General features: G+C 44.1%; 48 protein-coding genes (2 of these 48 only partly in view). 28 read left to right on the forward strand and 20 right to left on the reverse strand.

Going from position 1 to position 57,671, the window contains the following annotated elements; translation table 11 throughout:
- From MSG38_RS14695 to MSG38_RS14715, 5 genes are all read left to right on the forward strand, one after another.
- Positions 1-115, forward strand: the end of a protein-coding gene (locus MSG38_RS14695) for a magnesium transporter (RefSeq protein WP_248402090.1). 1,277 nt of this gene lie to the left of the window's left edge; only the last 115 of its 1,392 coding nucleotides appear in the window; its start codon lies beyond the left edge, outside the window; its stop codon occupies positions 113-115.
- Between the two features lie 36 nt (positions 116-151).
- Positions 152-802, forward strand: coding sequence for a MarC family NAAT transporter (locus MSG38_RS14700; RefSeq protein ID WP_017091757.1), 651 nt, complete (start codon positions 152-154; stop codon positions 800-802).
- A 156-nt stretch (positions 803-958) separates the two neighbouring features.
- Positions 959-1,636 (forward strand): hypothetical protein, encoded by a 678-nt coding sequence (locus MSG38_RS14705; protein WP_248402091.1) that lies wholly within the window; start codon positions 959-961, stop codon positions 1,634-1,636.
- A 75-nt stretch (positions 1,637-1,711) separates the two neighbouring features.
- The gene (locus MSG38_RS14710; protein WP_086968680.1) at positions 1,712-2,413 is read left to right on the forward strand and encodes a hypothetical protein; all 702 of its coding nucleotides are present in this window, start codon (positions 1,712-1,714) and stop codon (positions 2,411-2,413) included.
- A 296-nt stretch (positions 2,414-2,709) separates the two neighbouring features.
- A complete protein-coding gene (locus tag MSG38_RS14715; RefSeq protein WP_012600214.1) occupies positions 2,710-3,642 on the forward strand; it encodes a LysR family transcriptional regulator in 933 nt (310 codons plus the stop codon).
- Positions 3,643-3,777: 135 nt separating this feature from the next.
- Here MSG38_RS14715 and MSG38_RS14720 read toward each other — a convergent pair whose 3' ends face one another.
- Together MSG38_RS14720 and MSG38_RS14725 are read right to left on the reverse strand one after the other, a co-directional pair.
- Complete coding sequence (locus MSG38_RS14720; RefSeq protein WP_017091761.1) at positions 3,778-5,511, reverse strand: mechanosensitive ion channel domain-containing protein; 1,734 nt, start codon at positions 5,509-5,511, stop codon at positions 3,778-3,780.
- A 289-nt stretch (positions 5,512-5,800) separates the two neighbouring features.
- Positions 5,801-6,841: an alpha/beta hydrolase gene (locus MSG38_RS14725; protein ID WP_017091762.1), complete on the reverse strand. Its 1,041-nt coding sequence runs from the start codon at positions 6,839-6,841 to the stop codon at positions 5,801-5,803.
- Positions 6,842-7,249: 408 nt separating this feature from the next.
- Between MSG38_RS14725 and MSG38_RS14730 the strand changes: the two genes are divergently transcribed.
- From MSG38_RS14730 to MSG38_RS14740, 3 genes are all read left to right on the forward strand, one after another.
- Positions 7,250-9,088 (forward strand): alkyl sulfatase dimerization domain-containing protein, encoded by a 1,839-nt coding sequence (locus MSG38_RS14730; protein ID WP_041473037.1) that lies wholly within the window; start codon positions 7,250-7,252, stop codon positions 9,086-9,088.
- A gap of 205 nt (positions 9,089-9,293) precedes the next feature.
- Positions 9,294-9,503 carry a hypothetical protein gene (locus tag MSG38_RS14735; RefSeq protein ID WP_248402092.1) on the forward strand — a complete coding sequence of 70 codons (210 nt, stop codon included), beginning with the start codon at positions 9,294-9,296 and terminating at the stop codon, positions 9,501-9,503.
- 356 nt (positions 9,504-9,859) lie between these two features.
- Positions 9,860-10,780: a LysR family transcriptional regulator gene (locus MSG38_RS14740; RefSeq protein WP_050650966.1), complete on the forward strand. Its 921-nt coding sequence runs from the start codon at positions 9,860-9,862 to the stop codon at positions 10,778-10,780.
- A 64-nt stretch (positions 10,781-10,844) separates the two neighbouring features.
- On the opposite strand, the gene MSG38_RS14745 is transcribed toward MSG38_RS14740, so the two are convergent.
- The 3 genes from MSG38_RS14745 to MSG38_RS14755 form a co-directional block, all read right to left on the reverse strand.
- Positions 10,845-12,116, reverse strand: coding sequence for a DUF1254 domain-containing protein (locus MSG38_RS14745; RefSeq protein WP_052879154.1), 1,272 nt, complete (start codon positions 12,114-12,116; stop codon positions 10,845-10,847).
- 83 nt (positions 12,117-12,199) lie between these two features.
- On the reverse strand, positions 12,200-12,967 hold the full coding sequence (locus tag MSG38_RS14750) for a hypothetical protein (RefSeq protein WP_052879155.1): 768 nt from the start codon (positions 12,965-12,967) through the stop codon (positions 12,200-12,202).
- A gap of 614 nt (positions 12,968-13,581) precedes the next feature.
- Positions 13,582-14,370, reverse strand: a complete 789-nt coding sequence (locus tag MSG38_RS14755; protein ID WP_017081402.1) for a helix-turn-helix transcriptional regulator — start codon at positions 14,368-14,370, stop codon at positions 13,582-13,584.
- Positions 14,371-14,468: 98 nt separating this feature from the next.
- On the opposite strand from MSG38_RS14755, the gene MSG38_RS14760 reads away from it, so the two are divergent.
- From MSG38_RS14760 to MSG38_RS14775, 4 genes are all read left to right on the forward strand, one after another.
- Positions 14,469-15,362, forward strand: coding sequence for a DMT family transporter (locus tag MSG38_RS14760; RefSeq protein ID WP_248402093.1), 894 nt, complete (start codon positions 14,469-14,471; stop codon positions 15,360-15,362).
- 194 nt (positions 15,363-15,556) lie between these two features.
- Entirely contained in the window at positions 15,557-17,209 is a 1,653-nt protein-coding gene (locus MSG38_RS14765) for a peptide ABC transporter substrate-binding protein (protein WP_248402094.1), read from the forward strand.
- Positions 17,210-17,617: 408 nt separating this feature from the next.
- On the forward strand, positions 17,618-18,121 hold the full coding sequence (locus MSG38_RS14770) for an acyl-CoA thioesterase (RefSeq protein WP_019822926.1): 504 nt from the start codon (positions 17,618-17,620) through the stop codon (positions 18,119-18,121).
- Positions 18,122-18,385: 264 nt separating this feature from the next.
- Positions 18,386-18,631 carry a hypothetical protein gene (locus MSG38_RS14775; protein WP_026084480.1) on the forward strand — a complete coding sequence of 82 codons (246 nt, stop codon included), beginning with the start codon at positions 18,386-18,388 and terminating at the stop codon, positions 18,629-18,631.
- A 637-nt stretch (positions 18,632-19,268) separates the two neighbouring features.
- Here MSG38_RS14775 and malG read toward each other — a convergent pair.
- The 3 genes from malG to malE form a co-directional block, all read right to left on the reverse strand.
- Positions 19,269-20,159, reverse strand: coding sequence for a maltose ABC transporter permease MalG (gene malG, locus MSG38_RS14780; protein ID WP_019822930.1), 891 nt, complete (start codon positions 20,157-20,159; stop codon positions 19,269-19,271).
- Positions 20,160-20,170: 11 nt separating this feature from the next.
- Positions 20,171-21,742, reverse strand: a complete 1,572-nt coding sequence (malF, locus tag MSG38_RS14785) for a maltose ABC transporter permease MalF (protein ID WP_050620445.1) — start codon at positions 21,740-21,742, stop codon at positions 20,171-20,173.
- 81 nt (positions 21,743-21,823) lie between these two features.
- Positions 21,824-23,008: a maltose/maltodextrin ABC transporter substrate-binding protein MalE gene (malE, locus tag MSG38_RS14790; protein ID WP_017060048.1), complete on the reverse strand. Its 1,185-nt coding sequence runs from the start codon at positions 23,006-23,008 to the stop codon at positions 21,824-21,826.
- Positions 23,009-23,673: 665 nt separating this feature from the next.
- Between malE and malK the strand changes: the two genes are divergently transcribed.
- Entirely contained in the window at positions 23,674-24,786 is a 1,113-nt protein-coding gene (malK, locus tag MSG38_RS14795) for a maltose/maltodextrin ABC transporter ATP-binding protein MalK (protein WP_048609791.1), read from the forward strand.
- Positions 24,787-25,026: 240 nt separating this feature from the next.
- Here the strand turns inward: malK and MSG38_RS14800 are convergent, their stop codons facing one another.
- Both MSG38_RS14800 and MSG38_RS14805 read right to left on the reverse strand, forming a co-directional pair.
- Entirely contained in the window at positions 25,027-25,227 is a 201-nt protein-coding gene (locus MSG38_RS14800) for a hypothetical protein (protein ID WP_010431457.1), read from the reverse strand.
- Positions 25,228-25,436: 209 nt separating this feature from the next.
- Positions 25,437-27,353 (reverse strand): methyl-accepting chemotaxis protein, encoded by a 1,917-nt coding sequence (locus MSG38_RS14805; protein ID WP_061037975.1) that lies wholly within the window; start codon positions 27,351-27,353, stop codon positions 25,437-25,439.
- Positions 27,354-27,808: 455 nt separating this feature from the next.
- On the opposite strand from MSG38_RS14805, the gene MSG38_RS14810 reads away from it, so the two are divergent.
- Genes MSG38_RS14810 through MSG38_RS14835 form a run of 6 tightly spaced genes read left to right on the forward strand, consistent with a single transcriptional unit; the run spans position 27,809 to position 34,745 of the window.
- Positions 27,809-28,765, forward strand: coding sequence for a MoxR family ATPase (locus MSG38_RS14810; protein ID WP_048609793.1), 957 nt, complete (start codon positions 27,809-27,811; stop codon positions 28,763-28,765).
- A gap of 10 nt (positions 28,766-28,775) precedes the next feature.
- The gene (locus MSG38_RS14815) at positions 28,776-29,702 is read left to right on the forward strand and encodes a DUF58 domain-containing protein (protein ID WP_050643351.1); all 927 of its coding nucleotides are present in this window, start codon (positions 28,776-28,778) and stop codon (positions 29,700-29,702) included.
- The gene (locus MSG38_RS14820) at positions 29,699-30,184 is read left to right on the forward strand and encodes a DUF4381 domain-containing protein (RefSeq protein ID WP_086968684.1); all 486 of its coding nucleotides are present in this window, start codon (positions 29,699-29,701) and stop codon (positions 30,182-30,184) included. The genes MSG38_RS14815 and MSG38_RS14820 overlap by 4 nt, the downstream gene beginning before the upstream one ends.
- Positions 30,177-31,184 (forward strand): VWA domain-containing protein, encoded by a 1,008-nt coding sequence (locus MSG38_RS14825; RefSeq protein ID WP_017065686.1) that lies wholly within the window; start codon positions 30,177-30,179, stop codon positions 31,182-31,184. The genes MSG38_RS14820 and MSG38_RS14825 overlap by 8 nt, the downstream gene beginning before the upstream one ends.
- On the forward strand, positions 31,177-33,063 hold the full coding sequence (locus MSG38_RS14830; protein ID WP_248402095.1) for a VWA domain-containing protein: 1,887 nt from the start codon (positions 31,177-31,179) through the stop codon (positions 33,061-33,063). The genes MSG38_RS14825 and MSG38_RS14830 overlap by 8 nt, the downstream gene beginning before the upstream one ends.
- A 2-nt stretch (positions 33,064-33,065) precedes the next feature.
- On the forward strand, positions 33,066-34,745 hold the full coding sequence (locus tag MSG38_RS14835) for a BatD family protein (protein ID WP_086968688.1): 1,680 nt from the start codon (positions 33,066-33,068) through the stop codon (positions 34,743-34,745).
- Between the two features lie 120 nt (positions 34,746-34,865).
- Here MSG38_RS14835 and MSG38_RS14840 read toward each other — a convergent pair whose 3' ends face one another.
- From MSG38_RS14840 to MSG38_RS14860, 5 genes are all read right to left on the reverse strand, one after another.
- Positions 34,866-37,010: a GGDEF domain-containing protein gene (locus MSG38_RS14840; protein WP_086968690.1), complete on the reverse strand. Its 2,145-nt coding sequence runs from the start codon at positions 37,008-37,010 to the stop codon at positions 34,866-34,868.
- Between the two features lie 336 nt (positions 37,011-37,346).
- Positions 37,347-38,096, reverse strand: a complete 750-nt coding sequence (pstB, locus tag MSG38_RS14845; RefSeq protein WP_004732036.1) for a phosphate ABC transporter ATP-binding protein PstB — start codon at positions 38,094-38,096, stop codon at positions 37,347-37,349.
- A gap of 90 nt (positions 38,097-38,186) precedes the next feature.
- Positions 38,187-39,050, reverse strand: a complete 864-nt coding sequence (pstA, locus tag MSG38_RS14850) for a phosphate ABC transporter permease PstA (protein ID WP_017064256.1) — start codon at positions 39,048-39,050, stop codon at positions 38,187-38,189.
- A 15-nt stretch (positions 39,051-39,065) separates the two neighbouring features.
- On the reverse strand, positions 39,066-39,995 hold the full coding sequence (gene pstC, locus MSG38_RS14855) for a phosphate ABC transporter permease subunit PstC (RefSeq protein ID WP_122081231.1): 930 nt from the start codon (positions 39,993-39,995) through the stop codon (positions 39,066-39,068).
- Positions 39,996-40,106: 111 nt separating this feature from the next.
- Positions 40,107-40,928 (reverse strand): phosphate ABC transporter substrate-binding protein, encoded by an 822-nt coding sequence (locus MSG38_RS14860; RefSeq protein ID WP_048609800.1) that lies wholly within the window; start codon positions 40,926-40,928, stop codon positions 40,107-40,109.
- Positions 40,929-41,391: 463 nt separating this feature from the next.
- On the opposite strand from MSG38_RS14860, the gene MSG38_RS14865 reads away from it, so the two are divergent.
- Positions 41,392-43,035: a methyl-accepting chemotaxis protein gene (locus MSG38_RS14865; RefSeq protein WP_248402096.1), complete on the forward strand. Its 1,644-nt coding sequence runs from the start codon at positions 41,392-41,394 to the stop codon at positions 43,033-43,035.
- Between the two features lie 107 nt (positions 43,036-43,142).
- On the opposite strand, the gene MSG38_RS14870 is transcribed toward MSG38_RS14865, so the two are convergent.
- Both MSG38_RS14870 and MSG38_RS14875 read right to left on the reverse strand, forming a co-directional pair.
- The gene (locus MSG38_RS14870; RefSeq protein WP_248402201.1) at positions 43,143-44,030 is read right to left on the reverse strand and encodes a lipase secretion chaperone; all 888 of its coding nucleotides are present in this window, start codon (positions 44,028-44,030) and stop codon (positions 43,143-43,145) included.
- 38 nt (positions 44,031-44,068) lie between these two features.
- The gene (locus MSG38_RS14875; protein ID WP_050632816.1) at positions 44,069-45,010 is read right to left on the reverse strand and encodes a triacylglycerol lipase; all 942 of its coding nucleotides are present in this window, start codon (positions 45,008-45,010) and stop codon (positions 44,069-44,071) included.
- Between the two features lie 496 nt (positions 45,011-45,506).
- Between MSG38_RS14875 and MSG38_RS14880 the strand changes: the two genes are divergently transcribed.
- On the forward strand, positions 45,507-46,754 hold the full coding sequence (locus tag MSG38_RS14880) for an SGNH/GDSL hydrolase family protein (protein WP_248402202.1): 1,248 nt from the start codon (positions 45,507-45,509) through the stop codon (positions 46,752-46,754).
- A gap of 131 nt (positions 46,755-46,885) precedes the next feature.
- Here the strand turns inward: MSG38_RS14880 and MSG38_RS14885 are convergent, their stop codons facing one another.
- Positions 46,886-48,217, reverse strand: a complete 1,332-nt coding sequence (locus MSG38_RS14885) for a DEAD/DEAH box helicase (RefSeq protein ID WP_048609810.1) — start codon at positions 48,215-48,217, stop codon at positions 46,886-46,888.
- Between the two features lie 361 nt (positions 48,218-48,578).
- Between MSG38_RS14885 and MSG38_RS14890 the strand changes: the two genes are divergently transcribed.
- Positions 48,579-48,845: an Lpp/OprI family alanine-zipper lipoprotein gene (locus tag MSG38_RS14890; protein WP_017061882.1), complete on the forward strand. Its 267-nt coding sequence runs from the start codon at positions 48,579-48,581 to the stop codon at positions 48,843-48,845.
- 177 nt (positions 48,846-49,022) lie between these two features.
- On the opposite strand, the gene MSG38_RS14895 is transcribed toward MSG38_RS14890, so the two are convergent.
- A complete protein-coding gene (locus MSG38_RS14895) occupies positions 49,023-49,997 on the reverse strand; it encodes a L,D-transpeptidase family protein (RefSeq protein ID WP_248402097.1) in 975 nt (324 codons plus the stop codon).
- Between the two features lie 346 nt (positions 49,998-50,343).
- On the opposite strand from MSG38_RS14895, the gene deoD reads away from it, so the two are divergent.
- From deoD to MSG38_RS14915, 4 genes are all read left to right on the forward strand, one after another.
- Positions 50,344-51,054, forward strand: coding sequence for a purine-nucleoside phosphorylase (deoD, locus tag MSG38_RS14900; protein WP_017061880.1), 711 nt, complete (start codon positions 50,344-50,346; stop codon positions 51,052-51,054).
- Positions 51,055-51,136: 82 nt separating this feature from the next.
- Entirely contained in the window at positions 51,137-52,606 is a 1,470-nt protein-coding gene (locus tag MSG38_RS14905; RefSeq protein ID WP_048610586.1) for a lactate dehydrogenase, read from the forward strand.
- 186 nt (positions 52,607-52,792) lie between these two features.
- Entirely contained in the window at positions 52,793-54,262 is a 1,470-nt protein-coding gene (locus MSG38_RS14910; protein WP_017061878.1) for a hypothetical protein, read from the forward strand.
- Entirely contained in the window at positions 54,262-55,842 is a 1,581-nt protein-coding gene (locus MSG38_RS14915) for a GGDEF domain-containing protein (protein WP_048609814.1), read from the forward strand. The genes MSG38_RS14910 and MSG38_RS14915 overlap by 1 nt, the downstream gene beginning before the upstream one ends.
- Before the next feature lie 72 nt (positions 55,843-55,914).
- Here MSG38_RS14915 and MSG38_RS14920 read toward each other — a convergent pair whose 3' ends face one another.
- Positions 55,915-56,817, reverse strand: a complete 903-nt coding sequence (locus MSG38_RS14920) for a DMT family transporter (protein WP_248402098.1) — start codon at positions 56,815-56,817, stop codon at positions 55,915-55,917.
- Between the two features lie 251 nt (positions 56,818-57,068).
- Here MSG38_RS14920 and MSG38_RS14925 point away from each other — a divergent pair, with 251 nt between their 5' ends.
- Together MSG38_RS14925 and MSG38_RS14930 are read left to right on the forward strand one after the other, a co-directional pair.
- Positions 57,069-57,464, forward strand: a complete 396-nt coding sequence (locus MSG38_RS14925) for a DUF3302 domain-containing protein (protein WP_122081244.1) — start codon at positions 57,069-57,071, stop codon at positions 57,462-57,464.
- Positions 57,464-57,671, forward strand: the 5' portion of a protein-coding gene (locus MSG38_RS14930; RefSeq protein ID WP_019821662.1) for an HlyD family secretion protein. Its footprint extends 923 nt past the window's final position; the window shows 208 of its 1,131 coding nt (coding positions 1-208); it begins with the start codon at positions 57,464-57,466; its stop codon lies off the right edge, out of view. The genes MSG38_RS14925 and MSG38_RS14930 overlap by 1 nt, the downstream gene beginning before the upstream one ends.

Below are 57,671 nucleotides of genomic sequence, written 5' to 3' on the forward strand. Positions count from 1 at the left end.
ACTAAAACGGCTCAACTTCGACCCAGCCATGCTATCAAGCCCAATGCTGACAACCTTAACCGACGCAATTTCGTTCTTCAGTGTTCTGTATCTAGCACACGCTTTTTTACTGTGATTTAACTTTTTCTTCCACCACAAAAAGGGGATTCTTATGCATTTAGAAACATTGTTCACCTATATGACACTCACGGTTCTTGGCCTATTACCCATCATGAACCCACCCGCAGCAGCAACGGTTTTACTTGGTTTGAGTAAAGGGCGAGATAAGAGCTATATTGTGTCGCAAGCCAAAACGACTGGAGTCTATCTTTTCATTGCCTTGTGCATCACCTTCTTCATTGGTGCATCGGTACTCGAACTCTTCAGTATTTCAATACCGAGCTTGCGTTTAGGTGGTGGCATCATCATTGTCGCGATTGGTTTCAATATGCTGTTTCCTCGCCCCGACAATGGAGCCGCCCCCTCAGGGCAAGATTCAATAGCACTAGTACCTTTAACCATTCCTTCACTGTGTGGCCCTGGTTCTATGGCGATGATCATCAGCCTGGCCGCTCAAATTGCTACTTATGAAAACCACACAAGTATGACTAGCGTCTATGGTGGTGTAGTCGCAGGGCTTGCTCTCGTTGCACTTATTGCGACCTTCACATTAACCATGGCGTACCCTCTGCTCAAGGCGCTTGGTCAAAATGGCATCAATGCATTTACCCGAATTATGGGCTTCCTATTGATCTGTATGGGAGTGCAGTTTTTCACTCTCGGGATTCAAGAAATCGTTCTTGAGATCAATGAACTCTTATAAGTAAGCAAACAGCCCAATTTTGAGCCTCAGCCATTTTCGGTTGGGGCTTTTTTATGTCTATACGTTTAGCAAATATGAATCGCTGTAATTCATAGTCTATTCCCCGGTCAGTAAATAAAATAGCGGCATAAACAAACACAACTTGGATTTATATTTATGAAACTAACTAAAACATCTCTATTAATTGCATCACTTATTTCTTCACCTTTAGTACTTGCAAATAACAATGTTGATTTCTCTGACTCTAAACAACATTATTCGGGGTTTGATATTGGTTACGGCAGCAACGATTTTGATATTGGTCTTCAATATGCAAAGTCACTAAATAACGATTGGAGTTTGCTAAGTTCATATAGCAGTGACGACAATTTTTATAACCACGAATTGGGATTTGATTTTCAAAGAAGCGATGGCTTAGGGCTTGTTTTTGAGTATGAACATGATACCAACTTCCAATCCGATAATTTGCGCGCGAATGACTATAGCTTCAGTCTCTACAAGGCCAATACGGTTAACGAACGGTTTTCTGTTGTACCTCAAGTAACGCTTGGCAACCTGAAGCATCAACAGATGAGCAGCAGTGTTTACTACACCAGTGCATCACTTGATATGACTTACAACCTGAACCCAAGCATGTGGGTAGGATTCACACCGGAATACACTTACAGCTTAGGTAAAGTGAAAGAAAAGAATGGCAACCAATCGACGCTTAGAGATTGGGATTACACGGCAGAACTTGGTTATCAATTAAATAGCACAAGCGCGTTCGTCTATAGCTATCAATATGATGATGGTAATAACCTTTCATTATTCTCTTTTAAACATTCATTCTAAATCATTAGAGCTGCCGGTAATAGGCAGCTCATTTTTTAATACCTAATCTTAAAATATTTAAATAAGTGAGCCACTTTGAAAACTAAACTAATATTACTGAGCTGTATTATCAGCGCTTATTCCATTGCTGATGAAAACACAATTGATTTTGAATCCGCGGTAGAAGAGTTTACAGAAGCGACCATTGAAACAACACCCATTGATTTCACCGACCCGACTGCCGCTTATAGCTCCCTTCAATTAGGGTACAGCAATGAAGGCCTTGATGCCGGATTTGGATATGCTAGAGCAATCAATGACGATTGGGCGGGATTGATTTTTGCTCAGTCTCTAAACAGTTTTGACACATACAGAGTCAGAGCCGCGGCACTGAGCACCAATTTCGGTAGTGGCGTTATGGGAGACTATTTATATGATGACCGACATGACACACACACTTTCGTATTGAACGCGATGCAAGTCCTGCCACTGCATGAACGACTACTGATTGCACCGACTCTTGGCGCGGGTGTCATATCCAGCGATAACCTTAATAAAGACGTACCTATTGCTATGGCGCAATTGTACGGTGTCGTTACCATTACAGAGCAAGTCTCTATGATGATAGCACCTATCTACACGACGTCTTTGAGTGACAAAACAATTAAAATCAACACGTTAGACTGGGAAGGTAATTTTTCATACCAAATCGCAGATAACCAAAATATTTCATTTAAGTATAGTATCTACGATGAAACCGACAACAAGGTGGGCATTCACTACACCTATGCGCTGTAGCTACACTCATTCACTATAATGCCCTTGACTCTACCTAAAACGAGTACTCTAACTCGAAGCTCTTGTATCACATCAAGCCCTAAGCGCCTTTAGTAACACGGATGTTGCTAGCCCTCATTTTACTTACTCAAGATATTTAGAACGCCTTTCGTTGAAAGCTAACTTCTGCTCACAGCGCATTGCTGCGAACCGTATCAAACATTCTTTAACACATATCGTTCTTAAACTATTGAACAAAGGCTAATTTCCCTTATTCTTAGGTTACGCTTTCGAACTTCATTACGAAAAGGTAACCCATGAAAGAACTTCAAGACTTAGACCTAAATCTGCTCAAGTTACTTAAAGCGGTTGTTGAAACTCGTAATACCCATGCAGCAGCAGACAAGCTTGGTATATCGCAAACCAGTGTCAGCAGAGGGATGGCGAAGTTAAGAGAAACTTTTGGCGACCAGCTTTTTCTTCGTAAAGCACACGGCGTCGAGCCTTCAGAATTGGCAGAGAAACTCGCCGAAGCGGCCGATGAAATGTACTCCCCTTTGATAAAAGTGGTTGAGTCCTACCACAACTTTGACCCTAAAATATTTACCGGCGAAGTCACTATTGCATTAAATATATTTCTACTTGAACTGTATGGCGATGGGGTTTTTAAGGTTCTGCAAGAAGCTTTACCACAAGCGAGCTTTAAATTGATCTACTGGCAAGATAAAAGCTTGGTAGAAGTACTGAATGGACAAGTCGATTATTTACTACAACTTTCAGGCATTCCATTACCTCAAGATATCTACCAACATAAGCTCACCGAAGTAAAATTGAGCCTAATTGCGCGTAAAGATCACCCTGTGTTAAGTAAAAGCAGTGAATGGGAAGATATTCATCACCTACCAATAACAAGAATCTTAATTGATGGCATTAACACCAAGCGTGCTCCGATTGAAGACCTCTATATATCAAAAGGCTACAGCGCGAATATTGTGCTGGCGACGCATAGCCTCACAGTATTACGAAGCAAGCTCAGAAATTCGGATGCCTTCTCTTTTGGCAGCAGTTTTATGACGGAAGATGATTCGGAACTCCGCTGTTACCCATTACCTAATTTACCAAAAGAAATGCGCCAAATTGGTGTAGAGGGCGGCTACCTGCAATCCAAACGAGGCTTCCCACTTCACCAACTATTGCATCAAACCATGCAGAGCTACTTTGATAGTATTGTTCAACCTGACGGTCGATAGCGAGCGGGATTTCTGGCCTCAATTGAAAAACTATTAACGATAAGCTCTGGCCTCTAAAGCGATATATAGGTCGCTTTAGAGGCACGTTGTCTTTAGGGGCAAGGTGTCTTTAGGTTAATCGTGTCTGAGGCTGCGTTAAGCAGAAGGTGGGCGCACAGCAGAGGTTGCCGCCGGATACATGATAGTATTTTTAATTTCGTACTTATATTCAAAGCTGAAATCAGGAAATGGGAAAGCTTGCTCTTCATGCCACTGCGCAACAACCTGTTCGGCTTTTCGTTTCTGTTCCTCATTGTCATTGGCATTTACATCCACAAGTTGATATTGCGTAGAGTGAGCTATCTTCGCACCAATGCTCTCGACTTGGGTCAATACAGAAAACAAAATATCCTCTTGGACAGCCATGAACTCTTCATGGTCACGACAGCTAATGTAAGCCATCAGATTAATATTGATGGAGTATTCCCCAACACCCATGAGCCTCACTCGAACTGGATCTTCTTCGATAATTGGATGCTGTAGTAACAACCGGCGCAGATTAACGATCAGTACGCGTAATTGCTCAAGGGTAGTTTCGGAACGCAATCTCAACACATGATCCATGCGTCGCTTATCACGTCGCTCCAAGTTATCAATTTCCATGTTGGCAAATTCCGAGTTAGGAATGGTAATTAAAGAGCGCTCTAGCGTCCGGACTCGAGTCGAACGCAAACCAATACTCTCAATGGTTCCTAGTTTGTCTCCATAACGACAAAACTCACCAATCTTTACGCCCCCGTCAGCATAGAGCGTTAATCCGTTGATTACGTTCTCCAATATAGGGCGAATGGCCAGTGCAACCGCTAAGCCACCCACACCCAAACCTGCCAATATTGGGGAGATTGAGAACCCCATAAATTCGATGACATAAATACCAAGAATCGCGATCGTCAACCCGCCAAATATACGTGCTAATACGGTAATCAGTGACGAATCTACGTGCTTTCCATTGTGCTTTTTGAATACATAAATATCAGCGAAATAATTGAAAATGGCCATAATAAGCCATGAGACGAAGAAGAACTGAGCCAGTAGGAAGAAGGTGGTGAACAGCTGATAAACACCACCTGTAATCCATATCCCATCATCAATCACCCATCTTGCTAAAAACAGCAAATTCACCACGCCCACCAGCGACAACAGTCGACCTGCCCGCCATTTCAAGCCTTTTCCTTCCCAGCGACGATTCCAGCGTTCACCAAGCAAAAAGCTAATTCTTATCATTATCTTACATAGTGACAAAACGCCAGTGAGTGCAAGCCATTGCCATAAAGGAAGCGGCCCATAAAGTTGATTAAAAGATGAAGGTAAAGAAAGAACAAATTGCTTAGAGAACATAGGTCCGGGGCTAATCAAAAATTCCTGATAATAGTCTGGACGTGCTTTGGCATAGTACGGAAGGACTGACATCGTTCTATACCACCGAGAAAGGCTTTGAATGGTGTTAGAACTAAATAGGAACTGATCGGTTCGATCGCCTAGAGTTTGGCGAGACAATACGATCTCAGTATTGCCTAAACGCCAGTGATCAATATCTTCTCCCCTTATTTGCTCGACATTTGGCACTAGCTGATGAGTACCTTGATCAATTCGATCCAACAACTCACGAAGAAGAATTATTTTCTCCATCACGACAACTGTTCGGCTTCGATTCGGAACCATAGACAAATCCATGGTTCTGATCACTTGTGAATAAGCATGCTGCGCTTCTTTAAGATGCAGTGTTTCATTTTTCCAATGCTCGATAACCACACTCGAATCCCTGATGAAGCTCGAAAGAGTATGTTTGGGGCTCGACGTGTCAGCGAGCTCCAAAGCAATACTTGGCATGGCTAGCGCATTAGGTATGGTTAGACATAAGGGTATGGTTAGAAAAACGGCTACTAACATCGAATAAAAACGTCTTATCACAACGATCTCCCGTCATCACTTTGTTCCAATGAAAACATAGGGGCTAGCGAATAAGAATGATCCATGACAGATTGATGTTGAGAGTAATGATAATTAGCTTGTAGTAACGTAGATATACATTTTAAAAGTGAAGTGAATAACGTTGTCATTATATCCTCCAAATAAAAATCCACATCCATGTGATTCAATATTAGCTTGCTGAAATAAACTAGTTGATATGTTTATTAAAGAACTGGCCTAACTCATTAATAGCATCTTCAGACTCTGGCATGTCGATTAAGATACCACTCATATAATCACCATGAGATTGGCCATCATATATATGCAGGTCAGTTTCTACGTCTGCACTGCGTAATAATCGATGCATACGAACCGTATCACTTAACAAGAGATCTCGAGTACCTGAAATGAATATCGTTGGTGGGAATTCATCAATATCAGCGTATATTGGTGAAATAAGAGGATTATCAAGCGCTTCTCCACCAGCATAGACATCGAAAGTGCCCTCAATCAGCCCTTCTCGCTGACCTAGAGGGTCTAAGCCTTGCATCGTTAACCATGAATCCGATGTCTCTTTAAGGTCGACGGAAGGGGTCCCAACAAACAATGCGCCAGGTGCGGGAAGATCGAGCTCTTGCAGTTTAAGTGTCGTTGCTAACGTTAAGTTACCGCCTGCGGATGTGCCAAAAATCGCTGTTGATTCTGGTGATTGAGTTTTTATTAGCTCTTTCCATACTGCAACTGCATCATCAATTGCCGCTGGGAATGGATGCAGTGGCGGTTGACGATAGTCAACAGAGATCACCTGTGCACCAAGCCCGTTCGCAACCCAAATAGCTTCTCGTAAAGCTGATTCACCCCCACCGAAAACAAATGCACCACCATGGATATGTACTAGCCACTTATCTTTGTATTCAGGGGCGATATTCTTCGGCGTAACAAAGAACGTATCGACTCCGGCAAACTGCTTAGCTTCATAAGTAACGTCCAAGCGCTCTAGAGCTTGTTGAGCAATCTTAATACCTGGCGCATCGAATTGGGCTTGTAACGCCAACCACTCTGCCGTGTTGTTAGGAACAGGAATTGCCGGTGAGATAACTCTGTTCTCAAATAACTGAGCAAACTCTGTCGATATACCTGCTGGGGTCGGAACCTTTCGCTCTTGCAGTTCCATTCCAGCGAACGCCGCTGTGCTTGATAAGCTGAGTAGCAATGCAGGAATAACAGTGCGTAGTGATTTGGTTTTCATAGTAACTCCGGTAATGATTCTAAAAGCCGTGATTGGCGAACTGAAGCTATTATTCACGTCCGAACCCATTAGCACTATGAATTAGAGAAATTCAAATTTGATTATAGCTAAGTAGCAATAATGAATTTCTCTAATTCCTACTAATTCTAAAAATCAAATGCGATATTAAATGAAGAAAAGATAAGGAGCTTACATGAAATACTTACCAGCAAGTATGGTATTAACAGGCTATTTAGTTTTCTTTTTTATATTGGTTATGCGTTTAAACAGCTAAACAATATAGAAAGACAACACTCAATCACTTATTTAACTTCTTACTAGCTTAATAAATAAAACAGTAAGAGGAACATTAAATTTAGTATCGGTCATCAGAATTAATTCGGACAGTATTAAACCATGAGAAAACCAATGAAACTTAATTCAACAACAAAATCAATCAAGCTATTCATTCTGACAGCTTCATTAAGCGCAACTGCCATCGCTCAAGACACGATGTTTACCTCTCCACAAAACGTATATAACGACAGTGAAGTAGTGCTGACTAAGTATAACAATGGCGGAGTAGTGAATGCTTCGGTGATAGAAAACGTAGCAAAGACTCAGCCTGAAGAGGCGTACATCAAACAAGTAACAGATGGAGTTTGGGCAATCACTGGCTATCATTTCGGCTACAAAACAGTTATTGAGGGCGAAACTGGCCTTATCATTTATGACTCTGGTGACGACATTGAAGAAGCAACGGAGATCTTGGAATTAGTACGCAAACACATTAGTGAAAAGCCGATCCACACCGTCATTTATAGCCATTCTCATTATGTATTTGGTGCACAAGCGATTCAACAAGCCTTTGATGGCGAGCTCAAAGTGATTGGTCATCCAGAGATCAACAAAAACGTTCTAGAAAGCGGCGGCTTAGGTGCGTCGATTCCTGAATTATCACCAACGCTAACAGCCCGTGCCTATGAGCAATTTTCGGTGCTTCTGCCTGCTGAGGGGCCTGACGCAAAATCACCAACACCGATAGGTAAAACACAAGGGTTTGTGCCAGTAAATACTCCTGTAACACAAGGACAAACAATGACGGTTGATGGTGTCGAGATGGTTTTCTACACCGACTTTGATAGTGATACCGACGATCAAGTGATCGTCTATCTGCCTGAGTCCAAAACGGTACTCAACAACCACCTATGGCCAACTTACCCGAACTTCTACACATTAAGAGGTTCAGTGTATCGTGATCCGACAGTTTGGGCTGAAGGTATCCGCCTTATCAGAGACTTAAATCCAGAACATCTTATCAACACGCACACTGAACCACTCAGTGGCCATGATGAGATCCAAACCACATTGAACGGTTACTATGATGGAATTATGTACCTCTATGACCAAACTATTCGAGGGATTCTACAAGGTAAAACACCTGAAGAGTTAACCTACTCGGTTCAGTTACCACAAGATCTCGCCGAATTACCCCATAACCAGATGACTTATGGTGAGTTTTCTTATTATCCGAAAAACATCTATTACCATGCGCTTGGTTGGTTTAACGGTGAAGCTGAAACCTTGAACCGTATTGAGCCGAACCTTCAAGCTAAGAAAATCATTGAAGGGTTTGGGGGAGTAGACGCGGTAAAACAAGAGCTAAACAAGACTATTGCCAACAATGAACTCGCATGGTCAGCAGAACTCGGCGGCTACTTAGTCCGTGTTGTCCCGAACGATGAAGAAGCTAAACAGCTTTTGGCAGACACATTAAGACAAATGGGCTACCAAACAGAGGCATCAATCCCCCGATCTTGGTATCTAACCAAGGCTCTTGAATTAGAAGGAAAAGTCCAAATACCAAGCGTGGTGTTTTCAGATGCTAATTCAATCATAGGATCCCCAGCCGAGACGTTGGTGGGCCAATTTCGAGTGCGTCTAGACCCAATCGCAAGCTATGGGGAAGACCAAATGATGGCAATTACGATAAAAGACTCGGATGCCCCAACAATGGGATTGCATGTACGTAGCACTGTCGCTGAGTTTATCTCAGACACCGAAGACTACAATCGCCAAGCTGACCTTGAAATCAGCGTATCTAAACGCACTTGGGCAGAGTACTTTGTTGGGGAGAAGAGCTTAGATCAAATGCTAGAAAGCGCTGACGTGAGCACTAACCACAAAGATGATGTGAGAGGATTCTTTAGCCTCTTTGACCAATTAAACGAATCGAAAACCCGGTTTGTATCGCCATCACAGTCTTAGACTTGAGCTTCGACATAGAGTTAGTTTTTGGGCTTAAACATAGCGATAGCCATGGACTAAACCACTTTTAACCAAAGCCTCCACGACGGAGGCTTTTTGCTATTCATCGTGTTCTATTTATCTAAACGCTTGTTACAAAATATCTAATTTAACCAAACACTGAGCTCCCCTAAAATACCAGTCAAATGATTAGGGGAGATAGAACATGATTAGCTCAGTACACAATGACGAACTCAACAGATACATAGAGAAACTAGACTTAAACCTTACCAAAGCTCAGGTTCGTGAACTTGGTTGGCAGCAAAGTAATGAAGAGGTAGGAAAAGAAAAAACAGTATTAGGCTCGTGGTTTTTCTTTTCTTTCTTTGGCTTATGTACGTCTGCATGTTTTGCGCTGCTGATGTATATTTCATGAGGATAAACAAAATAATGACCACGTATAACCAGCATGGAACGTTCAATTGGTTCGAGGTCGATGGAGAAACGTACATACTGTTCAAGGTCGGCAGCAACAGTGCTCTATTGAATCAAGACTATGAGGATGTCACCGAACAACAGAGTAAAATATATAAGCTGTTAAAGACTAGTAAAGAACCCTAGGTGCCTCGCTTGTTAAATTGATCGCATGATGTTTGAGTTATGTTCCAGATAACAACAAAAAATAGATTGGCGATTCCACGATAATTCACACATCCTACTCCTTCATCTGGCGGGAACAGACTCACCCATGTACTATTGTATAAAAATCAACAAAATATAGTAGCTACGGTTATGGATGACGGTCTGTTAAGGAAACTGGATTTTAACTCTATTAAACTTCTCAAAATTCTTGGAGAAGAACGCAATACTAAACGTACTGCGGAACGAATGTTTTTGTCGCAACCTGCGGTTAGCAAACAGCTCAAAAAACTTCGTGAAGATATTGGTGACGAATTATTCATCCGCCGACAATACGGGTTAGAACCAACGCCTTATTGTTTAGAGCTTCTAGATAAATTACCGGCGCTATTCGAGTTACTGGAAGATGTTTTTTCTCGAAACCAAAATTTCAAACCTAGCGAGTACACTGGTGATATTTGCATAGCCATCAATACTTCAATGTATCGCCCTATCTCCCGAAAATTGTATACACACCTTAGCGCCTCAATGCCAAATGCAACATTGAAAATAATCAATTGGGGTCAAGATACCGAGCATAACCTGGCCATGGCAAGAGTGCACATCGGTATTAACTATCTTCCGCTCGATATTTCCAAACAAATAATTCAGAAGAAAGTGGCGCGATGTACCTTCAAGCTTGTCTGCAGAGAAGGACACCCAATCATCAACACCCAGCGTACTGCTCACGATGTAGGGCAATACCCTCTCGCTCTTCTCCAACTTCCAGATTTCAATAAAAAAGAGAATCTAATTGAAACAAAGTTACGCGAATCGGGAGTCACACCAAACGTGGCACTTCGAGCAGACCAGTTAAGTATCTGTTTGCACGTTGTATCTCAATCCAACGCACTAATGCCTTGCATCGATATCTTTGACACCGAACTCCCAAAAGGGACGAGGTTTATATCCCCGAACAAAGAAGACACACCAAGTAGTGATATTGGTGCTTTCATCCCATCGAAACTCTCTAGAACACCCTTAGTGACATGGTTGCACAAAGAAATCGATCAAATCTTTTCGCATGCTAATTAAGTCAATTAAATTCGTATCGGTAGCTCATGGGAATAAGGCGCTGTCCTTAGCTGCCCGATAAACATTAATTTCCATAGTTAAACGAAGCTTTCGGAACCATTAGACTTTCCAAAGGTGAGCCCTGATAAATCAAACTTTGCACGGTACTACCTGCTAAGCCTTCCTGAGGTAGGTAGTAACGAACGACAAAGTAGTAGTCTTCGCCATCCACTACTGGCATCCAGTAGGTTTCGTTCTCTGGATTATGGCTTGAGAACGTAATGGTGATATTGCCATCAGCGTCAGGTGACGTGTTTCCTCCAGCCCATACTTGTCGCTGTGACCCACCAATCGTTGCAGGATCGAGAGGCAAACGGGTCTCATCCGAGTAACGCGTGACAGACCAGAATTGTCCAACGGCTTGGTCATGAGGCATAGTCAAGACAAAATCTTCAGCTCCATTCAACTTTTCGCCTTCAGGCGTCATCGGGATCAACTCATAATATGCATGCTCTGCAGGAAAGCCAAGATGCCCTAAATGCGTTAATACTGAACGTCTTCTTTCATCGGCAAGATCATCAACATGACCAGGGTGTTCAAAGCCAGACAAATTGTTCACTACTAGCCCGGACGAGGCTAAGTTATGCACGTAACTCCTAACCTCGGTTAGCCTTTCTTGGTCGAAGTTTTCATCTGCGATAATGGTTTGGATGTTGTCGTGAGTCTGAACCCAGCCATCGGTAATTTGGTCTGCAAAGCGGAGGACCTCTCGAACATTGGCACGATCAGGCAATACAACATTTGAAACAGCTGAGTGATTGTCGATAACAAGTTGCTTACGCCACTCATCAGCCCCTCCGTTGTCACGATACTCGAATGTTTGCACTCGAATAAAAGCAAAAATCAGGTCATCGTTGACCTCGATGGTGTCGATATAGTTCCCCTCTGGCGTGTCATAATCTGAACCAGAACGAACAATAAGGTAGGTTCCACCTTCATCAGGAGTCACTTCGTGATAAGCCGCGAAATGCTCAGCGTCCAGTAAATGGAATGAAGCATATCGACTAGATTCACGAGCTGGTACCGTCACTTCAATAGGGCCATTGGATACGTCAAGCATCGCTTTAGCGTAAATGTGGTCCAGTGCAGGCGTGATAACGTCCCAGGTATGATCGGCTAAGCCAGGAAATTCAAATTGATTTAGTCCATTTTTCTCCATGAAACCAATCATGTTTTCCATGTGGTGATACACTCGTTGCCCTGTTAATTCAGCATCCGTTGGTACAATTTCTTCTGCATTAACTACATTTCCAAGAGAAATAGATGCAATCAACAATGATATTGCTGTGTTTTTCATAATAATCCTATTTTTAAATTAATAGTTAAAATAATTTAATTGATATTGTTGGGTTGATTTATTTACTGTGGTTTTTTCTAAATTTAAAATTGATGGTTATATTCGATTCTAAAATCGGTACCAGTGATAACTTCACCAAAATTCCAGAATGCCCGTATATTACTCTGGCTATCTATTTGGTAACTTGCAGCCACTTCATGCTGCCAACCATAAAAATCGCTCGCGAGCTCTACACCACCAAGTTGGGTTGTATACATGGGGTTATAGTTGAGCCAAATATTGTCCGTGACGTCGATCTTGGAATACGAACCGATCACCGCAAAACTAGATGGAATGGTGTAGCCAATAGAGCCTTCATAGTCGGCGCCTGGTTTGATCAAGTGTGAATGCACATCTGCAACTGACAGTCCCACACCGGCAAGAGGATACAATTGCACTGGCCCTATGCTTGGTAATGCTTGAATAAAGGAGTAAGAAGTAGAACCTACTTTGTTATCGAAGTCCCAGTTCAAATCAAGTTGAGAGCCCAATCCACTCTCTATGTTTACGTTGAAGTGGCGATAGCGCAACGAGTCAAAACTGTCATCACCTTTTAGGCTTAAACTGTCGGCAGCAAAGCCTTTTACCTCTAGAACATGCATAGCCATTGTTTCATCATTTCTTGTGTCATAGGCTTGGCCAAACTTAAAATTAACACCTTTATTTGTAAAACCTAATCCTGCTTGAGAATAGACAGCCATAGGGTCAGACATGTCCTGATATTCATCCGCAAAAACTGATGTGAATGATAAGGATAAAATAGAAGCAAGTGCTAACGTAAAATTTGATTTGTTTTTATTTAATAATTTCATACTGTTCTCTCTTATTTATTATGCTCTCCTTTGCAATTGCAGTTATTAATTTAACTGCATCATGATTTTTTAATTAACCCCGAAGCGAGGTTGTTATTCCTAAACAACCTCGTTTCGATAAAAGAATATTAAATAATTAAATTTAGATTCGGAAATGAACTAATGAACATCAAATATTACCCAGAGGCATATCTGACGTATCTTAGCTTTCGGATCCAAAGTTGTCAGAGGTCTAAAAAGAGGAAAAGTCAGCCATAAATGGTGAAGGTGTAGTCAGTATTAACTGAAAAATAAGATGAAAAGCGCTCAAAGAATATAGGGAGAGGCAGGATATGCTGTTTAACTACGTCCAAGAATAAAGAATCTCTCTGGAGCTTTAGAGGTTTTCTGAGTGGTTAAGCAGTTAAGTAGTCCAATGGAACAAAATTAGGAGACTAGGAGGGAGGCCTGTGGTAATTCTACAACTTCACTATCCGAAACAACCGCGTACTGATTGAAATTCAAACATTTTATCTACGATACATCTTGAATTCATCGGCAAAATCTCAGATATGCCCAAACAGAGTTCCAGGACTTGATTGGGCATGTTGTAAAGTTTAAGTACATAGAACGAACTACAACAAACGGTTCTTATACTGTTCTGGCGTTTGGTTCGCGTAACGTTTGAACATGGTGATAAATGGGCTTGCTTGGTTATAGCCCAATGTAAGAGCGACCTCTTTGACCGATTGGCCGTTTCTTAACAAGTCCATCGAGTACAGATAGCGGACACGCAATCGCCACTCTGTAAAGCTCATTCCAAGCTCCGTCTGGCAGTGGCGAGAAAGGGTTCTTTCCGTGGTGTGGACACGTTCAGCCCAATCTTTCAGTGTCACTTCGTCGGTTGGGTTTTCTTCAACAGAAGCCAATATAGGCGCGAGGTACTTATTGTCAGTCGAAGGTAAGAAGTGATGTTCAACCTCACGCTGCGCAAGTTGGTCTAGCAGTACCTGAACAAGTCTTTGATCTTGTTCTGTTTCCGCAACATTGATTCCACGATCGCGAAAATCATCGATGATAGAAGACACAATCGGCGTGATCTTTATAAGGCTGGTTTTATCTGGCAGATGTTGCGTGAGTTCTGGGGCGATATTTAGCGAACAGTAGTCCAAAGGCTTACGGTTGTAACTGCAATGCATCACCCCGGCTGGTACCCAAATCGCTAAATGTGGCGGCGCTAGAAATCGGGTGCTTTCCGCTTCCATCTCTAATATACCGCCACTGATCAATTGAACCTGTCCCCATGAGTGGCTATGAACTCGGGTTTCAGTGTTCGAAAGAAACGCTTCAAAATTCATAAATACGTTGGATGGTGCCTTATCAATTGATAAGGATGGATGAAGGTTTCTGGACTGTTTTTTCAAACTTGTCTTCCTATCGCGCCTGATGTCTTTCTAAAGATACTTGTAAGTATAACGACCTGTCAAACTAGCCGCATCAACTCATTTGCGACGGAATTCACATGCATTATCTCTTACCATTTTTTACAGTCTGTATCTGGGGCGCCAATGCAATCGTCAACAAGCTTGCTGCAAGCACCATAGAACCTAGCGCGATGAGTTTTTACCGTTGGTTTTTTGCGATGTTAATTCTCACGCCTTTCTGTATTCGCCCGGTGATGAAGCAGTGGGCTGTCATTAAGCCAAACCTATCGAAATTAGCGTTCCTCGGCTTTTTGGGCATGGTGTTGAACCAATCTCTAGGCTACTACGCCGGCTTAACCACAACCGCTTCCAACATGGCATTGATCACGTCTTTAGTCCCGTTGATCAGTGTGTTTCTAAGCATTCCTTTGTTGCACAAGTCGATTTCTAGTTTGAGTATTGTGGGTGGTGTGTTGTCACTGTCAGGCTTAGCTCTGATGTTAGGTAAAGGCGATCCTTTATTCTTCATGCATCAAGAGCTGACTCAAGGCGATGGCTATATGCTGATTGCGGCCTTTGTTTATGCGTCTTACTGTGTGCTATTGAAACGCTGGAAAATGCCAATCAGTAGCTGGGTGGTGATTTACATTCAGGGTCTGTTTGCTGTCGCGATGCTTACGCCACTTTGGCTTACCAGCGAACAGCTTTTACCACCGCAACAAGCGATCCCATTGATAGCTTACGCCGCGGTTGCCGCTTCAATTTTAGCGCCTTGGATGTGGGTGAAGGCGATTGACACGATTGGTGCTGACTCAAGCGCGATGTTCATGAACTTGCTTCCGGTTGTTGCGATCGTATTAGCCGCGACATGGCTTGGTGAAGAGATTAACCAATTCCACATCATTGGTGGTGTGATGGTCATTTCCGGTGTCATCCTTGCTCAAATCAAAAGAAAACCAAGGCTTGAGGCTCCTCTCCCTCAACAAAGCTAAACGCATTAGCCAACGCTCACATTAGGGTAAAGATTCAAACTCACTTTTCTCACAGTGCCTACTCCCCAAGTAGGCACTGCTGTTTTATTCACAAGCCTTTCAAATGCTTTTAATACGCGTTCATTGTGGTTGCAACATGTTACCGACTCAGGTTTAATGCATTGAGTACTGTTTAAGTTGTAAAAGGAATTACAATGACTCAACCAACGATCCCTGTGATCATCTCGTCCCTGCTTGCTTTATCCTCTGCTTCAAGTTTTGCTGCGACTGTTCCTGCTAATGCACCATTAGCTGAAGAACTATTAGCTGAAGAACTATTAGCTGAGGAACAACATTTTGTACGTGGCAACGGTGCAGAGCCCAACACACTAGATCCTAGCTTCGTAAACTCAGGTATGCCCGGTGACATTATCGTCAATGATATGTTTGAAGGCTTTGTAATTGAGGACAGTGACGGGCAAATCATCCCAGGGCAAGCCAAAGAGTGGTCTATCAGCAAAGACGGCAAAACCGTGACGTTTGTGTTGAAAGAGAATCTCAAGTGGTCGAATGGCGACCCAGTCACCGCGTCTGATTTTGTGTTTGGTTGGCAGCGCGCAGTGTCTCCGAAAACAGGTAACAACACGGGTTTTGTTTTTTCGACGGCTAACATCGTGAACGCTAGCGAGATTCTATTAGGAGATAAAGCTCCCTCTGAGCTTGGCATCAAAGCATTAGATGAGCGCACAGTTGAGATTTCACTTTCAAAACCTACGCCCTACTTCATGAGTTTAATGAGCATCAAGACCTTCTTCCCTCTACCCGCTAAGTTGGTTCAAGAGAAAGGTGACCAATGGACTCGCGCTGAAAATATCGCGACCAACGGTGCTTACACTTTGAGTAAATGGGTGCCTAACGAATACGTTGAAGTCGAGAGAAACCCAAACTATTGGGATGACACGTCGACAGTCATCAACAAGGTGACCTATTTGGGTCTATCCTCTCAAAATGCTGAGCTTATCCGTTATCAGGCGGGTGAAATTGATATGACCAATCGAGTTCAGCTTGAGTACTACCAGAAATTAATCCAAGAAAGCCCTGAGCAAATCAAAGCGCAAGCTCTACTGGGTTCTTACGTCTATTCATTCAATACACGTCAAGCACCCTTTGACGACGTGAGAGTACGCCAAGCACTGAGCATGGCCGTCAATCGTGAAATTCTGGTCGAGAAAGTGACAGGTCAAGGTGAGTCAGAAGCATACAGCGTGACGCCGAATAATATTCCTGACTACACAGCGCCTTTGTCCGAATTCAATTCTCTAGACAGCGAGCAGCGTTTAACCAAAGCCAAAGCGTTACTTGAAGAAGCGGGATACAACGAAAACAAGCCGCTCAAGTTCACCCTGACATACAACACCAGTGAGAATCATAAAAAGATAGCCATCGCGATTGCATCGATGTGGAAGCCACTTGGCGTAAAAGTCGAGTTAGAGAACATGGAATGGAAAGCCTATGTTGCAGCGAAGGGAAGTGGCGACTATCAGCTAGCTCGCTCATGGGCATTTGGTGACTATCCAGAACCTTCTGCACTATTAGAAGCCTTCACTTGTGATCACACAGCAAATGAGAGTGGCTACTGTAATCCAGATTATGATGAGCTCTTACAGCAAGCGAGCAAAACGGAAGATCAGTCTAAACGCTTTACTTTATATCAGCATGCTGAGTCGTTGCTCAACGATTCTGCAGCAGTTATGCCTCTGTATCACTACAATCACACACGATTAGTGCGAAATACACTAAAAGGCTTCCCAAACAATAATCCGAAAGGAAATATCTACGCGAAGGATCTATACTTTTTAAAACAGTAAAAGTGAGCTGATAAGAAAACAATAATCACTACCACTTTAGTGGTAACTGAGATACAGTCACTTTAACTAAACCAAATCAACAGCGGTTAGTTGGCTAACATAAAAAAGGTACCGACATGAGTACCACACGGCTTAGAAACACCTAGCATTGCGCTAGGTGTTTTTTTTTGCAATCGACCTATCTAGTGACTTAATCAGTATTTCTATTCTCTTGCTTAATATCACTTCATCCATGTTTGCCATTCGCCTGATACGCCTTTAAGCACCAATATTCATCAACTGATCATCTGTTTGAAAAAAATAGTCTTAACCGTGAGATTATCCGCTTTAACTTATGTCATCTTAAGTATATTGTTACTAGCAAGTAACAAGCATGTTATGCAGCAAAATAATAATGAAGGAAGATAGATGAGCAGTAGCAATAGCCGACAAGATGGTAAACGAGACGTTACTCTGCGTTTTTTAGCTGAACCCGGGGATGTGAACTTTGGTGGTAAAGTTCATGGTGGTGCAGCAATGAAGTGGATCGATTTAGCAGCCTACGCTTGTTCTGCAGGTTGGAGCGGTAAATACTGTATAACAGCCTATGCAGGCGGAATTCGATTCGTTGCCCCAATTCATGTAGGCAACCTTGTGGAGGTAAGTGCAAAGGTCATCTACACAGGTTCATCTTCAATGCATATCGCTATTGACGTGCAAGCAAGCGACCCTAAAGAGCTCAATAACCGCCTAACAACTCACTGTATCGTTATTATGGTCGCTGTTGATGAGAATGGTAACCCGACTAAAGTACCAGAGTGGATACCAGAGACGCCAGAAGACATCGAATTACGAGATTCGGCTATTCGCCTAATGAACATGCGAAAACAGATTGGTGAAGAGATGGAAGCTCACGTGAAGTACCTGAAATAAGGTCCACCAGCAGCCCTCCCCCTACAAAACCTTATTACAATGCCAAGCGCCTGCTTGGCATTGATCTATTTGATACCTTCGAGCTCTACACCGCCAAATCCGCTGCACACCCAATACAGACGACAAGAGCGTGATACCCAGCCAAAGGTTGAAATGAATCGGCACTTGTTCACTGATTTATTTGGACTGTAATAAAGTCGTCATTTTGCTCTGATTAAATACCGCCAATCATAATGGATGTACTTAAATTTCCCGGAGCCACACTTGAGCGTCACACGCCCCACTCTTAGCGAATCTACACTGAACAATTTGAAGGCTGTTGAGTATCAATGGGTTAGAACTTTGTACGTCGAAGGCTACGACAGCAATGAAATCAACCACTATATCCAGACGTGCTTCGGCGGCGACCCAACGTTTGCGGATCTGTTTCGTCGTGTCGCACTCGATCAAGAGAGCATCTATGTATTACTGCAGCATTTAGGTTGCGCACCTTCAAGCAAAGAGTTCTAGCAGCTAGAACTCATTATCCACATTCTGTAGCTACCCATTCTATGTTCATCCATCCCGGCGTTTTGATCATTAGCTCTCAACTATAACTCCAGTGTAGTTTCATATCCCTGAGTTATAACCATTTAAAACTCACAGCCACATCCCGTTTCTATATGCACTTTCTGTGCAATTTCATCATTTGTTGCATACAAATCATTGAAGTATCACGCATTGGATTATTAGCAATATATCAATAGATCAACAGCCCCTTATACTGAGTGTCTGATTTGTGAGACTCGTTCACGCCTTCAAGTAAGAGGAATGAGTCAAGAAATGTGTAGGAGAGAAGTGACTCGAAGCTTTTAATATTAAAGCGCTTATCAGCACAATAACGGTGATGGATACTAGAGTTGACGAGTAAAGCAGACACAAAGACAAAACAAAAAGTAGCGGGCATAAAAAAACCCAAGTAAATACCTGGGTTAGAGTTACAAAAACCACTAATCATTAATAGCGTAAGGAACCTGATTAGTAGCCAGCTATGCGTAACCTGAGGGTTATTTTTATTACTGATCGGCGGCCAAACCAAATGATGTAATAAAAATGCCAATATAGAGCGACCTAACGGTCGCTCTTTTTCTTTCTTATAGAGTACAGCTTATCCTTTTACACCACCTGCCGTCAAACCGCCAACTAACCAACGTTGAGCAAGTAAGAACACGATAGTAATCGGAAGTGCTGATAGTACAGCCGCTGCCGCAAAGTCACCCCATAGGTAGTTCTGAGGGTATAGGTACTGCTGCATACCTACTGCTAGCGTGTAAGAGTTCACATCTGTAAGTAGGATAGACGCTACTGGTACCTCACCCACCGTCGCGATGAAAGATAGGATAAACACAACCGCTAGGATTGGCACAGACAGCGGTAGTAGAACCAGTCTGAATGCTTGCCAAGGCGTTGCACCATCAAGGGCTGCAGCCTCTTCCAGAGAGTTATCAATCGTTTCAAAGTAACCCTTAATCGTCCATACGTGCAGTGCAATACCACCAAGGTAAGAGAAGATTAGACCACCGTGTGTGTTCAAGCCTAAGAACGGAATGTATTGACCAAGTTTGTCAAACAGCGCGTAGATTGCTACTAAAGCCAATACTGCTGGGAACATTTGGAAAATCATCATCGCTTTCAGGATAGTTTCTTTACCTTTGAAGCGCATACGAGCAAATGCGTAAGCCGATGTCGTTGACAGTGCCACGATTAGAATCGATGTAACACCTGCCACTTTAATCGAGTTCCATAACCAAGTCAGTACTGGGAACGGAGGTGACGTTACCGAGCCATCAGCATTCGTCACTGACATACCTAATGCTAACTTCCAGTGTTCCAATGATGGGTTATCTGGAATCAAACTACCGGTTGCGAAGTTACCTTCACGGAACGAGATCGCGATGATCATCAGTAGTGGGAAGATAATCATTGCCAAGAAGCACCACAACACTGCATGCGTTGCCCACACTCGGTATTTAAGGCCTTTACCTTGTACCATAGCCATTGTCGAGCTCCTTAATCTTGAGACAGTTTAGTGAAACGAAGGTTTAGTAACGCTAGTGCACCAACCAATAGGAAGATAAGCGTTGCGATAGCACTTGCTAGACCGAAGTCTTGACCGCCGCCGCCTTCGAATGCAATTCGGTACGTGTAGCTTACAAGCAAGTCTGTGTAACCCGCTGGCTCAGAAGTACCAATCATGTTCGGGCCACCGTTCGTCAATAGTTGAATCATTACGAAGTTGTTGAAGTTAAAGGCAAACGCTGCAATCAATAGCGGTGTAAGCGGTTTAATCATCAATGGGAACGTAATGCGCTTGAAGTTATCAAGGAAGTTCGCACCATCGATTGCTGACGCTTCGTATAAATCATCAGGAATCGCTTTAAGCAGACCCATACATAGAATCATCATGTAAGGGAAACCTAGCCATGTGTTAACCATCAACACCATGGTTTTCGCTAAGATAGGGTCTGAGAACCAGTTCGGGCTTAAGCCGAAGATATTCTCGAGCACCATGTTGATCTCACCAAAGCTTTGGTTGAATAGACCCTTAAAGATAAGAATCGAGATAAACGCGGGTACGGCGTAAGGCAGAATCAGTAGAACACGATAAATAGAACGACCTTTCAACTCTTCCCATTGCACGATGTTAGCCAATACAAGGCCGATAACTAGCGTGAACGCTACGGTACATACCGAGAAGATAACCGTCCAAATAAAGATGCTGATAAATGGTTCTTTAATGCCGTCATCTTTCCATACACGCTCAAAGTTATGCGTACCAATGCTAACCACGAAACCTGGAGAGATGGTATTACCCGTAAACTCACCATTTGCATCAACACGCTGGTAGAAACCCACATCCATATTTGGCTTGAGAACTTCACCCGTTTCATTGTTGATTAACGTTTCTTCATCGTCTTGTAGCGTGTAAAGCGGAGCAACAGAAGCAAACTTACGTAAGCCACTCATGCGGATGTCACCACCGTCAGGTAGATTGAAATCAACACCACTGATTGCTGCTCGGTTTTGGATGATCGCTTTGATCTTCTCTTTTTCACCTTGCGCAGACTCGATTACAGATAGGTCCATCTCTGTTTCTGTCATATTGTCTAGAGAAAATACGTCAGTTGCCAACAGCTGGTCGCCATCTTTCACGACGATCTGGTGACCGTCATCTGTTTTGTACAAAGTAAATGGATAACTTTCACCGCTTTGGAATGAACGGTCTAAAAGAACGGTTTGAGTACGCTCTAAAGAAAGCTGGTTTTTTGCACTGTAGTTAGTAAACGCAAGCCCTACGGTGTATGCCAATGGGAAAAGAATGAATAAGATCATTCCGGCAATACCTGGGTAAATATAACGGTGGGCGTAAGTTTTTTTACTACCAAAAATGTAAAGTGCCAAAGCCGTTAAGATCACCGTAAGCAGCGCAAAAGCGAGCTCACCGCGAGAATACATTAGAATTGTAGCGTAGCCGTTTATTAAGCCAACGCTACCAAGCAACCCCCATTTGATGAAGACGCTTTTACTGCCTGGAAGGCTTGATGGTGCTGGGATAGCATCTGTACCTTGAACTGACTGCATAGAGGAACCTGCTAGCGATATAGATAAAAAATAGAAAAGTAAGGAGAGGTTACCCCCTCCTTAAAAGGTAGTGCCTGGGTGTTACTTAACCATACGACCTTCAGCAGCTTTTAGTGCTTGGTCTACTGATTGACGGCCGTCAACTACGTTGCCGATCGCTTCTTCCATGCTGTACCAGAATGTTGTGAACTGAGGGATGTTAGGCATGATTTCACCGTTCATCGCGTTGTCCATTGTTGCTGCAATACGAGTATCGCTGTCTAGTTGACGTTGGAAAGAGTTAAGAGCAACAGCGCCTAGTGGCTTGTCGTCGTTCAGGCTCTTCATACCTTCATCAGTTAGTAGGTAGTTTTCCATGAACTCAACAGCTAGGTCGCGGTTTGGAGACGCAGTGCTGATACCACCCGCCCATACACCAACGAAAGGTTTAGACGCTTTACCGTTGAACTTAGGTAAAGTTGTTACGCCGTAATCTACGCCAGCTTTCTTGATGTTTTCCCAACCCCAAGGGCCGTTGATTGTCATTGCAACGTTACCTGCAACGAATTCAGACTCAGCTACTGAGTAATCCATGTCTGCAGAGATAACCTTGTCTTGTACCATCTTCTCGATGAAACCTAGAGACTTCTGAACACCGTCAGTCGCTACGCCCGCATCTTTAATGTCGTAACCTTCTGCAGTCTGTTTGAATGCGTAACCGCCGTCAGCTGCAAGTAGAGGCCATGTGAAGTAAGCGCCGCCACGTAGAGGCCACATGATTGCTTTCTTGCCGTCTTTTTTAAGTTCAGCATCAAGTGCTGGGATTTCTTCCCAAGACTTAGGTGGGTTAGGAACAAGCGCTTTGTTATAAATTAGAGAAACTGACTCAACAGCAACAGGGTATGCGATTGTTTTACCTTCGTATGAAACAGCGTCCCATGCGAAGTCTACGATACCTTCTTTAGTTTCTTTAGAAGGTTTGATATCAACAAGAAGTCCCGCTTCTGCATAGCCGCCAAAACGGTCATGTGCGTAGAAGATCATGTCTGGGCCATCGCCAGCTGCAGCTACTTGAGGGAATTTCTCTTCTAGCTTGTCAGGGAAAGCGACGGTTACTTTAACACCAGTATCTTCTTCGAAGCGTTTACCTACTTCAGCCATGCCTTCATAAGCTTTGTCACCACCTACCCAGATTGTTAGTTGTCCTTCTTCGATAGCAGCATTTGCACCAAAAGAACCCAGAGCAACTATTGTACCTAGAGCTACAGCGCTTAGAGCGTTTTTCATGTGAATATCCTTTTTATATTTATACGTAGGGCACATCTACCAAGATGAGCCAGTTTTCGGAGGTTATGATCTGAGAAAACAGACCCTAGCTCATCATCCTAGCCACTACGCCCTAGCTATTATGGCTTAAATTCGTGATCACCATCCGGTCAGATTAGAGACTGCAATCACAAAACGCATACTCATCGTGATCAACGTCACCGTTATGGGGTGGATTTATTTGAACTGGATCGCCAATTATTAATAACCCTATTTATCTACTCCTCCCCTCCTACTCCCCCTAGTTAATTTTCCATTAGGAGGATGTACCCTTACGCCAATTCACCGAAACTGCATTCATCCAAGAGTGGATAGTAAGAACCCTTTACCGGCAAGTGTTATGCGTTGACGCATTATTCATTTAGTTGGCTTCACTGCCCGCTGGTGTCTTATATTAGCATCGAGCTAAATCTGTGATTGAATCACGGGGGAGGTTTAGCTGGATGTGGGGGAAATGGGCATCAGTTTGGCTATGACGGGTGGGCTTGGTTAAAGAAGCCGAGTCTCACCCACTTTTTTTCTTACTCACTCAATACTTACCAATTCCTACAGTTACTGCTGACCCAAAAATTTCTTATAATGATAAGCAGTAAAACTTAAAATTTGATCGATCGAGGACAAGCTAGATGGCGAGTGTCACGTTAAAAAACGTTTATAAATCATATGGTGATGTACAGATTTCTAAGGACGTAACCTTAGACATCAACGAAGGTGAATTCGTAGTATTCGTTGGACCATCAGGTTGTGGTAAATCGACGCTATTACGTTGTATCGCAGGTCTAGAAGACATTACGTCTGGTGATTTGTACATTGGCGACAAGCGCATGAATGACGTTGAACCGTCAAAGCGTGGCGTAGGTATGGTATTCCAATCATACGCGCTTTACCCTCACCTTAACCTATACGACAACATGTCTTTCGGTCTTAAGCTAGCTAACGCAAATAAAGCTGAAATCGACAAGCGTGTTGAACATGCTGCAGAAATCCTTCAGCTTGGTCATCTTCTTGAGCGACAACCTAAAGCGCTTTCTGGTGGTCAACGTCAACGTGTTGCGATTGGTCGTACTCTGGTTTCTCAACCAAACGTATTCCTACTTGATGAGCCTCTATCAAACCTAGATGCTGCACTACGTGTTCAAATGCGTTCGCAAATCACCAAGCTACAGCGTCAACTGGGTTGTACCATGATCTACGTTACCCACGACCAAGTGGAAGCGATGACAATGGCGGATAAGATCGTTGTTCTTGATGGTGGTTATGTATCTCAAGTCGGTAAGCCGCTTGACCTTTACCACTACCCTCAAAACCGTTTCGTTGCTGGCTTTATTGGTTCGCCGAAGATGAACTTCATGTCGGTACACATTGAACAAGCTGAAGCAGAACGCGTATTGGTACAACTTTCTAATGGCATGACTTTCTGGATTCCTGTTGACGGGACGACGGTTAATGCTGGCGATCGTATGTCTCTGGGTATTCGCCCTGAACACTTGATGTCTGCTGAATCAGGTGACGCGACGATTGAAGCTGACGTGATGATGGTAGAGAAACTAGGTAACGAAACTCAGGTTTACCTAAACCTTGAAAGTGCCGATGCTGATGTTATCTATCGCCAGCCAGACACGTTGAAAATCGAATCAGGTGACAAGTTGGCGATTGGTATTCCAGCGCACCGTTGCCACCTGTTCCACAGCGATGGCCGCGCATGTCGTCGTTTGTACAAAGAATACGGCACAGACTAATCGCTTAGCCTTTTAGGATATAACTTGCCCATATCGAATCCCTCTTACTCAGTAAGGGGGATTTTTTTATGTGCTGGAGACGGTTTCACTTACATTGAATAGTTCATGAGCCAGCTACTCGGTCTTTCGTTAACGGCAATAAAAAAGGTCTAGCAACCGCTAGACCTTTATCTTTTAGTTAGGCTATGAACCCAACCGCTAATATCACTTCTTTTAGACATGAAACCTGTCTAAATCAACTTAGTGAATTGGCGTATCATTCTGTTTGTTGAACTGGCCAAAATGCTTCTCTAACACTTCAGGTGTCAGTTTGCCTTCCGCTTCTAGTCGCTTGAACTCAGCAACAATTGCTTTTTGCTCTTCAAGTGATGGCAGTTTCACCTCAGGCTCATCGCCCATCTCTTGAGTCATCTGCTCTAGTTCTTTTTCAAAATCGCTCATGATACTTACCTAAATATTAAACCTAACGAGATTTTACTCATTTACGCCCTATGATGCTAGGGTGATTGAGTGCAAAGCCCGAAACCAGATCAAGCTAAGGTTCGTTAAAAGAAAACAAACCCACAAAATAAAAAGAGCTGGATTCACGATTAAATGAATCCAGCTCTTAGTTTATGTCTCTTTCTAAGCCATGCTACAGCTTAAAGGGATTAAAGCTTAAACGAACCAACCATCTTATCCAGACGAGAAGAAAGGTCTCGAAGCTCTTGGCTCGCCTCAGCAAGTTGCTCAGCAGTGCCCGTTGTCACTTCGTTGATGGCGTTTATCTCTTCAATGTTCTGGTTGATGGTGTGAACTACGGTTGATTGCTCTTCCGTTGCCGTTGCCACTTGAGTGTTACGGTCTGTGATATCAACGATACGGTCTGAAATACCACTCAGCACGTCTACCGCTTCATCCGACGCCGATACACCTTCAAGGGTAATCACCTTACCCGTACTCATTGCCGTTACCGCATCTTTTGCATCGCTTTGCAGCTGGTTGATCATCTTTTGAATCTCTTCCGTTGAATCTGCGGTACGGCTTGCTAGGTTACGTACTTCATCTGCTACCACCGCAAAACCACGTCCTTGCTCACCGGCACGTGCAGCTTCGATCGCCGCGTTTAATGCGAGTAAGTTAGTTTGCTCTGAAATATCACGGATAACACCCAGAATAGAACCGATGTCTTGAGTTGTAGAAGCCAGTTGTTCTACTACCTGACCCGTGCTTTCAATATCTTGCGCCAAACGACTGATCGCGTCTTTTGCTTTGTTCACCACAGAGCGGCCTACTTCCGTATTGCCTGACGCTTGTGTTGCCGTTTCTGCTGCGGTTGCCGCGTTTGATGCAATCTCACTGATGGTCATACCCATTTGGTTAATGGCAGCCACCACTTGAAGCGTTTGGTCGCGCTGTTCTTGGCTGTTGTCGTGGGTGATGTGGGCTTTGTTAGAAACACTCTCTGCCGCCACTTGAAGCGCTTGGCTTGTCGAACACACCTCTTTCATCGACTCGTGAATCTTTTCAATGAACCCATTGAAGCCCTTCGAAAGCTGTGCGATTTCATCGTTGCCTTTCACTTCAATACGCTGTGCAAGATCACCGTCACCTTCACCTAAGTCACCGAAACGCTTAGCCAGAAGTTTAATAGGTTGAGTAATGCTGTTCGCCAGAACTACGCCCATTAGGATAAACACTAATGCCACAACCGCAGTCATGATCAACATCTTTTGCGCTGTTGCATCTAGCTCAGCAAATACTTCGCCTGTTGGTACTACACCAATAACGAACCAGTCCATTGAAGACACATACAAGCTCGCCACAAACAGCTCTTGGCCTTGGCTTTCTGTAGTAATCAGGTTGAAGCCCGACTTGTTCAGTAGTTGGCTTGCTTGAGGACCGTAAAGTTGTTGAAGTGAAGAGTCACTGCGAGAACGCTCGCGATGAATTTGAACATCACCTTGGCTATCGGTTAAGAAGACAAAACCGGTATTTTCAATCTTGAAACCGTTCAGCAGATTAACCATGTCATCCATCGACTTTGATAGACCAGACATCGCCAAACCAGAAGGCTGCTGATAGTTAGCAAACATCTTCACTTCGCCATTGGCTTCTTGGAACATGCTCACCATGGTCGGCTGTCCAGATTGCGTAAAGCCAAAGAACCAACCATCTTGCTGTTGGTTTAACTGACGTAGGAAACCATTTTGGTTCCAGTAATACGCCGTTTGACGGTTCGCCACTGAGGCATCATTCAACTGATACTGGTTACGAACATTGTTCAGTTGTTTCACCAGCTTGTTTTCTAATGCCGGATCGCGATCGGTCGATTCGATAGCATCAGAAATAAATTCATTTGAAGCAATTTGCTCCGCCGCTAGCAATAGCTGAGAGACTTCGCGGTCAATTTCACCATTGATTCGCTCTAGCATTCCTGGAAGTTCAATATCGATCAATCGATGACTTAATACATCTCTTGCTTGTTGTTGTGCCATTGCGCCGACAATCACTGTCGATGCAAGAACCGCAAAGGTAATTCCAAGTACAACTTTTTGCTTGATACTCAGAGAGTTAGTTTTAAACATATTTGGACCTTTAAAAAGAATCGCTCGTTATTGGTATACCCTGAACAGGACTTTTTTAGTGCACTCCAACAAGCAATGCACAATCTGAGTGATGTATCGGCCACAACCAATAAAACTAGAGACTTTTCTCTCAAAAAACTGCAAATATGATGTAACAATTAAAAACATTCACCTTGAACATGAATTAACTAGGCAAATACCACATTGTCGAGAGTCGATTTTAGCTCTCAGCCCTTAGATCCAACCGAACTCAAACCACTCCCCACCGCTGAGCTTTTGTATATAAAAACCAATTGATATGGTAATAATCACAACCTAACGATGTTTTTAGCTAACCACTTGTAAATCTTTCCAATTTTGAAAAAATAAATTACGCAAATGTACTGGAACTTTTTCCTCGAAATCAGTGACCAATACACAAAATAAAAATCAAATGGATACCCAGAGAGTCCAAAATGCATAAAACAAATTTCGAAGTCCTTCAAAACTATCTAGAGTCTCAAATCATTGGTCAAAAAGAGCTCGTTAAGCAACTGATGATCGCCCTTCTAGCGGATGGTCATATCCTCGTTGAAGGACCTCCCGGCTTAGCAAAAACTCGCGCAGTAAAATCACTGGCTGACTGTGTTGAGGGTGACTTCCATCGTATTCAATTCACTCCCGATCTGTTGCCTGCTGATTTGACGGGTACCGATATTTTCCGACCAGAAACGGGAGAGTTCACCTTCCAATCAGGTCCGATTTTCAATTCATTGATTCTAGCGGATGAGATCAACCGTGCTCCGGCGAAAGTTCAAGCGGCAATGCTGGAAGCGATGGCAGAAAAACAAGTGACTGCCGGTCGAAAGACCTATGCGCTGCCTGAGCTATTCTTGGTCATGGCAACACAGAACCCGATTGAACAAGAAGGGACTTACCCGCTGCCGGAAGCTCAGTTAGACCGTTTCTTACTTCACCTAGAAGTTGAATACCCAGATATGGAAAGCGAGCTGGAGATCTTACGACTCAACCGTGGTGAGGCTCAAGGCAACGAATCAGCTCAGCCACAACAGATATCTCAGCAAACGATCTTTGAAGCGCGCCAAGAAGTGCTCAACATTCACATGGCAGACACCATTGAGCAGTACATCATCAGACTGGTAATGGCGACTCGCCAACCTAAGCAATACAGTGACCAACTTGATCAATGGTTAGACATGGGTGTCAGCCCGCGTGCAACCATTGCGTTAGACCGTTGTGCCCGCGCTCACGCTTGGCTTGCAGGACGCGACTATGTTACACCCCAAGATGTTCAAGCGATGGCATTCCCTGTGTTACGCCACCGTCTACTGCGCAGCTACCACGCACAAGCTGAAGGTGTCACCGCAAACCAAGTGATCACACACCTTATTTCATTGGTTGGCAGCGCATAGGGATACGCGCATGAATAATCAACTACCTAATCATAGTGACGGCGTCACGTTAAGTTTGGATGAGCTGCTGCAATACAAAGCGCAGTCTGTTCGTTGGTTGCCTCCAGCCAAGAGCCTTTGGTCTCAACTCAATGGTCAACACGAGAGCAACCGCAAAGGTCGCGGGATGAATTTCTCTGAGGTTCGTCAATATCAAGCGGGCGATGACATTCGCAGCATTGATTGGCGTGTAACAGCCAGAACGGGCAAAGCGCATACCAAGCTTTTCTCTGAAGAGAGAGAACAGCCTGTCATTTTATTCTTGGATCTATCAAGCAGTATGATTTTTGGCTCAACCTTGCTGCTGAAATCGGTTCAACTTGCTCACTTTGCTAGCCAACTGTGCTGGCTTACTGTGGCTCAAAAAGACCGAATTGGCGCGGTGATCGATACTGGCAAAGAGGTCATTGAGATTAAGCCAAGTGCAAGCAACCATGCTCCACTGCGTATTTTGCAAAAAGTCATAGAAATCAATAATGCGGCACTGTCTAATCATGACAATCATAATGACACGACCTTAGAGCATGGGCTGAAATCTCTGCACCAGCTTTGCCCTAAAGGAAGCGATATTATTATGCTCAGTGACTTTGTGCGTTACCAAGAAAGTGACTACTCACTTATCAGTCAAATTCGGAGGCACAACAGAGTACGTCTGGTGCATTTCTACGATCCGCTAGAGCAAGGTGAAACCGCCTATAAAGGTTCTAAGCAGGTCACCGATGGCAGCAAAACTCAATGGTTTAATTTCTCTTCTAATAAAGAAAAGCAAAAGCTTAACCATGCTTTTTCGCTTAAGAAACAGCAGCTGCAACAGATGGGTTTGTCTCTCGCTATACCCTATAGCTCGCTGTCGAGTGCGCAGTCACTCATGAGCCAGATATCAGGAGCTCAGTCATGAAACAGCCCTTAGATTTAAGTCCGGTTATTGCGCCAGACGCACCGACTTGGTGGCCTTTGGCGTGGGGTTGGTGGGCCGTGATTATCACAGCCATTTCCTTGATTGCCTTGGTGTTTTTTATTCTAAAGCGTAGAAAAAACAATCAACAGGCGAAGCAAGAAGCGCTGTCTTACTTCAGTAATCGTCAGTCTTCAAATCGCTTGTCTCCGAGCGAAGCACAACGCATCCTTCGTCAGGCAGCATTGAGCTACTTCCCACGAGAAAAAGTGGCAGGTCTAGCAGGCAATGATTGGTTGAAGTTCTTAGACGCACAATTGAAAAAGCCGTTGTTTGTAGCAAAACAATCCCAGTGGCAACAAGCGCTCTATCAAGATGTAGCCCTAATGAACGACGAACAGAAAAAGGCTCAGCTGCAATTGATTAATGACTGCGAAATATGGCTTCGTAAAGCCCTTCCTCCTAAGCGAGGTCGTTATGAGTGATTTTCTAAGCACTATGTTTCTAAGCAGGGACTTGCTAAACATCGAGTTCGTTTGGTGGTGGATGTTCTTCATCGCGCCACTGCCGTTGCTCGTTTACTTGTTCTCACCAAAGTCAGAATCGAGCAATGCCCTAAGGCTTCCATTTTTGCCCGAAGACAGCAATACCAAAACACCGAGCAGTCGCTTACCAAAGGCGTTGTCCGTGATTATCTGGCTTCTGCTGGTTACGGCGAGCGCACGCCCTGTATGGTATGGCGAACCGGTGGAGTTTCAACCGAAGCATCGTGATTTGATGTTGGTTGTCGACCTCTCCTACTCGATGAGCCAAGAAGACATGCAGTTCAATGGCGAATACATCGACCGCTTGTCGGCTGTGAAACGAGTATTGAGTGACTTTATTGAGCGTCGTAAAGGTGACCGAGTCGGATTGGTACTATTTGCTGATCACGCCTACTTGCAGACACCACTGACGTTAGATAGAGACACGCTTTCACAACAACTCAATCAAGCTGTGCTAAAGCTGATTGGTACTCAAACTGCGATCGGTGATGGTATCGGCCTTGCCACCAAAACCTTTGTCGACAGCGACGCTCCTCAGCGTGTAATGATTCTACTCAGCGACGGCAGTAATACTGCTGGGGTATTAGACCCGCTAGAAGCGGCGGATATTGCAAAGAAATACGACGCGACGATTTACACCGTGGGTGTAGGTGCAGGCGAGATGATGGTCAAAGAGTTCTTCATGACGCGCAAAGTCAATACTGCTCAAGATTTGGATGAACGCACACTAATAGAAATTGCCAAACGCACCGGCGGTCAGTACTTCCGAGCACGTGACAGCAAAGAGTTAGCGACGATTTACGACACCATCAACCAGTTAGAGCCCGTGACGAACGCCACTAAGATCTGGCGACCGCAACAAGAGTGGTTTGTATGGCCACTGTCGGCGGCAATGTTCTTCGCATTTATGCTGTTAGCCATTAGGAGAAACAATGTCTAACTTTACTTTTATCTACCCATATTGGTTCTTGGCGCTTGCAGCATTGCCCGCTATTTGGTGGCTGAGCAAGAGACAATCCAAACAAGGATTACTCGCGTCACACATCGCTCGATACTTGGCGCCTGAATCGAGTAAGCCATCGAAAAATCGCAGTACTTACTTCGGTATTTGGTGGCTGGTCGGCGTTATTGCATTAGCTGGACCAAGCTTTGAGAAAAACGAACAGCCGAGCTTCGAAAAAACGCAGGCACGAGTTGTGATCATGGATATGTCGATGTCTATGTATGCCACCGACATTAAGCCGAATCGTTTAACGCAAGCCCGATACAAGGCTCTGGATCTGCTTTCATTATGGAAGGAGGGGCTAACAGGCATGGTGGCATATGCTGGAGATGCTTACACCATTAGCCCGCTAACCTCAGACATCAACACCATCAAGAACCTAGTCCCTAACCTATCGCCAGATATCATGCCTTATCAAGGCGGTGATGCCGCATCAGCCGTTAAGCTTGCGATTGATATGATGACTCGCGCTCATATCTACCAAGGCGATCTAGTTCTGATTGCTGACGATATTGATGCTCAAGAGAAGAAACAGATCGACTCCCTACTCTCTGGCAACGATTGGACATTGTCGATTTTAGCCGTCGGGACTGAAAGCGGTGCGCCAATCTCGTTACCTACGGGTTCGATGCTGCAAACCGACTCAGGACAAACCGTGGTGGCAAGAACTAACTTAGAGAACATGCGCGAGCTTACACGCAGCTATGGTGGCACGTTCACTGAAGTTCAATTTGATAACTCAGATGTTGAACACATCGCGAGCTACCTCGACCGCGTTGCAACAACATCGGAAGTAACCAAGACCAAAAACTCACTCAACACCAGAGTGAACAACGGTTTCTGGTTACTGCCTTTGCTATTACTTCCGGCACTTGGATTATTCAGGAAAGGGGTTGTTTGGTGTGCCTTAGCTGGAGTTATCTCTTTTAGCCAACCAAATACTGCGTTTGCGAACCCGTGGAAAACCGATGATCAAGTAGGCTATCAGCTGTATCAGGACGAGGACTTCCAACAAGCTGCTGAACAGTTCACCCAACAAGAGTGGAAAGGCATTGCTCAATACAAAGCCGGTGATTTCGAAGCCGCAGAGCAGACGCTGCAAGAGCTTTCTAGTGAAGATGCTCGCTACAACCTTGCTAACGCTCAAGCCCAACAAGGTAAGTACGACCAAGCGACCCAAGAGTATCAACGTATTCTTGAAAGCAACCCTGAACATGCTTATGCGAAGAAGAACCTAGAGATTGTCGAACAGGCTCAGAAGCAACAGCAACAGCAACAGCAACAGCAAGGCGATTCTGACTCCAAAGACCAGAAAGACCAAAATCAGCAAGGTCAGCAAGGTCAGCAAGGTCAGCAAGGTCAGCAAAATGATTCTTCGCAAAGCTCGCAGGATCAACAGCAAAGCTCCACAGACAATAACAAGTCGCAAGATCAAAGCAGTAACCAAGATCAACGTGGTAGCCAAGATCAAAACGCAGCTCAAGGCCAACCTGAAAATCAATCTGACTCTGAAAAGTCTAAACAAAACGACAAGCTTGCCGCTCAACAAAGTAAGAGTGATCAGCAGAAACAGAGTGACCAAGAAGGCGCTACACCTCAAAGTGCTAGCGCACAACAAGCTTCAAAAGAAGATGGTGAGCAAAATGGTCAGCAAGCTGTAGCACAAACCTCAGATCAACCTCTGTCGAGCGATCCGGACATGCGAAAACTTGAGCAAGTAGAAAGCGCCCGTGACCCGAGCCAACTGCTTAAAGCGCAAATGACTTTACAAGCACGACAAAAAAGTGCTCCTAACAACCAGAACAAAAAGTGGTAACCATGCGATTTCTAAATAAGCCATTTTTATCCGTACTCCTAACATTGTTGTTGGGAGCTTTCTCGTCCTTCTCAGCATTGGCTGCAAACGCCGTGGCGAGTGTTTCACATAACAGTGTCACCAAAGATGAAGTATTTCTTCTTAGAGTCGCAACCGATGAAAAGGTCTCTTCTGACGCGTTAGATCTTACGGCGCTCCAGCAGGATTTTTATGTCGGCACACCAAACTTTGGGTCGTCGATGCGAATCGTCAATGGCAGCCGTTCGGTGTCAAGTGAATGGAACATCAGCCTTGCTCCACTGCGTTTGGGCAAGATACAAATACCTAGTTTCGATATTGAAGGGGCGAAAACCAAGCCAATCACCATCAATGTTGCCGTTAATAAAGCTGTGCCCACTCAACATGATATGGCTGAGTTTCAACTTAATCTAAGCAAAAGCTCTCTATACCCACAAGAAGTGGCTGAGCTTGATGTAAAACTCATCATAAAAGCTGACCCAAGAAGACTGCAAGATCCTAAAATAGCGCCACCGAGCTCGCCGGGCTTAGATGTGGAACCTATTGGTGAATCGAAGCAATTTCAAGATGTTCTCAATGGACAAGAGGTGACGGTAGTTCAACAGTCTTTCCGTATCTCCTCACAAAAGGCCGGACAGTTTAAGTTGAACGGACCGAAGCTGACTGGAGCCGTTGTTTACTCAACCAACAACTCCCGTACAACGCGTCTGTTCCAGCTCGATACACCTGTTGAAACCTTAGATGTCACCGTCAAAGAGGTGCCAAAAGGCTACCAAGGTGAGTGGTTACCAACATCAAACTTCAAACTGATTCAACAATGGTCAGATAGCCAAGGCAATCAACTGGGAAATAGTAATGGTTTAGAAGGCGGTACCCCAACAATTGAAATGGAAGCCGGTGATTCGTTAACTCGTACCATCACCATGACGGCTAGTAACTTAACGCAACACCAGCTGCCAAAACTGAATATCACCTACCCTAATTCGGTACGTGTTTATGAAGAGAAGCCGCAATTTGGCACAACTCAGTCAGGTGATGCTGTCGTTGTTTACAAGCAAGTATTGATTCCGAAAGAGGCTGGAAATATCTCGCTTCCTGATGTGTCTCAAGCTTGGTTTAACACCGATTTGCAATCAGAACAAACCAGCAAAGCGCAAGGGCTAGAGTTAGCTGTAAAAGCAAGTGATCGCGCAGCGTCAAGCACTCCACCAGTGACTGCTACGCCCGCCCAACAGGTAAGCCCGACGGTTGTTACTGTGGATAGCCCTGGGATCTGGCCTTATCTCACCGCTGTGTTTGCTGTTTTATGGTTAATCAGCTCAGCGATGGCTTTCTATTTCTGGTCACGACGTGGTGTAACTACAAAACCAACACGCATAGTTGAACGTCAATCAGATACAGCAGAAGCGCTTATTGAAGCTCTAAAAACGAAAGATGGCGTGATGACCAGAACCTTGTTTGAACAATGGAAAGCAGAAAATCCAGACTTGAGCGACGAGACAATAGAAGTGATTGAAACTGAACTAACGAAGCTCAATCAGAGCCTCTATGCTGAAGCTGGTTCACCAAGTCAGTCATGGGGCCCGGCTCAAGCAATCAAAGCAGTTAAGAAGCCAAAGCGAGTCACAAGCAAAGCACGCAAGAGCACATTGGAAAAGCTTTAGTTAACCAGCAATCTAAGTAAGCATAAAATCTAAGTAAACGAAAAAGAACGAAGCCGTGATGACCACATAGTGATCATCACGGCTTCATTCGTTTTACGCTAAGAAGAAACAGATACCGCACTAAGAAATTGAAACTGCGACCTTTTTACGTTTCAACGCAGAAACGATTCGATTTCTCCCAGAGTCTTTGGCTTGATACAAGGCTTTGTCTGCCTTGCCATACAGCAGATCAAAATCGAATTGATGCTGGTCTGAGGTTATCGAGGCATAGCCGACAGATGCAGTTAAATACTGACTGGTGCTGCTTTCACAATGAAGGATCTTCGCCTCTTCAATGCATTTTCTGATCGACTCTGCACGCTGTTTAGTTTCTGAATGATGAGTGCCGATCATCAACAACATAAACTCCTCTCCTCCAATACGACAGAAGGTCTCTTGTTCACTATAAACATGGTTATTCAGTATCTTACCTATCGAGCGTAAAGCAGCGTCACCTTCGGTATGACCATAAACACTGTTGTACAAACCAAAATGATCCAAATCGACGAGGATCAATCCAAATGTGACTTCATGTTGTGTGGCAAACGCTCCTTGATCGTCACAGTTTAGATCTTCTAACACCTGCGACAGCATACGACGATTTCCAAGGCGCGTCAGCGGGTCTAATTTAGAAATGATATCCAACTGTTCATTGGCTCTTTCAAGCTCTTGAGTGCGCTTACTGACCTCTTGCTCAAGCGTTTCATTGAGCTTTTTAAGCTCCTCTTGCGCCATGGTTCTTTGCAGCACCTCAGCAAGACTAGAGGCGAAGATCCGAATCACTTCGCGAAGCTGGGAAGTTAAAGGGCTGCGTGTTAACAAGTTATCGGCGGCAATAAACGCAATCGGCTCACCCGTATTGGTGGTGAGCATGGTCATTGCCGTCCAACCTACCCCAACAATATTAAAGTCATGATAGATAGGTACTGATTCTTCAAATGCGACTTGATTAGGACAAGCGCGAGCCGCTGAAACAATGTTGCGTTCCACCAGCTCTGAACGATAGTAGGACTCGTCGACAATATCGCCCTTTATATCCGTACCCCATGTACCTTGCATGTAGCTGCAATTCTTATCCGTCAGGAAAACCGCCAATCGGTCAATGCCTAGGTGTTGAATAGCAAAGCTAACCGCAGACTTACACACCTCACTAACACTGTCGCAGCGAGACAACTCAACCATGCTAGAGTGCAGCATGCGTATGTTCTGCTCTTGGCGTTTACGAATGTATATCTGAGAGAGCAGCGAGCCGAAGGACTCAAGCATCTGCTTTTGATAATTGGTGATTGGTGAACGGTGAATGTAGTTATCCATCGCAATCCAGCCGACCGGTTTATCCCCTTCACGCAAGATAAGCATCCCATTCCAGCCCTGCCCCACCACCTTGCCTTCGGTGTAGAGTGGCGCTTGTTCAATAATAACTAAGTTGGTGTGGTTGTCAGACAGCGCCTCAATGTATTCAGCTTCAAGTTGGTGTAAATCATATTGAGTATGATGTTCACTGTTGGTTTTACCCGTTTCATCGGTGCCGTAAGTGCCGCTAAAACAGCGCTTTTTCATATCAAGCAACATGAAGATCGCACGATCAAAGCCTAGGCGATCGCGTACGGCTTCTACTGATGCTTTATAGAGTGCATCTAAAGTTTCGGGATTAGAAAGCTCTAACGCCACCTGATGAACTAGCTTCATGTTCTCGACAAACAATTCACGAAGCTTAATCTCATCAAGGTATTGAGCTTCACGTGTGTCTCTGTGTTTGATCTCAAGTGCCGCGTTCTTCTCAGCACGAATACACTGCCAGCGAGCGGCGGCAAGTTGAAGAACATCTAGATCTTGGTCGAAGGTTTGATTGATCTTTTCGGCATCGCAATTTTGAACAATTAAATAAGTTCTACAGGCAGGCGCGTTGTCGAGCATCATGATGAACGACTCCCCACCGAGCACTTTTATGTGATCCCAGTTACAGGTATTGATTGCCATAGGTAAAACACCGTCTGCGGTATCAAACTGTGAAACCCAAGGCCAAAATGTAGAGGGGTAATTCTCAAGAGGGGTTAATTCACCGTAACAAAACAACGGCAACGAATCGCTTTCCGGTATCGGCTCAGCAAATATCCCAATCCCTTTTGGAGCAAGCATTTTAGCTAAGTACTCAAAAAGAGACTCTGCCAATAAACGGTGATCGCGCGTAGCAGATATTTGTTTTGCAAAGGCTTTTACAGGCACAGCTTCCGTCCATTGGCTATTGAGAATACAGCAAAAATACAGAAGGCTTGATATGCAATCAATGTAACTAAAAATGAGATGTTAAGCGGGTCGCAATTTCACTTTTTACATTATCACAAGCATGAGAAGGACTACAAAAATGGGATTTCCTGCCCAAAATTTCATCGACATTGGGACTTTTTTAGAGGCATAAAAAAGCCCCACCAAAAGTGGGGCAAAACTTCCATCGCTTATAGTTATAGTGATAATTCTGTCGATCTATTCGATTATCTAACCTGCGTATCAGTTAGCGTGCTGGTTTTGCTAATAGGCTAAACACAGCACCTAAATAATCAATTAACCAAAGTCACCGTTTACGTAACCTTTAGTACGATCATCTTTTGGTTCGCTGAAGATAACACTCGTTTCATTGTGCTCTACAAGCTCTCCCATTAGGAAGAAAGCAGTACGGTCTGAAATACGACGCGCTTGCTGCATTGAGTGCGTTACGATAACGATAGTGAAGTCTTTCTTCAGGTCTTCCATCAATTCTTCAATCTTGTGCGTCGCGATTGGGTCAAGAGCCGATGTAGGTTCATCCATCAGGATTACATCCGGTTCCATTGCAATGGTACGAGCGATACATAGACGTTGTTGCTGACCACCAGACAAGCCAAATGCGTGTGCTTTAAGACGATCTTTTACTTCGTCCCACAGTGCTGCACTGCGCAGTGAACTTTCTACTACTTCATCAATGTGCTTCTTGTCTTTGATGCCTTGAGCACGCAAGCCGTAAGCCACGTTCTCGTAGATGCTCATTGGGAATGGGTTTGGCTTTTGGAATACCATGCCTACGCGAATACGTAGGTCAGCCACATCAATATTGCCGTAGATGTTTGTACCATCCATATCCAGCTTACCTTTGATAGTAACGCCTTCAATTAGGTCATTCATGCGGTTCAAGCAACGTAGTAGCGTTGACTTACCACAACCTGATGGGCCAATCAGTGCCGTAACCTGACGAGTAGGAATTGGCAGGTTGATAGATTTAAGCGCTTGGTTGTCGCCGTAAAACAGATCTAGGTTCTCAATATCAAATTTGTTCATGTTCGTAATCTCTAAATTCTTAAATTCGTGTCTAACTTGATGCTTTCTTTATCACGGGGGCTCTCTTTATTGATGAGCCAGCTAATGAGCTTAGTAAGTTGCCGTGTTGAAGCGTCTCGCAATCAGTTTTGTAACCATGTTGATCAAGAGAACCAGTACGATTAGGACTGTCGCCGTGCCGTAGGCTTGGTTCCACTCATCGATAGTAAATAGCTCTGTTGTCAGCTTATATAGGTGAACCGTTAGTGTACGGCCAGAATCGAATACCGACTCAGGAACACGTGCCACCATACCTGCTGTTAAAAATACAGGTGCTGATTCGCCAATTACACGACCAATACTAAGAATGACCGAAGTTAAGATACCTGGCATTGCGCTTGGTAAGATCAAACGCCAGATAGTGTAGATTTTTGAAGCGCCAAGGCCATATGAGCCTTCGCGGTAAGTTTGTGGCACTGCCATCAATGCTTCTTCTGTAGTACGAATGATTACAGGAAGAATCAAGATACTTAGCGTTAGTGCACCCGACAGAATCGAGAAGCCAAGACCAAGAATCGAAACAAAGAAGGTCATACCGAACAGACCAAAGATGATCGATGGGATACCAGCTAGCGACTCAGTACAGAATCGAATCACTTTCACCAATCGGCTACCTACTTTCGCATATTCAGTTAAGTATATCGCCGTCATGATGCCTAGTGGCGCGGCTACCGCAATCGATGCGATTACCATGTAGATCGTGGCAATGATCATTGGGAAAATACCACGTTCTTCACCAGTACGAGTGTAATCGTCAGTGATGAAGTTCCAATCTACGTATTGCAGACCGTTCGATAGGATGTACCAAATAATCCAGAATAAGAAACCAACGGTTACAGCCGCAGCTGCCCAGATAAAGCCTTTCAGGATGTTATCTTTGGTTTGACGTGCTTGTTTTAGTTTTACGCGATCCATATTACTTATCCTCGCCTACTTCGCTTTTTCACGGTTAAGATAAAGTAGAGCACCATTTAACATCATGATGAACACTAGAAGTACAACACCCGTTGCGTACAATGCGCTAGCGTGAACGCCACTTGCGTAAGACATTTCAATTGCAATGTTTGCTGTTAGCGTACGAGCTGAGTCCAAAATACCTTCTGGCATTGCTGGCGCGTTACCCATAACCATGATGATAGCCATCGTTTCGCCAAGTGCGCGGCCGATACCTAAAATCACACCAGTCATAATGCCTGAACGTGCAGCAGGAACGAGTAGCTTAAAAATCGTGTAGATTTTCGAAGCACCCAGTGCAAGTGAACCTTCTTTGTATGTGCGAGGTACAGCACGAATCGAAGTTTCAGAAACCGTGATAACGGTAGGAAGAATCATGATACCCAGAACAATGATACCCGCCAGGATAGTGTTACCCGCTGGTACTTGGAAAACGTTCTGAATCATTGGAACGATAATTACTAGACCGAAGAAGCCGTAAACTACCGACGGGATACCCGCTAGAAGCTCAACTGCTGGTCGAATAATATCTGCAAGACGCTTTGGAGCAATCTCAGCAATAAAAATAGCGGTTAATACACCAACTGGTACACCAACAACTACAGCTCCAAGTGTCGAAACAATCGATGCAACAATCATAGTTGCAACACCGAATAGAGCTGGAGGTAACCAGTCAACACCCAGAACGATGCCAGAAACACCGGCCTCTTGGAATGCAGGGATACTCTCTGCAACGATAAAGTAAGCGATAACGGCTAGTGATACGATGCCGATTACAGCACTCGATAAGAACAAGCCGTGGAAGATTCTTTCTCTCCAGTCGATGCGCTTCTTAGCACGTAGACTTGGCTTGTTGATTTGAGTCGCTTCAGTATTCATAAGCTTTTCACTATTTGCGATGGTCATATATAAAATCTCAAACTTTGTGGCTCAATAAGAGCTCGAAATAAACAAAGTTGAAAGAAAAGGCTCAGCCTAAAGCAGGCTGAGCAATAATTAAGATTGAGTCAGTTAAGATTAGTTAACTGTGATGTAGCCTTTTTTAGCTGAGATAGCTTGAGCTTCGTCTGCAACCATCCAGTCTAGGAATTGTTGAGTTTCAGCTGATGGAGCGCCATCTTTGTAAAGAACTAGGAAAGGACGAGCAACTTTGTAAGAACCGTTCTTAACGTTGTCTACAGTCGCAGCAGCGCCGTCGATAGTTAGAGCTTGAACAGATTCGTCAACTGTACCTAGAGAGATAAAGCCGATAGCGTATGGGTTGCTTGCTACAGAAACTTTAAGTGCGCCGTTACCGTTTGCAACTTGTGCACGTTGAGAGATAGCCGATACTTTCTTATCGCCAATCTTCTTCTTAAGTTTCATGATGTCTTCGAATGCACCACGTGTACCAGATGCAGTATCACGAGTGATTGCTACGATTGGCTTGTCAGCACCGCCAACATCTTTCCAGTTAGTGATGTCGCCTTTGTAGATTGAAGTGATTTGCTCAGCTGTAAGAGCAGATACTTCGTTATTTGGGTTTACAACAACTGCGATCCCGTCACGAGCGATAACTAGCTCTTTCAGGTCAGCTGTTTTCTCTTCTTCTTTTAGGTCACGAGAAGAGATACCAAGGTCAGCACTTCCATTTTTTGCTGCTTTGATGCCTGCAGAGGAACCTGGTGCTTGAATTTCGATGAACACTGGTTCGCCTTTATTCATGTAGGTTTCTGCAAAAACTTCAACCAGTGGAGAAGCACTGTTAGAGCCAACTACAGAGATAGTTTCTTTAGCTGAAGCTGTATTCACTGTTAGAGCGCCTAGTAGTGCGATTGCACCGATAACTGTCTTTTTCATCACAAATTTCCTTTAGTGGCGTTATTGCCGTAATGTTGTGTTTTGCTTGAACGAGGCCTACTTTAGAATCCGAATATGACAGTTGTGTTTCACTTAATTGAAGCCTATATGACAACTGCAATTTATTTTCTTGTTTCTCCCCTACCAAATAGCCTTAAAGTAATAAATTAGCCCCACTCATAGGCACCGAATATTCATTCCAACCTACTTAAGCTAAACCGCTCAATATCTCGCCATCCCTTTTATTACCTAATACCACACAAGGTTCTGTGCCAAATAACCCTACCTTAAAAATGGCTAAAGCCTTGTTTGTACAATAAATATTCAAAATTTATCAAATATCTATCTCATATATCAAAATCGAATTCATTACTGATTGAATTGTCAGTCTCATTAGTTAGAATCGCCAACTAATTCTAATAATAATTCTCATCTATTTATTTTATTCAAAGAAGGACATTACATGCGCCAACTTCTCAGTGGCTTATCAATCAAAATACAAATTCTTATACCCGTACTATTTTCCGTCGTTTTACTTTTAGGCGGTGTCATTATCGGTAGTGAAAAGCTAGAAAGTGCATTCAAAGATGTATCAGTAGCGACCGACCAATTAATCTTACATAAAGAAGAACTCAGCGAAATCGTCGACAACAGCTATGGCATGCGCATCAAAGCGATTTACAGTCTATTCAATGCTGATGACGTAAAAACACTGGTTGAAACACTAAACCAAAAGCGCGACCAAAATACTCGCCTACTGAATTCATTAGACACAGTGCCAGGCATGCAAGATGAAGTGGCCGCGATGAACAAAGCGATGAATCACTATGTCGACTTTTCTCGAACGACAATGCTTCCTCTATTAAGATCGAAGCACGGCGATGCATCACTCACTTCAGATTTTGAAAACCGCTACCAGATTGCAATCGACCAATACCGTCACGCGGGTAATGAAATGGTGCAAGCGATCAACACTCTGTCTAAGAAGCTGAACTTGCTTGCCACTCAAGAGGTCGACATCAACGGCCAGCAACACGCTAGCACGCTGACTACTGCGACCATTGCACTGTTGGTGATCCTGTCTGTAGCTCTAATTATCAGTTGGACGCTGGCTGGCATCATTGTTAAGCCGATCAGCAACATTCAAGAAACCATGCGAGAAGTAGCAAAAGGTAATTTGTTAGTTAAAGCAGAAGAATATGGCGACAACGAAATCTCACGCCTTGCGCAAGACGTAAACCAGTCTGTTGAGCAGCTGCGTGACACGGTAAGCTCGCTGTCTCGAATCAGTATCGAAGTGGCTTCTGCGTCGACAGAGCTAGCAGCGGTAATGACCCAATCAAGCGTTAACTCAGACCAAGAGAAACAAGAAGTGGAACAAGTCGCTTCTGCTGTGAACCAACTTGAAAGTACTGCAGCACACGTTAACGAGAACGCAGTACAAGCCGATTCAGCGTCTAAACAAGCTGACGAAATGGCGACACACAGCATGAGCTTGTTTAATGAAAGCAACAAAGCTAACGAACAGATGGCGATTCAGCTAAGCGAAGCTGCAAATGTTGTGGGTACGCTAAAAGAGCACTCTGAACAGATTGGTAAAGTGATTGAGGTGATTCAAAGTATCTCTGAACAAACTAACCTGCTTGCGCTTAACGCAGCGATCGAAGCCGCTCGTGCAGGCGAAAGCGGTCGTGGTTTCGCAGTGGTTGCTGATGAAGTTCGAATGCTAGCGGCACGCACACAAGATTCAACCAAAGAGATCCAAACCATCATAGAAGGTTTGCAGGTTCAATCCGGTAACGCGAATGAAAGCATGAGCAGCTCATTATCTATGCTGGAACACAACCAAACTCTTGCAGGTGAAGTAAGCGCCGCGCTTTCAGGCATTGCTAACTCGGTAACGGACATGACAGAGATTAACACTCAGGTTGCCTCTGCCGCTGAAGAGCAAAGCCAAGTAACCTCAGACATCAACCGTAATATCTCAAATATCTACAGCCTGGTAAGCCAAAACGTTACCGGCATTACTCAAGCCGCTGCAGCAAGCCACGAGCTATCTAACCTAGCAGAACAACAGAAGCAGCAGTTGGATTACTTTAAGGTATAGGGTTTAAGGTACGAGGTTCAAGGCAACAGATTCAAGCTGTATGTGCTTTAGAGCTCACCGATAAACAAAAAAACCAGCCATCATGGCTGGTTTTTCGCTTTTAGACACTACTGACCAGATTCAGTCGCTCGAATTCTTTCAATCGCTTTTACCCTTCTCAGTTGTTCTGGTAGGAAATGCTCTGTCCGAAGTTGCGCAATTGTCTCTTGTTGTTCGGTTTCTGATAAGGCTGAGTCGTTCAAAACATCATTCCGTTCTGCGAAGTAGACCTCTAACGAGCCTTCAAAGGCCGCTCTTTGTTTATCAAGTGCTTCAAGTCTTTGGGTTGCTTCTTCACCAACAAGTTCGCTTCTCTTTAAGTATTTACCCTGTTCATCGAGACCTTCAGAGCTAGAGAGCTGTTGGAGTAACACCTGATTCTGGTGACTCGACTGAACATAATCAGGTTGCTCAGATAAATAGGATTCAAGTCTTTGTTGGTATTCTTCATCCTCTAATCCCTCCTGTTTCAGAAGTAACTTTTCTAAGGCGATTTCTCTCATTCTGTTGTCATGCGTAAACAGAATACTTATCTCGCTCTCACTGAAAAACTGAGCTTGAAGGTTAATGAGCGCTTGATTGAGTGTGCGTAGGTCATCAGCGGAAATGGATGTGGTATCGAATTGTACGTCCAACGATGTCAGTGCCGACTTATACTCTAGATATTTGGCAAACAGTGCTTCATCGACCACCGCTGTGGATGATTGCTCGTGGTGTTTTGCCACATTGCCTCGAATATCTTCAAGGGTTAATTCTGTATTACCCGATACGAAGTATTCCATCATGTCTTTGGCTGATGCGTTATCGATGTCGGTATCTTTCTGAGAGGTGATTTTCAATGAGGAGACGCGTTGTTCGTCGTCAGTATGTGTACCTTGATTATTTAGATATAAAAAGACCGCCGCTGTGCTCATCAGGGCTATCGTGGTTATCGACAAAATGGCGGTCTTTTTCATCATACTTTCCTTGTTTTCTTATTAAACGGCTTTGCAGACTACAAGCCAGCCAACTTCAATCGATTGGCATGCTGACGATATAGCGTTACAGGATCGGTCTCAAACAAGTGGTGAATTCCCAATAACCCATTGATCTCATCTAGGTGGTTCATTTTGTAATCGTCACCAATCACTTTGCCCAAATGGGCGCTGCATGCTCCTACTAACCCGTCATTGGGTTCATTGAAAGCTAAGCCTAGGATTGTCATCGCTCCATCGGTAGGATCAAGAAGGTTGGTAAAAGTGGAAGACCCTGTCCATGAATAGTAATAAACGCCGTTACTTGCTTGCCACTCACCATCGCCACACTCAGACGTCGGAACGCCCTCAGGGTAAAACTGGTTGAATGCTAGCGAGCCTTCTGTGGTCAATGCTTCAAGAGAAGCGAGGCCGTCTTGGTCGAGATCCGTTCCACCAGATAAAAGGTTAATCAGTGTCGTTAATCCACCTGCTAATTTAACCGCGATACCTTCTGTGACAGAGCCTTCAGATACGTTCCCTCTAACGAGATCAGCAACCTTAGAGCCTTTATGCACACCGCCAATACTGGTCACTGAAGCCACAAGATCCGGTCGAACTGACGCAACATAACGAGCCGTTGGCCCACCATGGCTGTGACCAACCAGATTCACCTTACTTGCTCCTGTTGCAGCTAACAGCGTTTCAACTTGGCTGAGTAACTGTTCACCACGGACCTCAGAACTATTGGTTGCAGAGACCTGAGCGACGTATACGCTCGCGCCATCTTTGGTTAGGGATTCAGGTACGCCATAGAAATAGTCGACGCCCGCTAATGTATCGAAACCAAACAGACCATGTACCAACATAATGGGGTATTTCGTTTCAGTGTATCCGCTGGCTTCTAATGCTGATGCGCTCGTTCCGGCATATACGCCAAAACTGGATAGGCAGGCTATCGTCCAAATTAATATCTTTTTCAATGCTCTTTCCTTAAACAGATTAGACCTCTGATGAGTAAAAGAACCGTAGATGATGATTTTATAAAACAGAAAGTAACGATTTGATATTTGTGATGGCGAACTTGAATTAAACAGGTGCGATGAACATCAGACGACCAGAATCGTGATAAAAACTAAAACCATAAGTAATTGATTAAATTAACATTTAGTTAATCTTAATGAGATTGCTCATTCAATATCCCGACTCAAATATCAATTCCAAATTCTCAATAAACCAAAATTTTTCGACAAATAACCGTTTGGAAACAGGTATTTTTCAACCATAAACTCGTTGAAAACTTGATACTTATGCCATTAACGACACACCACAAACCTGAATGTATTGACGTTAATTATTGATTTTAGATATAGGTCGTACCAGTTATTTACTTATCCAGTTATCAGCAAGAAACAAGCAACAAGCAACAAGCAACAACGTTTTTGTTTGGCTCATCTAAATATAAAAGAGAATACAGTGATGAAAAATACGGCTTTAATACTCACGTTAGCCCTGCCTTTTGGCGCTTATGCCGCTGAAGACTCAATACCAACTCCTGAATCCATAACATCCGCACAAGTACTCAGTACACAAGGCTCAGAGACCTATTCGTACGTTCGATGTTGGTATCGAACCGATGCCTCTCATGACTCTCCGGCCACCGACTGGAAGTGGGCAAAGAAAGAGAATGGTGAATACTACACGATCAACGGATATTGGTGGTCTTCTGTTTCTTTCAAAAACATGTTCTACAGTGATGCGCCTCAATCTGAAATCAAACAGCGTTGCGAACAAACGCTCGACATCCAACATGACGCCGCTGACATCACCTACTTTGCCGCAGATAATCGCTTCTCTTACAATCACTCCATCTGGACCAACGACAACGCTTTTCAAGCCAATAGCATCAACCGTATTGTCACCTTTGGCGATAGCCTGTCCGACACTGGTAATCTTTTTAATGGCTCTCAATGGGTTTTCCCCAACGCAGATTCTTGGTTTTTAGGGCACTTTTCGAATGGTTTAGTCTGGACGGAGTATTTAGCAAAAGCGAAAGATGTCCCTCTGTATAACTGGGCTGTGGGTGGCGCCGCAGGTACCAACCAATACGTGGCATTGACTGGTGTTTATGATCAAGTAACCTCTTATCTGACCTACATGAAAGTCGCCAAAAACTATCGCCCGGAAAACTCACTGTTTACTTTAGAGTTTGGTCTCAATGACTTCATGAACTACAACCGAGAAGTCGCCGATGTAAAAGCTGATTTCAGTAGCGCGCTGATCCGCTTAACGGAATCTGGTGCGAACAATATCTTGCTGTTCACCTTACCCGATGCGACCAAAGCCCCTCAATTCAAATACTCTACCGAACAAGAGATCATAAAAGTTCGTGGCAAGATCTTAGAATTTAACCAGTTCATCAAAGCTCAAGCCGAGTATTACCAAGATATGGGGAAAAATGTGGTGTTGTTCGATGCGAGTGCGTTGTTCGCCAGCATTACCGATAACCCCGAACAGCACGGCTTTCGAAACTCGAGTGATGCTTGTCTTAATCTCAATAGAAGCTCAGCGGCCGACTACCTGAAAAGCCACAGCTTAACCAATGATTGTGCGACCTATGGTTCAGACAGTTATGTCTTTTGGGGCGTGACCCACCCAACCACCGCCACGCATAAATACATTGCCGACCATATCCTAGCTTTTTCTTTCTCGACTTTTGATTTCTAAAGCCGCCAAGTTGAACTGTAACTTGAGGTAGCACCTCTTAGGCACAAAAGTCAGATACAAAAAAACCGCCCTTCATAGGCGGTTTTCATTTATGTCAGTTTTACAAACAAACACTTTTAACTGGCTGGTGATTACTCGTCGTCAGTTTTTGGCGCAACTTTCTTCTTAGGGATAAACACGGTATCACCCACTGCCACATTCTGGTGGAAGCTCTTATCACGCTTAACTGGTTTCTTCGGCGTTTTCTTCGCTTGAGTGTTGGTTTTCTTCTTCGCAGGACCGCCTTTAGCAAACGCAGGTTTACGAGGTTTAATACCTTTGAACTTACCTTTTAGGCCTTCAAGCACAGAGAAAGTAAGATCTTGTTGAAGGTAAAGCTCAACACGCTTGAAGCTGTCCCAGTCTTTTGGACCAACCAAAGAGATTGCATCGCCTTTGTTACCAGCACGCCCAGTACGACCAACACGGTGAACGTACTCTTCGGTGTGCTTCGGCATATCAAAGTTGATTACGTGGCTTACGTTTGGAATATCGATACCACGAGAAGCAACATCGGTTGTTACCAAAATCTTGTAAACCGCACGCTCAAACTGACTCATGATCGCATTACGCTGCGTTTGGTTTAAGTTACCGCTCAGTGCAACGGCTTTAAGCTTCTTCTCATTCAGCTTATCCGTTAGGCGATCAGTATCAGCACGAGTTGCTGTGAAGATCATAACCTGACGGTATTCAGCTTCTTCCAGTACACGGTCTAAAATCGCTTCTTTGTGATCTAGGTGATCACATAGGTAGAATTTCTGAGTGATATCAAGGTGCTGCTCGTTAGAAACACCCACCGAGATACGCTTAGGTGCGTCTAGCATTTCATTGGCAATACCGTTCACTTCAGCGTGGTCTAGCGTTGCAGAGAACATTAGCGTCTGACGACGACGGTGCTTAGCCGCGTTTGCAATACGACGCAGTTCTGGAGCAAAACCAAGATCAAGCATACGGTCTGCTTCATCAAGGATTAGCGTTTCAACACCATCAAGGAACAATGAGCGGTGCTCTAGGTGGTCAGCAAGACGACCTGGCGTCGCTACGATAAAGCGAGGGTACTTACGCAGTGCTTTAACTTGATCGTTAAAGTTCTCACCACCTAAGATAAGCGCCGCTTCATAAGACAGACCACCAAGCATGCTACGCAATTCGCCGTAAACTTGCTTCGCTAGCTCACGAGTAGGAGCCAAAATTACACCACGAGGATCTTTAGCAGAAAACGCTTTTGTTTTTAATGCTTTATGTATCATTGGCAACACAAACGCCAATGTTTTTCCTGATCCCGTTTTTGATGAAGCCAATAGATCCTTACCAGCAATAGCAACAGGGATCGCTTTTGATTGGATCTCTGTCGCCTTCTTGAAGTCGTAATGTTTTAAGTTCTTCAGTAAGCGGTTATCTAAGCCTAAATCTTTAAAGTGCAAAGGACTCTCCAGTCATGATGGTATTGAATAAAATTAATTTAACGTGACATGATACCGCGAAAGTACTTTATAAGGATAGAGATCACAGTAAATTTATCCCTTTATCTATCTTTAGCTAGAACATTGTATGCATTGCTAGCAAAGGGGTGGCCCTCCAAAAACACCTTCAAGTCGTCTCTAAATCCTTCATCTCATAAGTGAGACAGAACGTGATGCTTAGCTAATTACCTCAAAAATTTAGCAATTTCTTTAGTTATTGTTTTTGCAGTTAAAAAATTAGTCGCTACAATCATTAATGAAGCGACTATATGATAAAGAATGTATAGCGCATCTTTTGATGATAAATAAGCAAGGAGTTCTTATGAATAAGACGTTAATCGCAGCTGCAGCATCAGTTTTCATTCTAGCCGGTTGTTCTTCAGAGCCAGAAGAAGCTGCAGTGTCAGAAATGGATCAACTAACTAACCAAGTGGCTCAACTTACAAGCGAAGTTGAAGCACTTAAGAGTGACAAAGCAGCCGCAGAAATGAAGGCTCAAGAAGCAGAAGCAGCCGCTATGGCAGCGAAAGAAGAAGCGGATCGTGCTAACGAACGCATCGATAACATCGCTGAGTCTTACACTAAGTAGTTTGAGATCTAATCGCGATTAAGCTGTAAATTAAATAAGTCGCAAAAAGCAGTATATAGACAGCACCACTTCTTATCGGATGTGGTGCTTTTTTTTGGGCGATACTAATTCGAGTAGAAGGTACTAATGCGAGTAGACAAGATAAAACCGCTCCCTATTACAGAAGAGGCCATCGAATTAAAACTCAATCACAGGTGGTGCTATTTCTACAGGCACGCCGTTTTGAGCAAAGATAACCGCTTTCGCCTTTGAATTTGGCAGTTCTGCGTCTTCAAGCCACCATTTTAGTTCCACAGGGATCTGTAATGATTTCTTTGAGCCGTCACTTCGAGTTAATGGTTCGTGCGCTTCAACAAACACACTTCTATCTGGTTCTAATGACACCTTAATCGGCTCATTGATAATAGTGACCTGTTCACCACGGTTCACTTGCTCAAACAGCCACTCAATGTCTTTAGGTTCCATTCGGATACAACCAGAGCTAACTCGTAAACCTATTCCGAAGTCCTTGTTAGTACCATGGATCAAATAGTCGCCAGCGCCATAAGCAAGCCTCAGAGCGTACTCGCCCAATGGGTTTTCTGGCCCAGCAGGAACCACTCTCGGTAACTCAATGCCCTTTTCAAGATACTCTTTGCGGATTGAATTTGGTGGTGTCCATGTTGGATTCGGTCTTTTTTGGCTTATCTTGGTGATCATCTCGGGAGTATCGCGCCCAACTCGACCGATGCCGACAGGGAAAACATGCACCTGATTGTTCTCGGGCTCAAAGTAATACAACCTTAACTCAGCAAGATTGATGACGATCCCCTTTCTTGGGGTGTCAGGCAAAATCAAGCGGCTTGGAATGCTTAACACATAGCCTTCCGCGGGAAGAAAAGGATCCACCCCTTTGTTAGCTGCCATTAAAGAGAGAAAACCAATATCGTATTGCTTGGCAATGATGGCCAAGGTTTCGCCCGCCGCCACTTCATGCTGCTGGATTCTGCCCACAATGCGGCTTTCTGTCGGTGGCAATTCAAAGGTTGCAGCAGACACCCACGATGAAGCTATCCCGCTGGCAAGCAAAGTGGTTCTTACAACAAGCGACGCCGCTCTGTGAAGTCGTGTTTTCATTGACGGCAAAGGCGTCGGTTTAACGCAATACGACATACAAATCCTTGGTTTGTCTTTTATCAAAGTTTAGATTATCTCTGATCAAACGTCTCTACAACGTATTGTTGTCTCGAAACTGATAGGCAACAAGTTTATGTGTAGGCCTTTTCCTCTCATTCGCTTGCAATTTACCCATACAAAATCGATTGCCTTTACGCTTTCAACATATTTGGTTATCAATATTAATAAAACTATAATGGCAGACCTGTTTTGTGACTAAAGTCTCATGGAGCCACGTTCTAACTCGCTAATATTGCCTCAACAAAACGAATTCAATTCAACAGAATCGGTAATTGATTAAATCCTGTTCCTATAATTACCGTTTAAACTTTGGAGAACGACCATGGCTACACCTCATATTAATGCTCAAGCTGGTGATTTCGCAGAAACAGTACTTATGCCGGGCGACCCGCTTCGCGCAAAATACATTGCAGAAACATTCCTTGATGACGTGAAGCAAGTTTGTGACGTTCGCAACATGTTTGGCTACACAGGCACTTACAAGGGTAAGAAAGTTTCTGTAATGGGCCACGGTATGGGTATCCCATCATGTTGCATCTACGTACACGAGCTAATCGCTGAGTTCGGCGTGAAAAACGTAATTCGCGTAGGTAGCTGTGGCGCAGTACGTGACGACGTTAAACTAATGGACGTTGTTATCGGTATGGGTGCATCTACTGACTCAAAAGTAAACCGTATTCGTTTCAACAACCACGACTTCGCTGCTATCGCTGATTTCGGTCTTCTAGAAGAAGCAGTAAACCAAGCTCGTGCACAAGAAGTTCCAGTTAAAGTTGGTAACGTATTCTCTGCAGACCTTTTCTACACTCCAGAAGCTGACCTTTTCGAAAAAATGGAAAAGCTAGGCATCCTAGGTGTTGATATGGAAGCGGCTGGTATCTACGGCGTTGCTGCAGACCTTGGTGCTAAAGCACTAACTATCCTAACAGTATCTGACCACATCATCCGTGGTGAAAAACTAAGTTCTGAAGAGCGTCAAAAATCTTTCAACGACATGATGAAAGTTGCTCTAGAGACAGCAATCAACATCTAACGATTTGATAAAAGATACATTGAAAAGCGTTACCCCGCAGCCAGGCTCGCTTGGCTGCTCAAATAATCCCGAGGGGGAGATCGTGTCTAACGACAAGCTGCCAAAAGATGCGGATGGTTTGCAACTCAACTTTTGTAAAACATTGGCGTGTGACAACTTTGGCTTGAGCGATGCAAAACGGTATGTTTTGCAACACGCGAACCCTAAGCGTCCAGCGATGGTTTGTCGTGAATGTGGAGCTTTCCCCCCCTTACTTAACAATCGTGAAGTGTTAAGCGAACTTCATCGCCTAAGACAACTTCACAGCGATGGGCTTCCTGCTTGTCGTAATGATGACTGCGATAATTTCGGCTTATCGGTTCATACCCACAAACATCTTTATCATGCCTTCGGCTACAGTGGCGACAGGCAGCGTTATAGATGCAAAGACTGCCAATCAACCTTCGTTGATAAATGGTCTGGATCCAATAAAAAACTCCAATTTCAAGAGAACCTCATGGGCTTACTGTTCATGGGCTATTCCGTACGTGAAATCTGCCGAAAATTAGAGATCAACCCAAAGACTTTCTATGATCATGTTGACCATATCGCGAGCCGTTGTCGTCGTAAATTAGCGATGATCGATGCACGATGGGTTAACCATGCAAAAGATTACGAGTTCGCATCTCACTACCAGCGTCTGCAACCACAAAGTAACAACGGTGTGGTATGGATAGCAACGGGCGAGGCGCATTCTGGCTATATCCTTTGCCAACACGTTAACTACTCTCAAAATGAAGAACCATCAGGGAACGTCGACCACAACCCTTATGATGATGTGGCACGCTTTGTATCCAAGGAGCACTCTTCAGAAGCAAATCTCGAACTGCCTCAGCCCTCAGACAAACTAAAAGAGCGCATTGAACAGCAATACCAAGTGATTCTTGCGAGAGGTAACGTTGAGGACCCTATGGGTAACCTCACCACATTTAGCTACCCTTCAAAGGGTGCACTCATTCGACCGCCTTATACCTCTTATGCTCACTTCTTACATGTGTTGGATATGTGTAACGAAGACAAGCATGTCGCCATCTATATGCCACAAGATCCATTACTAAGATCTGCCGCTTTAAGCGTATGTTTGCCGCGCATTCAGAGTCAAAATATTGACCTTATGTATGTCGAAGAAGATTCTGGCTGGCAAGACGATCAAAGTTTTGAAAAGATCGACATCGTTCACATGAGTTGGTGGCGAGATCGTTGGGCTATTGCGAATCAGGGTGATAACCAGAAAGGTATCTGCTACCTAACCGGTAACAATCCAGAACCAAAACAGTGGTTTAACACGGCCTCAATTCAACAAACTAAGTTCTATCAACAGCGCTTTCAGCTGTTATTTGATAGCTTTATTAATGAGCCCAGACGTAAGCTTCGTCCTGGGGGCATTCTTCCATTGCTCGACATATTTAGAGCTTGGCACAATCTGTGCTACCAAGATAAGCAAGGGCTCACGGCAGCACAACGCTTAGGCGTAGCGGAGCTGCCATTAACTCTAAAGCAACTACTTTCATAGCAACAAAGCCTCTAGGTAATTATTCGGGAACTCATTGATTTTAAAGCGACAATATGAGGTAACACCCATAATTAGAAAAGATCGATGTTCCTTTGACGCTCTACGAAAGATAATTGGTGCTTATCTCAAATTACACTCTTATAATGATTGTGTTATCAATATGTTCGATAATCATGGATGTAAGTCTTGGACAAAAATCAGTACCTTCTTGAAACAGAATTAGAAAAACTTAAAACTCGTGTCGACTCTGAGCCATCGGTGATCCTAGAGATTGCCCAGCAGTGCCTAGTCCGATCAGAGCAAGTTCTGTTTGAAGAGGGTGCCATCCAGTCATTAATGTTAATGGCAAGATGTAGCTGGAACCTGATGGATTACCAAAAAGGTTTAAAATACATCAAGGAAGCCTACAAGCGCCAAAGCCGATTAGATACCGACCTTTTTCTCCCTGAAATCCTCCATTTACACGCGCTCCAGTTCTGGGGACAAGCCAAGTATTACTCTGCCCAACAGTTCTGGATCAATGCCTTAGAGCAGTCCGCATTGGTTGACGAAGTCGAAATTCAAATTGAATGTCTCATTGGCCTTGGCAATATTTGGCGAATGACCCACGAATATAAACTTGCACGTTCAACCCACCAGCTTGCCGTTAAAGTGGCTAACAACAGCCGCATTGGTTGGTTAGAGGGCAAAGCCAGAATACTGCTCGCTTGGGATTACTACCTGCTCAACAACTATGTTGAAATGCTGTCGGTATTAGACGGTGCAGAAGAAGCATTAAAAGACCACAAAGATAACACTTGGCATGCTGAGGTGTGGGACTTCCGAGGCCTTGCCCTACTTGGTCTTGAACGCTTAGATGACGCAGAGCGCGCCACGGCCAAAGCGCACAATCTGGCCGTTGAACACAATCTAGTTTGGATGAAGGCACACTCATACATCAGCCGAGCTAGATTGGAGCTCCTGAGAAAAAGGCCAGAACAAGCGGCGGAATTACTCAGGCTCGCAGAACAGTCTGCAAACGAGTTCGATAATGGCGAGTTGCTGAGCCAAATCTGTTACCAACAATCCTTGGTGGCGGAAGAAAACCAAGACTTCCAAGCCGCACTCGTCGCATTTAAAAAGTACCGTCAATATTCTATCGGCATGCTCAAAGAGCAAACGACCCGCGTTGGGTTAGATAAAGCGCGAAGTTCAAAACGCCAGCTAGAGCAGAGAGCGCGAAAACTGATTAACCGCATTCGTGGTCAGCACGAGTACGATCCTGAAAAGCACCTCTCTTATGTCGTCTCTGAAACCTTTTGGTGGGAAAAGTTGGTGTTGTTCAAGACAGAGCTTAAACGTTCAAACCACAGCATCATTATGTTCCATCATGTCGATACTGATTACTTAGATGTCTGTACCGAGATTGCTCATGCTTTATGTAACCAGAATGACTTCATCGCAAGGCTAAGTTCTGAACGTGTGGCTCTTATGCTTTCCGAGAAGGGCGAAGCCGCAGAGCAAACCTTCCAAACTCTCAGCACCATGCTCGATATCTATCCATGGCATAGAAAAGGATTAAAAGGCTCGAAACCAACCGTCAGCCTCAATGATATTTTGACGTTCCCGTTCACGCTTGAACAACTCGAAGAAGACGATGCTGAGGTAATAGAATAATGGAAACTCTATTAAGCAAGATCACAGACGCCGGTTTAGACCCTTCATCAGTATCAGGTGAAGAAGCGATCATCTTCTGGAACCACATTCGTCAGCACGTTTCGACAACGCAAACAGAGCAAGCACACTGCTATATCATTAGCTCTGAATACCGAGCCGAGTTACAACAAAATCAAACCAGTATCGAAGAGTTGAGACGAGCACTCGATCTGCTCCACCTTCCTGCCGATATCGAAGACATTCTGACAGTCAAAACCAGCCTAAGTGACCGCTTAGTTGAAATTGGTGATTACACGTCAGCACTCAATGAATTCGTCAGTTCATCGACAATCGCGGTTGAACACGGTCATATCGATGAGTATGTATTAGCTATTTTAGGCATGGGCAACCTGTGTGATTCCTATGGCGATCACAACAGAGCCCTTCGCTACTATCAAAAAATCAGCAGCATAGACCACGCGATAAGCAGTCGCTCACTTCGCCTCAAATTCAAGCTGCATATGGTAGCAAGCCTACTTCTACTCAATCGCATTACAGCGGCTAGCGATTTACTGAATGAGTGCGAAGAATTAAGTATTTTGGTGAGTGACAAGTTGCTCACAGCTCAAATATTGCTTTACCAAGCGAAGGTGCTGCGCGCTAAGAAAAAATACCATGAAGCGCTACGCTGCCTGTCTAAGGTTCAATACCCAGCCAACAGCACTCAAGCAAGCTGGCTTGCGACCATGACTCGTCTAGAGCTAGCACATTGCCTAAGCGCAACCGGCAAGCAAGACTACGCGAGCATGATTTTGTCGAGCACAGACAAACGCGTGAAAGCCTACTCGTCGCCAGTACTTGCAAAACGATTCTACGATTCGCTAAGTGATGTGTGTATGAATCAAGGGCGTTTTCAAGAAGCGCTAAGCTATGAGAAAAAAGGCTACCGAATTGAAACCGATCTGATGAAGCAGATCCCGATCAGTGAACTCGGTGCAAGCCAGCTACGCCGCCTGTCCCGTTTTGAGTTACAACTCAAACTCATTCTCTCTGAACAAGAGAACAAAGAGCTCAAAGAGACAACTGAACAACACAAGAATGCGGTGGCTCAGCTCCAACAAGACGTATTCACCGATCCGTTGACAGGGTTACACAACCGTCGCTGGTTAGATGTGAAACTGAAAGATATGCTGCTGCACGATACCTCTTTCGCACTGATGGTTATCGATATTGACCACTTCAAGTCTATCAATGATGAACTGAGTCACTTAGTGGGTGATAAAGCGATCGTTAGTGTGTCTCAAGAGCTGCGTTCATACTTTAAGTTTAGAGGCGCGTCGTGTGTCAGGTTTGGCGGAGAAGAGTTCCTCGTCATTCTAGAGAACACTGATCTTCCTAAAGCAGAAATGCACTCTGAAAATTATCGAGAGCGCATTTTCCAATTTGGATGGCATGAAATACTTGGGGAGCGCGGTTTGACCGTGAGTATCGGTATCACTTTGCATCGTGACGGAGAGAATACTCAACGTACCTTCTACCGTGCCGATAAAGCGCTATACCGAGCTAAAGCCAACGGCCGTAATCAAGTGTGTACAGAGTAATGGCATGTCACTCTGTAGCTCTGTAGCTCTGTAGCTCTGTAGCTCTGTAGCTCTGTAGCTAAGGCCAACATCTTATTGATAAAAGAACAAAGAAATTCCCGCAAGGGCGGCAAGCGTGCCGATGATACTTTGCTTTGACACATTCTCCCCTTTCAGCGCATAAATCACCAAAATAAAGACCGGGCTGGTCGCTATCAACGTTTGTGCAATCGCAGGGTTAGCATTTTTCAGCGCCACTTGTTGAAGCCATAGAGCGAGAAACGTCCCGACAAAGATTGCCCCTAATAACCACAGTTTATCGAGCTTGGTCATTTCCCATAAATCTCTTTTTATCGATGAATACGGCTTCTTTTCAACGAAAGGGATAATCAGCATCACGGCAAACACGCCGATCGTCAGGCGAATCAGTGCACCTAACAAAGGGGGGATATCACCCGCCACTAACGCGTAATGAGAAATAACTACACCAGATGCCTGACAGACACTCGCCACAAGTCCATAACCAATACCACCCCACTGCGCTTTGTCATTCGATTCTCCGCTCGCCGATTTTGATGGTTGGAAGACAACGAAGGTCACCGCCAGTGTTGTAATCACGACACCGAGCCAGCTTTGCACTGTCAATACAGCGCCAAGGAACATTAATGCCAACACACCAGAAAGAGGCGGGGCTAAAGACTCCAGTAACAACGTCTTATTGGCACCGATTCTTTTCAACGCTGCAAAATAGGCGCTATCTCCAATCGCAATGCCAATCACACCTGAAATTGCCAATATCAGAAAATGGTTGGTACTCAGTTCAAACTCCGGCATCGGGATAAGAGGCATGACCAGCAACATCATCCCTGACGCCACTACCCCCTTAACAATGTTCAATTGCATCGCAGAGAAGCGATGTCCAAATTGCCCATAGATCCAGGTCGCACATGCCCACACAATTGCAGCGCCAATGGCCGCCAATTCACCTATATACATCCGTATTTGTCCCTTGTGGTTATGCCCGTCATTTAGAATCTTAACCGTCATCATTTCAGGCTTAAATACCAACCAGAAAGCCGAAATAACCTCTTCAAACGCGATAAGATTTTATAAGATTCATCAATGCTTTTATTCGCATTAGAAGCGACAACACATTATTTTCAACTCGGTAAATCATTTTTATAACAATTACTTGGATGATAGCGTAGTATATTTATAACTAATATCTAACATTACAAGGATCTGTTATGTTTTTAGACTACTTTGCACTCGGTCTACTGATTTTCGTAGCATTAGTCATCTTTTACGGCATCATCGTTATTCACGATATTCCCTATGAAATTGCGAAAGAACGTAACCACCCTCATCAAGATGCTATTCACGTCTCAGGCTGGGTTAGCCTATTCACCTTACACGCTATTTGGCCCTTCCTTTGGATCTGGGCAACGCTGTGGCGTAAAGATCGTGGTTGGGGCTTCGCTAAATTAGAAGAAGAGCAACACGATATTCATCATCGCGTCGATATTCTCATCGCTCAAGTGAGTACCCTTCAGGAAGAAATCGCACAGCTCAAGCAAGCTGGTGCTGAGCAAAACAGTCCAGAGAAAGAGACAAACAACGTTCAAGATCAGGAGGCTAAGTAATGGATTTACTGCTGATAATGACCTACGCGGCACTTTGTATCACCATCTTCAAAGTATTTAATATCCCGCTCAATAAATGGACAGTACCTACCGCCGTTCTTGGTGGTGTCGTCATCATAGGTACTTTGATTCTACTGATGAACTATAACCACCCTTTCACACAAATTGGTAATCAAGTTTACTCAACAACGCCAGTCGTTTCAGGCG

The sequence above is a fragment of the Vibrio sp. 1CM24A genome, assembly GCF_023161725.1.
Taxonomy (GTDB): domain Bacteria; phylum Pseudomonadota; class Gammaproteobacteria; order Enterobacterales; family Vibrionaceae; genus Vibrio; species Vibrio coralliirubri.

What these genes read in the sequence shown, in the direction of transcription:
- MSG38_RS14700 (WP_017091757.1), top strand. Translation starts at nt 152, where the DNA reads ATGCATTTAGAAACATTGTTCACCTATATGACACTCACGGTTCTTGGC.
- MSG38_RS14705 (WP_248402091.1), top strand. Translation starts at nt 959, where the DNA reads ATGAAACTAACTAAAACATCTCTATTAATTGCATCACTTATTTCTTCA.
- MSG38_RS14715 (WP_012600214.1), top strand. Translation starts at nt 2,710, where the DNA reads ATGAAAGAACTTCAAGACTTAGACCTAAATCTGCTCAAGTTACTTAAA.
- MSG38_RS14720 (WP_017091761.1), bottom strand. Translation starts at nt 5,511, where the DNA reads ATGCCAAGTATTGCTTTGGAGCTCGCTGACACGTCGAGCCCCAAACAT.
- MSG38_RS14725 (WP_017091762.1), bottom strand. Translation starts at nt 6,841, where the DNA reads ATGAAAACCAAATCACTACGCACTGTTATTCCTGCATTGCTACTCAGC.
- MSG38_RS14730 (WP_041473037.1), top strand. Translation starts at nt 7,250, where the DNA reads ATGAAACTTAATTCAACAACAAAATCAATCAAGCTATTCATTCTGACA.
- MSG38_RS14735 (WP_248402092.1), top strand. Translation starts at nt 9,294, where the DNA reads ATGATTAGCTCAGTACACAATGACGAACTCAACAGATACATAGAGAAA.
- MSG38_RS14740 (WP_050650966.1), top strand. Translation starts at nt 9,860, where the DNA reads ATGGATGACGGTCTGTTAAGGAAACTGGATTTTAACTCTATTAAACTT.
- MSG38_RS14745 (WP_052879154.1), bottom strand. Translation starts at nt 12,116, where the DNA reads ATGAAAAACACAGCAATATCATTGTTGATTGCATCTATTTCTCTTGGA.
- MSG38_RS14750 (WP_052879155.1), bottom strand. Translation starts at nt 12,967, where the DNA reads ATGAAATTATTAAATAAAAACAAATCAAATTTTACGTTAGCACTTGCT.
- MSG38_RS14760 (WP_248402093.1), top strand. Translation starts at nt 14,469, where the DNA reads ATGCATTATCTCTTACCATTTTTTACAGTCTGTATCTGGGGCGCCAAT.
- MSG38_RS14765 (WP_248402094.1), top strand. Translation starts at nt 15,557, where the DNA reads ATGACTCAACCAACGATCCCTGTGATCATCTCGTCCCTGCTTGCTTTA.
- MSG38_RS14770 (WP_019822926.1), top strand. Translation starts at nt 17,618, where the DNA reads ATGAGCAGTAGCAATAGCCGACAAGATGGTAAACGAGACGTTACTCTG.
- malG (WP_019822930.1), bottom strand. Translation starts at nt 20,159, where the DNA reads ATGGCTATGGTACAAGGTAAAGGCCTTAAATACCGAGTGTGGGCAACG.
- malF (WP_050620445.1), bottom strand. Translation starts at nt 21,742, where the DNA reads ATGCAGTCAGTTCAAGGTACAGATGCTATCCCAGCACCATCAAGCCTT.
- malE (WP_017060048.1), bottom strand. Translation starts at nt 23,008, where the DNA reads ATGAAAAACGCTCTAAGCGCTGTAGCTCTAGGTACAATAGTTGCTCTG.
- malK (WP_048609791.1), top strand. Translation starts at nt 23,674, where the DNA reads ATGGCGAGTGTCACGTTAAAAAACGTTTATAAATCATATGGTGATGTA.
- MSG38_RS14800 (WP_010431457.1), bottom strand. Translation starts at nt 25,227, where the DNA reads ATGAGCGATTTTGAAAAAGAACTAGAGCAGATGACTCAAGAGATGGGC.
- MSG38_RS14805 (WP_061037975.1), bottom strand. Translation starts at nt 27,353, where the DNA reads ATGTTTAAAACTAACTCTCTGAGTATCAAGCAAAAAGTTGTACTTGGA.
- MSG38_RS14810 (WP_048609793.1), top strand. Translation starts at nt 27,809, where the DNA reads ATGCATAAAACAAATTTCGAAGTCCTTCAAAACTATCTAGAGTCTCAA.
- MSG38_RS14815 (WP_050643351.1), top strand. Translation starts at nt 28,776, where the DNA reads ATGAATAATCAACTACCTAATCATAGTGACGGCGTCACGTTAAGTTTG.
- MSG38_RS14820 (WP_086968684.1), top strand. Translation starts at nt 29,699, where the DNA reads ATGAAACAGCCCTTAGATTTAAGTCCGGTTATTGCGCCAGACGCACCG.
- MSG38_RS14825 (WP_017065686.1), top strand. Translation starts at nt 30,177, where the DNA reads ATGAGTGATTTTCTAAGCACTATGTTTCTAAGCAGGGACTTGCTAAAC.
- MSG38_RS14830 (WP_248402095.1), top strand. Translation starts at nt 31,177, where the DNA reads ATGTCTAACTTTACTTTTATCTACCCATATTGGTTCTTGGCGCTTGCA.
- MSG38_RS14835 (WP_086968688.1), top strand. Translation starts at nt 33,066, where the DNA reads ATGCGATTTCTAAATAAGCCATTTTTATCCGTACTCCTAACATTGTTG.
- pstB (WP_004732036.1), bottom strand. Translation starts at nt 38,096, where the DNA reads ATGAACAAATTTGATATTGAGAACCTAGATCTGTTTTACGGCGACAAC.
- pstA (WP_017064256.1), bottom strand. Translation starts at nt 39,050, where the DNA reads ATGGATCGCGTAAAACTAAAACAAGCACGTCAAACCAAAGATAACATC.
- pstC (WP_122081231.1), bottom strand. Translation starts at nt 39,995, where the DNA reads ATGACCATCGCAAATAGTGAAAAGCTTATGAATACTGAAGCGACTCAA.
- MSG38_RS14860 (WP_048609800.1), bottom strand. Translation starts at nt 40,928, where the DNA reads ATGAAAAAGACAGTTATCGGTGCAATCGCACTACTAGGCGCTCTAACA.
- MSG38_RS14865 (WP_248402096.1), top strand. Translation starts at nt 41,392, where the DNA reads ATGCGCCAACTTCTCAGTGGCTTATCAATCAAAATACAAATTCTTATA.
- MSG38_RS14870 (WP_248402201.1), bottom strand. Translation starts at nt 44,030, where the DNA reads ATGAAAAAGACCGCCATTTTGTCGATAACCACGATAGCCCTGATGAGC.
- MSG38_RS14880 (WP_248402202.1), top strand. Translation starts at nt 45,507, where the DNA reads ATGAAAAATACGGCTTTAATACTCACGTTAGCCCTGCCTTTTGGCGCT.
- MSG38_RS14890 (WP_017061882.1), top strand. Translation starts at nt 48,579, where the DNA reads ATGAATAAGACGTTAATCGCAGCTGCAGCATCAGTTTTCATTCTAGCC.
- MSG38_RS14895 (WP_248402097.1), bottom strand. Translation starts at nt 49,997, where the DNA reads ATGTCGTATTGCGTTAAACCGACGCCTTTGCCGTCAATGAAAACACGA.
- deoD (WP_017061880.1), top strand. Translation starts at nt 50,344, where the DNA reads ATGGCTACACCTCATATTAATGCTCAAGCTGGTGATTTCGCAGAAACA.
- MSG38_RS14915 (WP_048609814.1), top strand. Translation starts at nt 54,262, where the DNA reads ATGGAAACTCTATTAAGCAAGATCACAGACGCCGGTTTAGACCCTTCA.
- MSG38_RS14920 (WP_248402098.1), bottom strand. Translation starts at nt 56,817, where the DNA reads ATGTATATAGGTGAATTGGCGGCCATTGGCGCTGCAATTGTGTGGGCA.
- MSG38_RS14925 (WP_122081244.1), top strand. Translation starts at nt 57,069, where the DNA reads ATGTTTTTAGACTACTTTGCACTCGGTCTACTGATTTTCGTAGCATTA.